Source organism: Mumia flava, assembly GCF_002797495.1.
GTDB lineage: Bacteria > Actinomycetota > Actinomycetes > Propionibacteriales > Nocardioidaceae > Mumia > Mumia flava.
The window spans coordinates 1,695,399-1,753,069 of sequence record NZ_PGEZ01000001.1 but is presented as its reverse complement, the minus strand read 5'-3'; the positions used below and the strand labels follow the sequence as shown (position 1 = coordinate 1,753,069).

Sequence of the window (57,671 nt, the reverse complement as noted above, 5' to 3'; positions counted from 1 at the left end):
GGACCCAGCGCAGCGCACGCAGCGCGCCGGCCGTCGTGACCGCGCCGCCGACCACGACGGCGAGCGCCACGTAGAGGGGGACCGCGATCCGCAGCGCGTCACCGAGGGCGGCGTTCGGACCGCCGCCCGGGGTGATCAACGTCCGCAACGCCGCGACGATCACGACCCCGACGAGGTTGGTCACGAGCAGCAGGGTGGTCAGCACGACCTGGAGGCGGACCCGCAGCCGCAGCCGCGACTCCGCGGTGTCCCCGAGCAGGAGCGCCCGGAGCGACCACCCGCGCTGGCTCGTCACGCGATCTCCTCACCTCGACGCCCGGCGCCGACCCTGGGCGCTTCTGCCATCGGCAGTGTCGCATAGCGTGCGTCGGTCGTGAACGGAGTCAGGCGAGGCGGGCCTCGAGAGCGTCGGCCTCGCGCCGCAGCTCGTCGGCCCGGTCCTGTCGGCCGTACGTGACGCAGCGGTCGGCCTCGGCGCGACGCTCGTCGATCTGCGCGCGCACGACGGCTCGGGCTTCGTCGGTGCTCAGCTCACGACGGGCGGTCTCGGCGGCACCCACGCCGGAGCGCGTGCCGGCGACGTGCTCGCTCGTCGCCCCGCCCGCGCTCGCGCCGCCCTCGATCGCGCCTTCCTCGATCGCCACGGCCTCGGCGTTGTCGAGCGCGGCGATGGCTGAGCGGAGCGCGGAGACGGTGGAGCGGTCCCGCGCCTTCATCGCCGGCACGAGGTCGCTGCGGAGCCGGGCGCGAAGAGCCTCGGCACCCCCGGGCGCCGCTCGACGCGCGTCGTCCGAACGGGAGATCCCGCTCATGCGAGGGACCCGACGAACGACGAGACGAGCTCGACGACGGTCGCCGTCGCGTCCGGCCGACCGATCACGACGATCCTCGCCGTACGGCGATCGGGATCGTAGGAGCACTGGACGTGCAGGACGTCCTCGTCGCGCCGACTGGCGGTCGCGCCCGTGACGAGGGTGACGATCCGGGCCGATGTCGGCTCGTCGATCCCGTCGACGGTCACCACCGACGTGACCTCGACCCGTGGGTCCGTCCGGGGCGCGCTCCCCGGCGGGAGCCGTCCGCCGGTCAGCGCGACGACGTCGGCGTGCGCGATCCGGTACTGCTTGCCGATCCGGACGGCGGGCAGCCTGCCGTCGCGGACGTAGCCGCGCACCGTGCGGACGTGCAGGTCGAGCAGGGCGGCGACCTCGTCGGTCGAGTACAACGTTTCGTTACTCATCATTCCGGGAAAGTCTCTTCAGAGGTACTGATACGGAAGTTTACGTGCACGCTCGTACGAAGTCCAACCGCGGTGAGCCCCAGGCGAGGGGTGCGAACGCACCAGCGCCCCGGTCCTGGGTCAGGACCGGGGCGCTGTGACGACGAGCGTGGCGCTCGGGTGGCGGAGGATAGGGGATTCGAACCCCTGAGGGCGTTAACCCAACACGCTTTCCAAGCGTGCGCACTAGGCCACTATGCGAATCCTCCGTCGAGCAGGGTATCGAACCGGCCCTGACGATCCGAAATCAGGTGGTTCGGGCGAGCTCGAACGGACGCGTCCTCGTCCTCGGAGTCCTCCTGGGACGGAACGCCCGCTGCGGCCGCCCGACTCCAACATGGAAACTGAATCAGGTTTCATGTAGTGTCGTGGATCACATTGTTCTCGGGTACGAGATCAAGGAGACACGTATGAGACCTCGCTCGGTGCGGGTGAGAACGGGCGGCGCTCTGGCAGCCGTCGCCGTGGTGATGACCGGGCTGTCCGCGCTCGCTGCGGGCGCACAGGCTGTCACCTGCCCCCCTGGATTCGAGACCCTGCCCGGCTGCACCAACACCGGCCCGGGTGGTGGGACCGCCGCCTCGAGCGGTGCCTGGACGACCGAGACGATCGCCGGCATGAGCGTCAGGCTCTACACGCCGAGCACCGAGCCCGCCTCGACCGCGGGCCGCGCGCTGATGATCGGCCTGCACGGTTGCGTGCAGAAGGCGTCGGACCTGCAGACGGCCGGCAACTGGGCCGCGACCGCGGACACGTACGGCATGGTGGTCGCGCTTCCCGACGCTCCGAACGGAGGGGTCGTCCTCGGGTGCTGGGACTACTACGACGCCAACCACTCGCGCACGAGCCCTGCTCGCCACGACGACAACCTGATCGACCTCGCCACCACGCTCCGAGCGCGCGTGGGGCTCGGCATCGACGCGGACCAGGTCTACATCTCGGGTCTGTCCTCGGGGGGCGGCCAGACGATGGTGATGGGGTGCCTCGCCCCCGACGTGTTCGCCGGGATCGGGATCAACGCCGGGCCGACGGTTGGGACGTCGTCCGGGCAGATCGGCAGCGTCGCGGTCTCGAAGGCGCAGGGTGTCTCGACCTGTCGGACCTTCGCCGGCTCCGCTTCCGCCTCGTTCGACTCCCAGCTGACCTCGGTCGTCTACGGGAGCAACGACACCACGGTCGCGCCGGGCTACAACACGCTCAACGGGCAGATCATGGCAGACGTCTACGGGGCATCGACGTCGTCGACCTTCAGCCTGTCCGGTCTGGCCGGGACCAGCACGGCTGGATCCGGGACGTTGTACTCCGACGCGGACGGCCCTCGCGTCTCGGTCATCCAGAACACCGGCCTCGGGCACAACTGGCCCGCGGGTGCAGGGTCGGGCGGCACCTACATCTCGGCGAACAGCATCGACTACCCCGCGTACGTGACCGACTTCTTCTTCCAGAACAACCGGCGGACGAGCGGGACCCCGACGCCGACCCCGACGCCGACGCCGACGCCGACGCCGACTCCGACGCCGACTCCGACGCCGACTCCGACGCCGACCCCGACTCCGACCACGGACCCGCCGGCGGGCTGCGTCACCGCCACCAACGCCGAGCACGAGGCCGCGGGCCGGGCGACCTCCTACGGGGTCAACCCGTACAACCCGTACTACGCGGTCGGCTCGCTGGACTACCTCGGCCTGGGCGATGCGACCAGGACGAGCCTTCAGGGGGACGCCGCCGGGCGCTACACCAAGGTCAGCTCCTGCGGGTGAGGCGCCGACGTCCTCGTCGGTCCGGGGTGGCGCCGCGGACCGACGAGGACCAGGCGGCGACCCGGCGGCGACCAGGGGCCGTTGGTGGTCGCTTGAGCGGCGTCGGTAGTCTGGTGCCAGTCCCTCGTGCGGCGGTATCTCACCCAACTCCCCCAGGGCCGGAAGGCAGCAAGGGTCAGTGAGCTCTATCGGGTGCACGAGGGACCTTTACGTTTCCAGGCCGGTGACCGCCGCACTGCCTGTGCAGAACTTGTGGACGACGCGCCGAGGACCTGTGGATGTTTCTCCACGACCTGTGAACATCGCTGTGGATTGCGAAAAAAAGGCGTGATTCGGACACCTGCCCCCTTGTCGTGTCGCGCTCGGACCCGGTAGGAACGAATCTGGCGTTTCTCGAGGGCGCCGTGCGAGGAAGCAGCAAGACCCCCGGAGGCCCCGCGACGCCCGAGAGCGCCGCGGGGCCTTGCGCATCCGCGCGGTCGACGCCCGCCGACACGCGCGGAACGACCACAGGGACGACACGGACGTGGAGTTCCGTCGGGATCGATCGTTAGGGTTGCTGCGTGGACGAACCGATGGCTCTGTACCGGCGCTACCGACCGGAGACCTTCGCCGAGGTGATCGGCCAGTCCCATGTCACCGAGCCGCTGCGGCACGCGCTGGCCAACAACCGCGTCAACCACGCGTACCTCTTCTCCGGGCCGCGCGGCTGCGGCAAGACGACGAGCGCACGCATCCTCGCTCGCGCCCTGAACTGCGAGCAGGCGCCGGTCGCCGATCCGTGCGGCGAGTGCAAGAGCTGTCGGGACCTCGCCCGCGGCGGGCCGGGCAGCATCGACGTGATCGAGATCGACGCTGCGAGCCACGGTGGTGTGGACGATGCTCGTGACCTGCGCGAGCGTGCGTTCTTCTCTCCGGTCGAGAGCCGCTACAAGGTCTACATCATCGACGAGGCGCACATGGTCTCCAGTCAGGGGTTCAACGCCCTGCTGAAGCTCGTCGAGGAGCCGCCGCCCCACCTCAAGTTCATCTTCGCGACCACCGAGCCCGAGAAGGTGATCGGGACGATCCGCTCGCGGACGCACCACTACCCGTTCCGGCTCGTCCCTCCGAAGGTGCTCTCGACCTACCTCGAGGACCTCTGCAGGACCGAGGGTGTCGCGCTGGAGCCGACCGCGCTCCCTCTCGTCGTGCGTGCCGGCGGGGGGTCGGTCCGGGACACCCTCAGCGTCCTGGACCAGCTGATCAGCGGTGCCACCGACGACGGCGTCAGCTACGCGCTCGCGGCGGGTCTGCTCGGATACACGCCGGACTCGCTGCTCGACGAGGTCATCGACGCCTTCGCCGCCGGTGACGGCGCGGCCGTCTTCGCGGCGGTCGACAAGGTCGTGGAGACCGGCCAGGACCCACGGCGCTTCGCCGAGGACCTGCTGCAGCGCCTGCGTGACCTCGTGATCGTTGCGCACGTCCCCGACGCCCTCGCGAAGGGCCTGCTGGAGATCCCCGGGGATCGTGCCGAGCGGGTCGAGAACGAGGCGTCGCGCTTCGGCAAGGCCGACCTCACGCGCGCGGCCGAGGTCGTGAGTGACGGTCTGACCGAGCTGCGGGGCGCGACGGCGCCACGGCTGCTGCTCGAGCTGATCTGCGCCCGGATCCTGCTGCCGGGTTCCGACGCGACGCCGGACGGGATCCAGGCGCGTCTCGACCGGATCGAGCGCCGCCTCTCGATCGCCGAGCAGGCCCCGCCGCCCGCCGCCGCTGCGCCGGACCCGGCGCCCGCCGGTCGAGGCGCGAGCGAGGTGACCCCTCCCGCTGGTCGAGGCGGGAGCGAAGCGAGCGATCGAGACCCCGCCCCGGCGCCCGCTGGTCGAGGCGGGAGCGAGGTGACCCCTCCCGCTGGTCGAGGCGGGAGCGAAGCGAGCGATCGAGACCCCGCCCCGGCGCCCGCTGGTCGAGGCGGGAGCGAGGCGACCCCTCCCGCTGGTCGAGGCGCGAGCGAAGCGAGCGATCGAGACCCCGCCCCCGCCGCCGGCACGCCCGGAGTCGCTGACGTACGCCGGGTGTGGCCGGACGTGCTCGACGCGGTCCGTCAGCAGCGCCGGTTCACGTGGGTGATGCTCAGCCAGAACGCCCAGGTCCACTCCGTCGAGGGGTCCACGGTGACCGTCGGGCTGGTGAACGCCGGAGCGCGCGACTCGTTCGCCCGGTCCGGCTCCGACAAGGTGCTGATTGCCGCTCTGGTCGAGGTGCTCGGCGGGACGTGGAAGGTCGAGGCGATCGTCGATCCGTCCGCCGCCGGCGGCTCGGGCTCCGGTGGCTCGGGGTCACGTGGTGCGCAGCCGACGTCTCCGCCGGAGCCGGAGCGGCCGGCCGCCAACCCCGGGGCAGGGGGTGCCGCCGCCGGAGGACCCGCATCCGCGGCGCCGGCCGGAGGACCGCCCCCGGAGTCCCCTGATCCGTCACCGCCCTTCGAGCCGGACGTGCCGGCCGGCGCGTCCGATGCGGCGCGCCCGCCGTCGTCGGCTCGCGCCAGCGCCGACGCCATCGCGGCGGCGCGCGCGAGCATCCGGGCCGAGCGCGGAGCCGACGCGGCGTACGATCCTGATTCGCACGCCGACGCCGACGACCCGGCGATGGACTCCGACGGGCTCAGCCACGAGGAGCTGCTGAGCCGCACGCTCGGCGCCCAGGTGATCGGCGAGGTGCCGCACGAGTGACGGACGCGTCCGTCTTGGAGGAGACACGATGACGACCTGGCAGCCCGACGTCCTCGGCGAGGGGTACGAGCAGCACCGGATCGACCTCGGCGACGATCCCGACGGGCAGGGCCCGATCGACGCGACCCTGGTGCGACGAGTCCCGCGGGACGGCGAGCAGGTCCGGGGCGCGGTGCTCTACGTCCACGGCTTCAGCGACTACTTCTTCCAGCGCGAGCTCGCGGACTTCTTCGCCGAGCGCGGCTACGCGTTCTACGCTCTCGACCTGCGCAAGTGCGGGCGCTCGCTCAAGGCGGGTCACACGGCGCACTACGTGTCCGACCTGGCGCTGTACGACGCGGAGCTGGACCGGGCGCTGCAGGTCGTGCGTGCGGAGGCCGGCGGCGCAGACGTGCTGGCCGTCGCACACTCCACGGGCGGGCTCGTGCTCTCGTTGTGGCTCGACCGGGTCAACCGGCGTCCGGGCGGCACCGCTGCGGCAGGGATCCGTGGTCTGATCCTGAACAGCCCGTGGTTCGACCTGCAGGGCGCCCCGTACCTCCGCTCGATCGGCACCGAGGTCGTCAAGCTCGTCGGTCGTCTCAAGCCGACGACGCCGATCAAGCTGCCGCCCGGCGGCGCGTACGGCGAGAGCCTGTCGATCACCCACCAGGGCGAGTGGGAGTTCGACGTGGCGTGGAAGCCGATCGAGGGGTTCCCCGTGACGTTCGGCTGGATGCGCGCGATCCGGATCGGGCACGCCGCGCTGCACCGGGGTCTGGACATCGGGGTGCCGGCGCTCGTGCTGCGCTCCACGCGCACGCACTTCGCCACGGCGTACGGTCCTGAGGTCGACGCGGCCGACGCCGTGCTCGACGTCCGTCAGATCGCCCGCTGGTCCGGATGCCTCGGGGACCACACCGAGATCGTCCCGATCGACGGCGCGCGCCACGACGTGTTCCTGTCCCGGTCGGAGCCCCGCGCCGCGGCGTACGCCACCATCGACCGCTGGCTCGACACGAACCTCCCGGCTCAGGCCCCCGCGCCCGCAGCCGACTGAGGATGCTGCGGCGCCGGCTCGGCACGATTGGTACGGCCGACCTGCTGCGCCGGTTGCGCGGCCGCGACGGGCTCGTCGCGCTGATCGGGTCGTGGGACGACGGGCGCGAGGTCGTCGCGTACGAGCCGTCGCGCACCCTCGGCGCCGACGAGGATCCGTTCGACCTGCCGCTCGACGTCGTGTCGGGGCGGTCACCCCACGACGAGGACGGAGCGGTGGAGGCCGGCGAGGTGCCGTCGTTCGCGCCCGCCTGGCTCGGCTGGTGGGGGTACCGGCTGGGCCATCGCCTCGAGGCGACCGGACCGCAGCCGTCCCGCCCGAACCCCCTCCCCGACGCCCGCCTGGCGCGCTACGACACCGTGCTGCGCCGGATCGACGGCGTGTGGTGGTTCGAGTCGGTCGCCGGGCCGCTCGAGGCCGAGGCACGGCTCGAGGACGTGCGCCGTGTGGTGGCGCGGTCGGCACCCCCGCCGGCCTCGTACGACCTCTCGGACTTCGCCGCCCGACCGGACGGTGACGCGCACCGGGCGGCGGTGGCGCGGACGATCGCGCACATCCGGGCCGGCGACCTGTTCCAGGCGAACGTGTGCCTGAGGCTCGAAGCGGCCTTCGACGGCGACCCGCTGGAGCTGTTCCTCGCCGGGATCGACGCGCTGCGGCCCGCGTACGCCGCGTTCGTCGCCGACGAGGGCCGCGCGGTCGTGAGCCTGTCGCCCGAGCTGTACCTGCGCCGACGGGGTCGGCACGTGCTTTCGAGCCCGATCAAGGGCACGGCGCCGTCGTCGGCGGACCCTGCCGCCCTGGCCGCGTCGGTGAAGGACCGTGCTGAGAACGTCATGATCGTCGACCTGGTCCGCAACGACCTCGGGCGCGTCGCCGTGCCGGGCACCGTGACGGTCGAGGCGGCAGCCGTTCCGCGCGCCCACACCGGGGTGTGGCACCTGGTCTCCGACGTCACCGCGACGCTGCGCGAAGGTGTCACGGATGCGGACCTGCTGCGGGCGTCCTTCCCGCCGGGCTCGGTCACGGGAGCTCCGAAGATCCGTGCGATGCAGGTGATCGGTGAGGTGGAGGCGACGTCCCGGGAGGTTTACACGGGCGCGGTCGGGTACGTCGGGGCGGCGGGCCTGGAGGCGAACGTCGCGATCCGGACGTTCGAGGTCGACCACGACCGGATCTGGCTCGGCGTCGGGGGTGGGGTGGTCGCCCCGTCGGACCCGGACGCCGAGCTCGCCGAGTGCCTGACGAAGGCCGCGCCGCTCCTGCGGGCGGTCGGGGGTCGTCTGGCGGAGGTGTCCTCCCGACCGGTGACCCCGGTCGAGACGCGCACCCGGCCGGCGCCCGCCCGACGGCCGAGCGCGGTCGAGACCCGTCCCGATCACACGGCCGGCATCTTCGACACCCTGCTGGTCCGGGACGGTGCCGCGGTCGACGCCGCCGGGCACGTCCGGCGCCTGGCGCGCAGCGCTGCGGAGGTGTACGGCGTCGCGCTCGACGTGGACGCGCTCGTCGCCCGGGTCCACGGGCGTGCGTCGACGTCCCGCGGCTCGCACCGGCTGCGCCTCGCGGTGCGGCCGGGGGCCGAGGTCGAGGTGACGACCGTGGCCGCCCCGGCCGTGCCGGACGGCCCGTGGACCCTCGATCCGGTCGTCGTGCCGGACGGGCTCGGTGAGCACAAGTGGATCGACCGGTCGCTCCTCGACGCGCTGCCGGGGGCGCCGTGGACACCGGACCGGGATCCGTTGCTCGTCGACGGGGACGGGTGCGTGCTCGAGACCGGTCGCGGCAACGTGGTCGCGGTGTTCGACGACGGCGTCCACACCCCCTCTCTCGACGGCCGGCTGCTGCCCGGAGTGACTCGGGCCGAGCTGCTCGCGCGGCTGCGCGCCCGTAGGGTGCCGGTCTTCGAGCGCCCGATGACGTTGGACGAGCTGGCCGGCGCGGACGCGGTGGTGGTGACCAACGCGATCGGGCGCCTGCGGCCCGTCCGCACGATCACGGGCGTCGCAGCCTGGGCGCCGGACCGTACGACCGTGTGGCTGCGCGAGCTGCTCGCCGGCCCGCTCACCCCGCCGCCCGTCGACGACCCCCGCGGCTCGGGGGTCGGCACGGGCGCGCACGTCGTCCTGATCGACAACCAGGACTCCTTCGTCTACAACCTCGCGCAGTACGTCACCGAGCTCGGCGCCACCGCCTCGGTCGTCCGCAACGACGCGGTCGGGACCGCCGAGCTGCGCGCGATGCGGGAGGTCGGCGACCTCACCCACCTGGTGATCTCGCCCGGACCCGGTGCGCCGGGCGACGCGGGGGTGAGCGTCGATGCGGTGCGGGTGCTCGGGGAGACGACCCCGGTCCTCGGCGTCTGCCTGGGGCACCAGGCGATCGGCGAGGCGTACGGCGCTCGGGTGGTCCGGGCGGCGCGCCCGGTGCACGGCGTGCCGTCGATCGTGCACCACGACGGCGCCGGGGTGTTCGCGGGGATCCCCGGCCCGGTGGTGGCGGCGCGGTACCACTCGTTGGTGGTCGACGACCTGCCTGCCGACGTCGAGGTCACGGCGCGCTCGGTCGACGGCACGCTGATGGGCGTGCGGCACCGTACCCACCCGGTCGAGGGCGTGCAGTTCCACCCGGAGTCGGTGCTCACCCCGCTCGGCCACGCGCTGCTCGCGCGGTTCCTCCGGCCGGCGGCGGACCGCTCAGGCCTGCTCGCCTGATCGCGCGCGTCGGCGGCGGAGGACGGCCAGCACGACGACGACCGTCAGCAGCGCCAGGACCGCGACCGCCAGTCCCCAGCCGGTCGAGAGCCCGGCGCCGAGCGCCGCGTAGAACGCCGAGAGGCCGATCGTCGTCCAGACCAGCGCCCAGATCGCACAGCCGACGAGCATCGCGGGCAGGTAGCGCGCGAACGGCATCCGCACCATCCCGGCGGCGGCGTTCACGACGGTCTGCGCGCCCACGGTCAGGAACGACAGGGGGACGGCGAGGACGCCCCACCGCTGGACGAGGTCGAGTCCCGCGCGGGCACGCTCTCCCGACAGCCATCCGTGCACGCGGGCGCGCCACCCCGACTGCGGGTGGGTGTGGTCGAGCACCTGCACCGTCGCGAACCGCGCGATCCAGTAGGTCGCCTGGGCACGCAGCACCACGACGACGAAGAAGAACAGCCAGACGCCGAGCGCGGGGTCCTCGGGGCGTTCCACACGAGAAGCCTAGGTGCCGCGTCCTGCAGGCTCGTCGGCGGTGGCGGGTACGCTGAGGCAGACCTGTACGCCCACCACGGAGGACGGCAAGACGTGTTCGGAGACGGGACCGAGGGCGGCATGCCCGACATGTCGGCACTGCTCGAGCAGGCGCAGCAGATGCAGCAGCAGCTGCTCGCCGCCAAGGAGGAGCTCTCGCACGCCCGGCTGACGGGCGAGGCGGCGGGCGGGCTGGTCAAGGCGACCGTGAGCGGGACGGGTGAGCTGGTGGCGGTCGAGATCGCGCCGGCGGCCGTCGATCCCGAGGACGCCGAGCTCCTGGGCGACATGGTCGTGGCGGCCGTCCGCGACGCGACGGAGCGCGCGGAGGTGCTCGCCGCCGAGAAGCTCGGGCCGTTCGCCGGCGGCTTCGACGGCCCGTCCGACAGCGGGCCGGGTGCGCTCGGCTCGGGCGGCAGCCCGTTCGGGATCTGACGGATGTACGAGGGGGTCGTCCAGGATCTCGTCGACGAGCTCGGCCGGCTCCCGGGCATCGGCCCGAAGAGTGCTCAGCGGATCGCGTTCTACCTCCTCGACTCGGACCCGGTCGACGTGCGGCGTCTGGCCGAGGTGCTGATCGAGGTCAAGGAGAAGGTCCGGTTCTGCGCGACCTGCGGCAACGTCGCGGAGGCGGACACCTGCCGGATCTGTGCCGATCCCCGCCGTGACCCTGCGGTGCTCTGCGTCGTCGAGGAGTCCAAGGACGTCGTGGCGATCGAGCGGACGCGCGAGTTCCGGGGGCGTTACCACGTCCTGGGCGGGGCGATCTCGCCCATCGAGGGTGTCGGGCCGGACGACCTGCGGATCAAGGAGCTGATGCAGCGTCTGGCCGACGGCACGATCACCGAGATCATCCTCGCCACCGACCCCAATCTCGAGGGCGAGGCGACGGCGACGTACCTCACGCGCATGCTCAAGCCGCTGGGGTTGCGCGTGACGCGTCTGGCCAGTGGACTACCGGTAGGCGGTGACCTCGAGTACGCCGACGAGGTCACGCTGGGACGCGCGTTCGAGGGTCGTCGCGCGGTCGACGACTGATTCGACGCACCGGTGCGCGTCGGGTGGGGCGAGGGGGCGACGTGGAGCTGCCGGCGGGTCATCAGCCGACGCGCGACGAGCTGCGCGCGATCGCGGACGTGCTCACCGCCGAGGTGACCGATGCGCTCGCCTCGCTGCAGCGGACCGTCGGTGGCGACGAGCCGCGCCGGCTCGTCGCCGAGCTCCTCGTCGAGCTCAGCCGGATCCTGACGGTCGGCGCGAGGCTCGGCGCGATGCCGCGGTTCGTGCCGCCGGAGCCGTTCGAGCCCGACGCCGGCCCCGAGCCCGAGCTCGACGAGGTCCGGGTGCGTCTGGCGACGACGCTCGACGGGTTCGACAGCTACGTCGAGGTGTTCGATCCGCACGAGACGCCGGTGGAGATCATCGAGTCGCGGATCTCCGACGACGTGTTCTCGCTGGTCTCCGCGCTCGCCCACGGACTCCAGCACGCCCGCGACGGACGTCCGCTCGAGGCGCTGTGGTGGTGGCAGTTCTCCTACCTGTCGTCGTGGGGTTCGGAGACCACAGCCGCGGTTCGCGCACTCCAGGCGCTGGTCGCGCGAGACCGCCTGTAGGTCGGCGGTGTCTCGACATCTCCGTGGCGTGGACGGGCATCTCGACATCGCGGTTGCCCGAGCAGCGTCGATGTCGAGACTCAGGTCCGGTGGTCTGGCGGAATCACGCGAATCTCGACGTCTCCGTTGTCAGAGCACGCGCGTGAACGCCTCGATCGCGCTGCGCAGGTAGCGCGCGACGATCTCGCGCTCGGCCTCGTCGAGCTCGGCGTCGGCGGCGACGAGACCCTCGATCATCGGGGCGATCTCCGCGATCACCTCGGCGCGGCCGGAGTCCGTCAGGGTGACGACGCGCCGTCGACGGTCGGAGGGATGGGGGTCGCGGGTGACGTGACCGTGACCGGTGAGGCGATCGACGATCTGGGTGGTGGCGGCGGACGACACCCCGAGCCGCTCGCCGATCTCGTTCGGCCCCAGGGGCTCGAGGTAGAGGTGCTCGAGTGCGATGAGCTCCGACGTGCTGAGCCCGGTCCGGCGCGCCATCGCGGGCCGGACCCGGGTGGCGACGTCGAGCAGGTGCCGCAGCAGCCGCATCGTCTCGGTCTGCGGCCAGTCGCCGGGATCGGGTGCCGACGTGCCTGGACCCGCCGCGTCGCCCCCGCGATCTGCGTGCTCGGTCATCGTTTGCTACTTTCGTAAAGATTTCACTAACTAGATTAGCAAGTTATCTCCTGCGAGGCTCCCATGTCATCCTTCCTCACCGCGCACCTCGCGTCGCGTCGCCTCACGTGGGCGGTCGCGATCGTTCCGTTGCTGCTGGCCGTCGCCGTGATCGGGGGCCTCGGTCAGGCGGCGACCCCGTCGGACCCCGCCTCCGGGCGCCCGGACGGAGCGGAGAGCAGCGAGGCGGCGACGATGGCCGCAGCGCTGCCCGACGACGACACCGAGGCGGCGCTCGCGCTCTACACCGCCGGACCCGCCGACGGCGGTGAGCGTCTCGACGAGGCCGACCTCGAGGCCGTCGGCGCTGCAGCCGAGCAGGCCCGTCGTCAGCTCGGCCTGCCCGAAGGACCGCCACCGGTGCTCAGCGACGACCGGACCGCCGCCACGGTCGTGCTCGCGCTGCCCACCGGCGGGGACGCCGAGACCGACGAGCTGGTCGCCGAGCTGCGCGTCATCCTCGACGAGTCGCTCCCCGAGGGCCTCGACGTCGCCGTGACCGGTCCGGCGGCCGTGACAGCCGACCTGTCCGCGGTCTTCGACGGGGCGGACACCCGACTGCTCCTCGCGACCGCGACGATCGTCGCGCTCCTGCTGCTCGTCACCTACCGCAGTCCGGTGCTCTGGCTGATCCCGCTGACCGTCGTCGCCGTCGCCGACCAGTTCGCGGCCACCGTCGCGACGCGGGTCCTGGACGCGCTGTCGATGACGTGGGACGAGTCCACGATCGGCATCCTGTCCGTCCTGGTCTTCGGCGCCGGCACCGACTACGCGCTCCTCCTCGTCGCTCGCTACCGCGACGAGCTCAAGGCCGAGCCCGACCGCTACCGGGCGATGCGCACGGCGGTACGACGGACCGCGGAGGCCGTGCTGTCCAGCGCCGTGACCGTGGTCGCGGGCGTCGCCACGTTGCTGCTCTCGCTCTTCCCGACCTACCGCGCTCTCGGCCTCGCGTGCGCGATCGGCGTCCTGATCGCTGCCGCCTTCGCGCTCGTGGTGCTCCCGGCGGCGCTGGTCGGGTTCGGTCGCTGGGTGTTCTGGCCGCGCGTCCCGCGCCTCGGCCAGGCGCGGATCGCGGAGACGCGCTCGGTCTGGTCCCGCCTCGGCTCGTTGGTGACCGCGCGCCCGGTCACGCTGCTGGTCGCGGCCGGGATCGTGCTCGCGGCGCTCGGCAGCGGGCTGCTCCAGGTCAAGACCGGTCTCAGCGACGCCGACCAGTTCCTCGACGAGCCGGAGGCGATCAGCGCGGCGAGCCGCCTGGCCGAGTCCTTCCCTGCCGGGAGCGCGTCGCCGGTCCGGGTGGTCACGACGGGGGACGCCGAGGCGGTCGTGCAGGCCGTCGGCACGATCGACGGCGTGACGAGCGCGCGGGAGGTGGCGTCGGGCGACGGCGTGTCCGAGGTCCAGGTCGTGCTCGACGCCCCGCAAGGGTCCGACGCGGCGGCCGACGGCGTGGTGGCGATCCGCGACGCCGTGACGGCCGCGGGCCTCGAGAGCTCGACGGCGGTCGGTGGTGCCGACGCCACGCTGCTCGACAGCGCGGACGCGTCCGCGCGCGACCGTACGGTGATCCTCCCGCTGGTCGCCGGGCTCGTCTTCGTGGCGCTGCTCGTGCTGCTGCGGTCGGTGGTCGCCGCCGCGCTGCTCGTCGGGACGGTGCTGGTCACCTACCTGGCGGCGCTCGGTGCGGCCTGGTGGCTGTTCACCGGCGTGTTCGGGTTCGCGGCGATGGACGTCGGGGTGCCGCTGCTGTCGTTCCTGTTCCTGGTCGCGCTCGGTGTCGACTACAGCATCTTCCTGGTCACGCGGGCCTACGAGGAGTCCCGCGGCCGCGGGACCGGGCCGGGGATGATCCGCGCGCTGGTCGCGACCGGCGGCGTGATCACGAGCGCAGGGATCCTGCTCGCGGCCGTCTTCGCGGTGCTCGGGGTGCTGCCGCTGGTGGTGCTCGCGCAGATCGGCATCGTGATCGGGATCGGGGTGCTGCTCGACACGCTGCTGGTGCGGACGGTCGTCGTCCCCTCGCTGGCCGTGCTGCTCGGAGACCGGTTCTGGTGGCCGCGTGCGGTCCCCGGCTCGCCCGGCGCGGAGCCGGTCCGGCCGGACGGGGACCATCCGCACGAGCACCCGTACGGTCCCGCGCTTGCGGATGCGGGGTCGCACCGGCGGTCCTAGGTTGAGCCCATGGCTCGGCGACGGGGGCGGGCGCAGGTCGACGGGGCGGCATCCAGGGCTCTTCTGGACACCGGTCGATTCTTCACCCGATGGGACGAGACCCGGGACGGCCGCGCGGTGTTCCGTGAGGGGGGACGCGCCGGGGACGTCTTCTACCGCGACCGGTGGAGCCACGACAAGGTGGTGCGCTCGACCCACGGGGTGAACTGCACCGGCTCCTGCTCGTGGAAGGTCTACGTCAAGGACGGGATCATCACGTGGGAGACGCAGGAGACCGACTACCCCTCGGTCGGCCCGGACCGGCCGGAGTACGAGCCCCGCGGGTGCCCCCGCGGGGCTGCGTTCTCCTGGTACACGTACTCGCCGACCCGGGTCCGCTACCCGTACGTCCGCGGGGTGCTCGTCGAGATGTACCGCGAGGCGAAGCGGCGCCTCGGCGACCCGGTTCTGGCGTGGGCCGACGTGGTCGGCGACGAGACCCGGCGGCGCCGCTACCAGCAGGCGCGCGGCAAGGGCGGCCTGGTCCGGGTGGGGTGGGACGAGGCCGCCGAGATCGTCGCCGCCGCACACGTGCACACGATTCGTACGCACGGTCCCGATCGTTGCGCGGGCTTCAGCCCGATCCCGGCGATGAGCATGGTCTCGCACTGCGTCGGGACGCGGTTCGTCCAGCTGATCGGCGGCGCGATGACGTCGTTCTACGACTGGTACGCCGATCTGCCCGTCGCGAGCCCGCAGGTGTTCGGCGACCAGACCGACGTCCCCGAGTCCGGAGACTGGTGGGACGCGACGTACCTCATGATGTGGGGCTCGAACGTCCCCGTCACGCGTACGCCGGACGCGCACTGGATGGCGGAGGTGCGCTACCGGGGGACGAAGGTGGTGACGGTCAGCCCCGACTACGCCGACAACACGAAGTTCGCCGACGAGTGGCTGCCGGCGCAGGCCGGGACCGATGCGGCTCTGGCGATGGCGATGGGGCACGTCCTCCTCAAGGAGTTCTTCGTCGACGCCGACACTCCGTTCTTCCGCGAGTACGTCACCCGCTACACCGACCTCCCGTTCCTGATCCGCCTCGAGGAGCACGAGGAGGCCGGTGGTCTCGTGCCGGGGCGGTTCCTGACCGCGGCGGACCTCGCCGGTGCGGACGGTGCTCCGTCGGAGGACGCCTGGAAGACGGTGGTGCTCGACGAGTTCACCGGGGAGCCGGTCGTCCCGAACGGCTCGATGGGCTTCCGCTACGCCGAGTCGGGCCTGGGCCGCTGGAACCTCGACCTCGACGGCGCGTCGCCGGCCCTGACCTTGCGTGCGAAGCGGGGCGCCGAGGCGCGCGAGGTGCTGCTGCCGGCCTTCACGGCGCCCGACGGGTCCGGGTCGGTGCTGCGCCGCGGCGTCCCGGTGCGCGAGGTCGGCGGGCACCTGGTCACGACCGTGTTCGACCTGATGCTGGCGCAGTACGGCGTCGCGCGCGAGGGGATGCCCGGCGAGTGGCCCAGCGGGTACGACGACGCGAGCACGCCGTACACCCCGGCCTGGCAGGAGGAGATCACGAGCGTCCCCGCGCAGGCGTGCGAGCGGATCGCGCGGGAGTTCGCGACCAACGCCCGCGACTCCGGCGGCCGCTCGATGATCATCATGGGCGCCGGGATCTGCCAGTGGTTCCACGGCGACGCGACGTACCGCGCGATCCTGTCCCTGCTCACCCTGACCGGGTGCATGGGCCGCAACGGCGGCGGCTGGGCGCACTACGTCGGCCAGGAGAAGTGCCGCCCGATCACGGGGTGGATCTCGCTCGCGAACGCGCTGGACTGGAGTCGCCCGCCGCGCACGATGATCGGCACGGCGTACTGGTACATGCACACCGACCAGTGGCGCAACGACGGCTACTCCGCCGACTCGCTGTCGTCACCGCTGGCGAAGGGGCACCTCGCGGGGAAGCACACCGCGGACACGATCGCGCAGTCGGCGGCGATGGGGTGGATGCCGTTCTACCCGCAGTTCGACCGCAACCCGCTCGACGTCGCCGACGAGGCGACTGCGGCGGTGGAGCGCGGGGCAGCGCCCGACGCCCCCTCGTACGTCGCGTCGAAGCTCGTCGACGGCACGCTGAAGTCGGCGATCGAGGACGTCGACGCGCCGGAGTCGTGGCCGCGGACGCTGATCCTGTGGCGCTCCAACCTGTTCGGATCGTCGGCGAAGGGCAACGAGTACTTCCTGCGGCACCTGCTCGGCACGCACTCGAACGTGCTGGGCCGGCCCGACCCGTCGACGCCGCGGCCGACCGGCGTGCGCTGGCGCGACGAGGCGCCGGAGGGCAAGCTCGACCTGCTGGTCTCGGCGGACTTCCGGATGACCTCGACGACGCTGCTCTCCGACGTCGTCCTGCCGGCGGCGACGTGGTACGAGAAGCACGACCTGTCCTCGACCGACATGCACCCGTACGTCCACGCGTTCAGCCCGGCGATCGACCCGCCGTGGGAGGCACGGACCGACTTCGAGGCGTTCCACACGATCGCGCGGAGGCTCTCGGAGATGGCGAAGGAGCATCTCGGGGTCCGGCGCGACCTGGTCAGCGTGCCGCTCCAGCACGACACCCCCGGCGAGGTCGCGCAGCCCGGCGGGGTGGTGCGCGACTGGCGCGACGGCTTCGACGCGGTCCCGGGACGGACGATGCCGGCGTTCCACGTGGTCGAGCGCGACTACACCGCGATCGCCGACAAGCTCGCCACGGTCGGACCCCTGGCGGACTCGCTCGGCTTCACGGTGAAGAACGTGACGTACCGGCTGGAGGAGGAGACCGCGCGGCTCGCGCGGAGCAACGGCGTGATGTCGTCCGGTGCGGGGGCGGGGCGTCCCGCGATCGACACCGACGCGAAGATGGCCGAGGCGATCCTGGCGTTCTCCGGCACGACCAACGGTCGGCTCGCGACGCAGGGGTTCCAGACCCTCGAGCGGCGCGTCGGCAAGCCGCTGGCGGACCTGGCCGAGGGGTCGGAGGAGAAGCAGATCCACTTCGCCGACACGCAGGCGGCGCCGGTCCCGGTGATCACGTCGCCGGAGTGGTCCGGGTCGGAGACCGGTGGTCGCCGCTACGCGCCGTTCACGGTCAACATCGAGCGCCTCAAGCCGTTCCACACCCTGACGGGGCGGATGCACTTCTACCTCGACCACGACTGGATGACCGACGTCGGCGAGGCGCTGCCGATCTACCGGCCGCCGCTCGACATGCATCGGCTCTTCGGCGAGCCGCGGATCGGTGAGGACGGCTCCGCGTCGATCACGGTCCGCTACCTGACGCCCCACTCGAAGTGGTCGATCCACTCCGAGTACCAGGACAACCTCTTCATGCTCGCGCTGTCGCGGGGCGGACCGACCGCGTGGATGAGCACCGCCGACGCCGACGCGATCGGGGTCGCGGACAACGACTGGGTCGAGATCACGAACGCCAACGGTGTCTTCGTCGGACGGGCCGTCGTCAGTCATCGGATGCCGCCCGGGGTGACGTACGTCCATCACGCGCAGGACCGCACGATCGACGTGCCGAAGTCCGAGGCGACGGGCCGGCGGGGCGGCATCCACAACTCGGCGACACGGCTGCTGGTCAAGCCGACGCACCTGATCGGCGGGTACGCCCAGCTGTCCTACACGTTCAACTACCTCGGCCCGACCGGCAACCAGCGCGACATGGTCGCGACGATCCGCCGGCGCAGCCAGCAGGTGGAGTACTGAGCAGCGAGAGGAGCGCGCGATGCGGGTGATGGCCCAGATGGGCATGGTGATGAACCTCGACAAGTGCATCGGGTGCCACACCTGCTCGGTGACCTGCAAGCAGGCCTGGACCAACCGCGCCGGCACGGAGTACGTCTGGTTCAACAACGTCGAGACCCGTCCGGGCCAGGGCTATCCGCGCCGCTACGAGGACCAGGAGCGGTGGCGCGGCGGCTGGGAGGTCGACCGGCGCGGCCGGCTGCGGCTGAAGGCCGGCGGACGGGTCAAGAAGCTGCTGACGATCTTCGCGAGCCCGGTCCAGCCCGAGCTGTCGGACTACTACGAGCCGTGGACGTACGACTACCGCACGCTGGTCGACGCGCCGCTCGGCGACGACTTCCCCGTCGCACGGCCGAAGTCGCTGATCACCGGCGAGGACACCGCCGTGACCTGGTCGGCGAACTGGGACGACAACCTCGGCGGCTCGGCGGCCTCGCTGGAGCTCGACCCGGTCGCGCAGAAGGTCCGCGCGGAGTCCGAGGCGAAGGTCAAGGGCGAGCTCGAGCAGACGTTCATGTTCTACCTGCCGCGGATCTGCGAGCACTGCCTGAACCCGTCGTGCATGGCGTCGTGTCCCTCGGGCGCGATCTACAAGCGCGAGGAGGACGGGATCGTGCTGGTCGACCAGGACCGCTGCCGCGGCTGGCGCCAGTGCATCACCGGCTGCCCGTACAAGAAGATCTACTTCAACCACCGCTCCGGCAAGGCCGAGAAGTGCACCTTCTGCTACCCGAGGATCGAGGTCGGGCTGCCCACGGTGTGCGCCGAGACGTGCGTCGGGCGCCTGCGCTACCTCGGACTGTTCCTCTACGACGCCGACGCGGTGACCGCGGCTGCGGCGACGCCCGACGAGCACGACCTGTACGAGGCGCAGCTCGATCTGCTGCTGGACCCCGACGACCCCGAGGTGGTCGCGGCGGCGCGCGAGCAGCAGATCCCCGAGGACTGGCTGGACGCCGCGCGACGCTCCCCGGTGTACGCGCTGGCGAAGGAGTACCGCGTCGCGCTGCCGCTGCATCCGGAGTACCGCACGATGCCGATGGTCTGGTACGTCCCGCCGCTGTCGCCGGTCGTGGACCTGCTGAAGGAGCAGGGTCACGACGCGGAGGACCCCGGCACGCTGTTCGGGGCGATCGACGCGCTGCGGATCCCGGTGGAGTACCTCGCCGAGCTCTTCACCGCCGGCGACGTCGGGCCCGTGACGCAGGTGCTCCAGAAGCTGGCGGCGATGCGGGCGTACATGCGCGACGTCACCCTCGGACGCGAGCCCGACGCGTCGATCCCCGCCGCGGTCGGGATGAGCGAGGAGTCGATGTACGCGATGTACCGGCTGATGGCCATCGCGAAGTACGACGAGCGGTACGTGATCCCGAAGGCCCACGTCGAGCAGGCCCACGATCTCGAGGAGATCGGGTGCTCGCTCGACTTCGAGGGAGGGCCGGGGATGTACGACTCGGCGCCGTTCGGAGAGGCGAGCGGCCAGCCGGTGCCGGTGGCGGTCGAGACCTTCCACGCGCTGCAGCAGCGGCAGACCGCGGACACTCCGGCCGACGACCTCTCGGGCCGCGTCAACCTCCTCAACTGGGACGGCAACGGGACGCCGCAGGGGCTGTTCCCCGACGACCCGTCTCGAGGCGGGCGCCACGACAGGTCCGGCGGGTCGGCGTCGTGAGCGCGGAGACGGTGGTCCGCCAGGTCGCCTCGCTGTGCCTGGCCTACCCCGACGACGAGGTCCTGGCGCTGGTCCCGGCGATGCGCGGGGCCGTCGCCGAGCACGACCGGTCCGCCGCGGCGCAACCGCTGGCCGGCTTCCTGGACCACCTCGCGGCCGGTGCTCCGCACGACCTGCGCCAGGCGTACGTCGAGACCTTCGACCTGTCCCGCAAGCACGCGCTGTACCTCTCGTACTGGACCGACGGCGACACCCGGCGGCGCGGCGAGGTGCTCGGGCGGTTCAAGCAGCGCTACCGCGACGCGGGCTGGGTCGTCGACACGCGCGGCGAGCTGCCGGACTACCTGCCGCTCGTGCTCGAGTTCGCCGCGCGGGTCGATCCGGACGGCGGCCGTGACCTGATGCAGGAGTACCGCGCGGGGATCGAGCTGCTCCGGCTCGCCCTGCGCGACGCGGGCAGTCCGTACGCAGGGGTGCTCGAGGCGGTGTGCGCGACCTTGCCGGGCGAGTCCCCGGCCGATCGCGCGGCGGCGATGCGGATCGCGTCGCAGGGGCCGCCGACGGAGACGGTCGGGCTGGACCCGTACGACCCCCGGCTGCTGCCGGTGAGCGAGGCGGGGCCGACCCGGACAGCGGACGTACCGGCGGGAGGCGGTCGCTGATGGACGTGCTGCTGTGGGGCGTGCTGCCGTACCTGGTGATCGTGACCCTGGTCGGCGGCACGATCTGGCGCTACCGCTACGACAAGTTCGGGTGGACGACCCGGTCGTCGCAGCTGTACGAGTCGCGGCTGCTGCGGATCGGGTCGCCGCTGTTCCACTTCGGGATCCTCGTGGTGGTGATCGGGCACGTGGTGGGCCTGATCATCCCGGAGTCGTGGACCGACGCCGTGGGCGTGAGCGAGCAGATGTACCACGTCAACGCCATGGTCTTCGGGATCGTCGCCGGCTTCTGCACGCTCGTCGGCGTCGCGATCCTGGTCTACCGCCGCCGGACGAGCGGTCCGGTGTTCTCCGCGACGACGAAGAACGACAAGACGATGTACGTCGTGCTGGTGGCCGCGATCGTGCTCGGACTGTGGACCACGCTGGTCGGTGCGGGTGCCGGCCACGACGCGCACAACTACCGCGAGACGGTCTCGGTCTGGTTCCGCTCGATCTTCGTGCTCCAGCCCGACGTCGACGCGATGGCCGCGGCGCCGTACCAGTTCCACATCCACGTCCTGGTCGGGATGGCGTTGTTCGCGCTGTGGCCGTTCAGCCGACTGGTGCACGCGTTCACGGCGCCCGTGCACTACCTCTTCCGTCCGTACATCGTCTACCGCAGCCGGGACGTCGCGAGCCGTCCGGGCTCACGCGAGACCCGCCCGGGCTGGGCCCCGGTCGGCACCGAGGACCGCTCCAGGAGGACGCGATGAGCACGACCACCACGGCCGACGACGCCGCGCTCCGGGCGGGGCAGACGAAGAACCTGATCATCGCGACCTGGGCGTTCGCGATCACCTTCTGGGCCTGGAACCTGATCGGCCCCCTGGCGGTCCGCTACACCGAGGACATGGGCCTGTCGGCCACGCAGAAGTCGATGATCGTGGCGACCCCGGTGATCGTCGGGTCGGTGGGCCGGATCCTGACGGGCGCGCTCACCGACCGGTTCGGCGGGCGCCTCATGATGACCGTGCTCACCCTGGTCACGGTGCCGTTCGTGCTGCTGGTCGCCTGGGCGGGCAACGCCGGGTCGTACGCGGGGCTGCTGGTCTTCGGCTTCTTCCTCGGGATCGCCGGTACGACGTTCGCGGTCGGCATCCCGTTCGTGAACGCCTGGTACGCGGGCAACCGCCGAGGTTTCGCCACCGGGGTGTTCGGGGCGGGCATGGGCGGCACGGCGCTGTCGTCGTTCTTCACCCCGCGGATGGTGGACTGGTGGGGCTACGACGCGACGCACCTCGTGATCGCGGCCGTCCTGGTCGCGACCGCGGTCCTGGTGTGGCTGGCGATGCGGGACTCGCCGGCGTGGTCCCCGAACACCGACCCGGTGGTCCCGAAGCTCGCCGCGGCGGCGAAGCTCCCCGTGACGTGGGCGATGTCGTTCCTGTACGCGGTGGCGTTCGGCGGGTTCGTCGCGTTCTCGACCTACCTGCCGACGTACCTCAAGGACGTCTACGACTTCGGCCTGACCGAGGCGGGCACGCGGACCGCGGGGTTCGCGATCGCAGCGGTGATCGCGCGGCCGGTCGGCGGGGTGCTGTCGGACCGGATCGGTCCGCGGACGGTCTCGGCGATCTGCTTCGCGGGCGCGGCCGTGATGGCGGTCGTGGTGGCGTTCCAGCCGCAGCCGGAGATCCCGGCGGGGATCTCGTTCGTGCTGATGGCGGCGTTCCTCGGCCTCGGGACCGGCGGCGTGTTCGCGTGGGTCGCGAAGGAGGCTCCGGCCGCGCGGGTCGGTGCCGTGACCGGCATCGTCGGCGCCTGCGGCGGCCTCGGCGGCTACTTCCCGCCGCTCGTGCTGGGCGCGACGTACAACGAGGCCGACCACAGCTACACGATCGGGCTGTCGCTGCTGTGCATCGTCGCGATCGGCGCCCTCGCGTTCACCCTCCTCGGCTTCCGCGGTGGCGGCGGCCGCCGAGCCGCCCGCGCGTAGCGGAGTGCTCCTTTTCCGTTCGTCGAGGCCGAGCGGAGCGAGGATCGAGACGCCGCTGGGGGTGTGGGTCGCGATCGGGCTCGTTCCTCGCCCGCCTCGACCAGCGGGAGTGCGCGCGCTCGCCTCGATCAGCGGATGTGCGGGTCAGGCCATCAGGTCCGCAAGGGCACGCTCGGTGGTGGCGGCATCCGTGTGGAGGATGCCGCGGATCCCGAGCCGGGCCGCACCGTCGAGGTTCTGCTGCAGGTCATCGATCATCACGGCCGACGTCGGAGGCACGCCGAGCCGCTCGCACGCGATCGCGTACGGCCGCCGCGACGGCTTGCGGACGCCGATCCGTCCGGAGATCACCGAGACGTCGGCGAGCGCGTCGAGGTCGTAGCCGCGGTAGCAGTCGTCACCGAGGGAGTTCGAGACGATCGCGACCGGGACGCCGTCCGCGCGGAGCCGACCGAGCAGCGCGAGCATGGCCTCGTCCGGCTCGAGCCCGGCCTGGAGGTCGGCGGCCAGACCGTCCGCGTCGACCGGCACGCCGTGGGCGCCGAGCCGCGCGGCGAAGCCTGCCTCGAACGCGGCGCCGTCGATGCGCCCGCACTCGTGCTCGACCAGCAGACGCCGCGACTCCTCGTCGCCGCCGAGCACGCGCTCCACGCGGTACGGGTCGCCGCACCGCGCCTGCGAGTACGCGCGGAACGACGCCATCACGCTCGTCGTCAGCACGCCACCGAAGTCGACGAGCACGGCGGTGACCGGTCCGGCCGGGGCGGGCGCGTCGCCCGCACCCGCCTCCGTACCGGTCTCTGTGCTCATGCCTGCACCGTCCCGCCGAACTCCGGAGTCCGGCTCTCGAGGTAGCTCGCGACTCCCTCCGCGACGTCCGCGCGACCGAACGACGCGACCATCTCGCGCTCGGACCGGGCGATGGCCTCGGCGGGAGCGGAGGTCCAGGCTTCGCGGACCTGGTCCTTGATCACGCCGATCGAGGTCGGCGAGCACCAGGTCGCGAGCTCCTCGGCGTACGCGACCGCGGCGTCGAGCAGCCCGTCGGAGCCGACGACCCGGTCCACGAGCCCCATCGCGTACGCCTCGTCGCCGAGCACGACGCGTCCGGAGATCAGCAGGTCGAGCGCACGGCTCTGACCGACGATCCGCGGCAGCAGCCACGCCACTCCGTACTCCGCGATCAGCCCGCGGCGGACGAACGACGTGGTGAGCTTCGCCGTCGGCGTCGCGAACCGGACGTCGGCGTACAGCGCCTCCACGAAGCCGAGCCCGGCGGCCGCGCCGTTGATCGCGGCGATCAGCGGCTTGCGGAAGAGCAGCGGCCGGTGGCGGGGGCGCGGGTCGATCGCCTCGATCTCGCCGCCGCCGACCTTCGCCAGCTCCTCCATGTCCGCGCCCGCGCAGAACCCGCGGCCGGCGCCGGTGATGACCACGGCCCGCACGTCGGGGTCCTGCTCGGCGGAGTCGAGCAGCGCGACGTAGCGGTCCTCGAGCGCGTCGTTCCAGGCGTTCAGCCGGTCGGGCCGGTTGAACGTGAGGACGAGGACGCGGCCGCGCCGCTCGGCGAGGACGAGATCGTCAGCGCTCACGCCGACGTCCCGGCGTACTTGCGGAGCTCCTGCTTGGCGATCGCCCGCTTGTGCACCTCGTCCGGGCCGTCGGCGAGCCGCAGGGTCCGCAGGTGCGCCCAAAACGAGGCGAGCGGGAAGTCGTCGGTGACGCCGCCGCCGCCGTGGACCTGGATCGCGCGGTCGACGATCTGGAGCGCCATGTTCGGGGCATCGACCTTGATCGCGGCGATCTCCGTACGGGCTGCCTTGTTGCCGACCTCGTCCATCATCCACGCGGCCTTCAGCGTGAGGAGTCGGCTCTTCTCGATGTCGATGCGGGCCTCGGCGATCCAGTCCTGGATGTTGGAGCGCTCGGCCACCGGCACCCCGAAGGTCTCCCGCGACAGCGCGCGGGTGCAGAGCAGCTCCAGGGAGCGCTCGGCCATCCCGATGGCGCGCATGCAGTGGTGGATCCGGCCGGGTCCGAGGCGCGCCTGGCTGATCGCGAAGCCCTCGCCCTCGCCCGCGAGGACGTCCTCGGTGGGCACCCGCACGTCCTCGAAGACGATCTCGGCGTGACCCTCGCGGTCGGCGTAGCCGAAGACCGGGAGGTTGCGCACGACGGTGATGCCCGGGGCGTCGATCGGGACGACCATCATCGACTGCTGGCGGTGCGTGGCGGCGGTGGGGTCGGTCTTGCCCATCACGATCAGCACCTTGCAGTTGCGGTGCATGGCGTTGGAGGCGAACCACTTGCGCCCGTTCAGGACGTACTCGTCGCCGTCGCGCTCCATCCGCAGCTGGATGTTGGTCGCGTCGGAGCTCGCGACGGCCGGCTCGGTCATCGCGAACGCGGAGCGGATCGTGCCGTCGAGCAGCGGCTCGAGCCAGCGTCGCTTGTGCTCGTCGGTCCCGAAGAGGGTGAAGACCTCCATGTTGCCGGTGTCGGGCGCCGCACAGTTCGTCGCCTCGGGTGCGAGGTGGGGGCTGCGACCCATGATCTCGGCCAGCGGGGCGTACTCGAGGTTCGTCAGGCCCGGGCCCCACTCGGGGTGCGGGTGGAACAGGTTCCACAGGCCGCGGCGCTTCGCCTCCGCCTTGAGCTCCTCGAGCACGGGCGGGTGGAAGTGCGGGTCGCCCGCCTCGCGCATCTGCTCCTCGTAGACCGCCTCGGCCGGGTAGACGTGGGCGTCCATGAAGTCCAGCAGGACCTCGGCGTACTTCTTCGTCCGGTCGGACGTCTGGAACATCGACATCGGTGTCTCCTCGTGTGTCGTCTGCGCGGTGTCGTCAGCCCTGGGCGAGCAGGCTGGCCTGGTAGCGGCGCATCCCACGGACCCAGCGGTCGTAGTCGGCGCCCTTCTGGCGGTACATGTCCAGCACCTGCGGGTGCGGGAGGATCAGGAACTGCTCGTCGTCCATCGCGGCGACGACCTGCTCGGCGACGGTCTCGGGCGACAGCACGTCGCCGGCGGAGGTGACCGCGCGGGTCGCGGCGGCGCCGAGCGGGTCGCCGGACTGCTCGCCGGCGCGCAGGATCGCGGTCTCGACGCCCATCGGGCACAAGCAGCTGACGCGGATCCCGCGGTCGCCGTAGGTGACGGCGAGCCACTCCGCGAAGCCGACCGCCGCGTGCTTGGTCACGGCGTACGGGGCGGAGCCGATCTGCGTGAGCAGCCCGGCTGCCGAGGCGGTGCTGACGAAGTAGCCGCGTCCGGCCTCGAGCCAGCGCGGGACGAGGACCTCGGCGGCGCGGACGTGCGCGCGGAGGTTGACGTCGAGCGCGAGCGACCAGGAGCCCTCGTCGCCGAGCCCGTGGCCGCCCCCGACGCCGGCGTTCGCCGCGTACACGTCGACCGGCCCGAACGCCTCCTCGGCGCGGGCCACGGTCGCGGCGATCTGGTCGGGGTCGGCGACGTCGGCGCCGTGGGCGATCGCGGAACCCGGCGCGGTCTGCTCGATCCGGTCGACGACGACCTGGGCCGCGGCGGGGTCGAGGTCGACGACGACCACCCGCGCGCCCTCGCGTACGAAGCGCTCGGCGAGCGCTCCGCCGATGCCCCCGCCGCCGCCCGTGACGACGGCGACCGTGTCCTTCAGCTGCATGGCTGTCCTTCCGAAGCTTTGATCATGGGTATACTTGAAACCGGCTTCAACTTCAAGTCCGGTGGTCCTCGGTTCACGGGGCCTTCGGGTCCGGTTCGGCAGCAGATCCAGGAGGTGGCGCGGTGACCGAGGAGTCAGCGGTGCGGGAGCTCCCGCGTACGGCCCGCGGAGCCCGCACGCGCGCCCGGCTGGTGGAGGCCGCGCGGACCGTCTTCGAGCGCGACGGCTTCCTCGACGCGCGCCTCGCGGACATCACCGGCGAGGCCGGCACCGCCGCCGGCTCGTTCTACACCTACTTCGCGTCGAAGGAGGAGATCTTCTCCGCCGTGCTCGACGAGGTGAAGGAGGAGATGCTGCACCCGCAGGTCCGCGACGTCGCCGACGGCGACGACCCGGTCGCGGTGATCGAGGCGAGCAACCGGGCGTACCTCGAGTCCTACCGCCGCAACGCCGCCCTGATGCGGCTGCTCGATCAGGTCGCCGCGATCGACGACACGTTCCGGGAGGTCCGGCGCGAGCGTGGGCTGGCGTTCACGCAGCGCAACGCACGCAGCATCCGGGCGCTCCAGGACCGCGGGCTGGCGAGTCCCGACGTCGACGCCGGCCTGGCGGCGACGGCGCTGTCGATGATGGTGTCGCGGACCGCCTACAGCGCGTTCGTCCTGGGTGACGACTGGGACCTCGACCAGCTCGTGGAGACCCTGACGACGCTGTGGGTCAACGCGCTCGACATCCCGCGCCGCCTGCCTGCCGGCTGAGCCGCACCCTCGGGGGTCTCGATCCTCGCTCCGCTCGGCCTCGACCAGCGGGGCAGGTTGCTCCGCTCGGCCTCGACCAGCGGGGCAGGTTGCTCCGCTCGGCCTCGACCATCGAAGGGCGGGTCAGCGCAGTCCGATCGCGCGCAGGACGATCGCGAGCATCTCCTCGACGGCCTCGTCGCGCGAGACCGTGCCGGCGTTGACCAGGGCGGCGAACGACTCGGTCTGCCCGCCTGACATCAGCGCGATCGACCGGGGTCGTGCGGCGAGGTCGAGCGGCGCGAGGCCGTCGTCGGAGACGCGGGTCAGGTAGCGCGCCATCCGGTCGACCGCGCGGGCCTGGATGTCGGACCACAGGGCGTTGAGCTCGGCGTCCTCGAGCGCCTGGTGATCGAGCACGGTGATCAGCGCGAGATGGTCGACGACGACGTCGAGGTAGGCCCCGATCGTGGTGCGGAAGACCCGCTCGACGTCGTCGGCGGGGATGTCGGCGAGCGCCTGGGCGTCGAGGAAGGCGTCGCGGACCTGCTCGGCGAGGACGGTGAACACCTCCTGCTTGGAGGCGAAGTACACGTAGAACGTCGCGCGGCTGACGCCGGCCTCGCGGGTGATGTCGGCGACCGTCGCGGCGCCGTACCCCATCCGCTCGAACACCCGTCGCGACGCGGCCAGCAGCTCGGAGCGTCGGGCGGAGTCGGCCCGGTCGACGTCGACGCGTGTCGACCAGCCCTTGCCTTCCACGCCGGAAAGTATAGGGTGAGCCCGTTGACACTCGTGTCAACGGATCCACTCCCCGTCCACGGAGGCCCCGCGTGAAGACCCTGATCGCCAACCGCGGCGAGATCGCCGTCCGTATCCAGCGCGCGCTGGCCGAGCTCGGGTGGCCGTCCGTCGCGGTCCACGTCCCCTCCGAGCGGGACGCCCTGGCGGTGGAGCTGGCCGACGAGTCCGTCGAGCTCCCGACCGACGGGGTGGCGGGCTACCTCGACGCGCAGGCGGTCGTGGACGCGGCCGTCGCGACCGGGTGCGAGGCCGTCCACCCCGGGTACGGGTTCCTGAGCGAGAGCGCCGACCTGGCTCGACGCTGCGCGCAGGCCGGTCTGCGGTTCGTCGGGCCGGACCCGGACACCCTCGCGCTGTTCGGGGACAAGGCGCGGGCGCGTACGCACGCGATCGAGCACGGCGTCCCGGTGCTTGCGGCGACCGACGCCGGGGTGTCGGTCACGGAGGCGGAGGCGTTCCTCGCGGCCCACCCCGGCGGGATCATGATCAAGGCCACCGCCGGTGGTGGAGGTCGCGGGATGCGGACCGTGACCGATCCCGCCGAGGTCGCCGGCGCGTACGAGCGGTGCCGCTCGGAGGCGATGCGCAGCTTCGGCGACGACACCGTGTACGCGGAGGCGCTGCTGCCACGGGCGCGCCACCTCGAGGTGCAGGTCGTCGGCGACGGCAGCGGTCGTGTGGTGCATCTGGGCGAGCGTGACTGCAGCCTCCAGCGGCGCCGCCAGAAGGTCGTCGAGATCGCCCCCGCCCCGCGGCTCGATCCCCGGACGCGCAAGGCGCTGCACGCCGCGGCAGTCGCGCTGATCGAACCGGTCGCGTACCGCGGTCTCGCGACCGTGGAGTTCCTCGTCGACGCAGACGACCCGGAGCGCTACGTCTTCCTCGAGGTGAACCCGCGGGTGCAGGTCGAGCACACCGTGACCGAGGAGATCACCGGCGTCGACCTGGTGACGGCGCAGCTGCGGATCGCCGCGGGCGCCACGCTCGGCGAGGTCGGTCTGCCCGACGACGTGGTGGGGCCCGACGACCGGTACGCGATCCAGCTGCGGGTGAACGCCGAGCGGTACGCCGCCGACGGGTCGGTGGTCGCGAGCGCCGGGACCGTCGAGCGGTTCGCGGTGCCCGACGAGCCGGACGTGCGGGTCGACACGCACGTCCGTTCCGGCACCGTGGTCGAGCCCGGCTACGACCCGCTGCTCGCGAAGATCGTGGTCACGACGACCGGCACGTTCGCGCACGCCTGCGCCGCCGCGCTCGAGCTCGCCGAGCGGACGGACGTCACGGGCATCGAGACCAACCTGCCTCTCCTCAGGAGCCTCCTCGCCGACCCCGCGGTCACCTCCGGCCAGGCCACCACCGATCTGGTCGACGCTCGCACCCCGCGCCCCCGATCCGGCGCGAAGTCCACCGAGTCGGTGAGTGGATCAGGTGGACACGCCGTCGAATCGGGCCGGGAGGTGGTGACCGCGGCGTTCCCGGGATCCGTCGTCGCGGTCGAGGTCGCGGTCGGCGACGAGGTCTCGGCCGGCACGCCGCTGGTCGTGCTCGAGTCGATGAAGATGGAGCACCCGGTCGCGGCTCCGTACGACGGGATCGTCCGCGAGGTGCAGGTCGAGGTCGGCGACCAGGTCGTCGACGGCGCCGCGCTCGCGACCGTCGAGCCGGGCGAGGTGGTGGCCGCCGCCGGTACGGCTGCGGCGCGCCACGCGCCCGACCACGTACGGCCGGATCTCGCCGAGGTCCACGAGCGGCACCGTCTGACGCGCGACGACGCCCGCCCGGAGGCCGTCGCCAAGCGGCACGCGCTCGGGCACCGCACGGCGCGGGAGAACGTCGACGACCTGTGCGACGACGGCTCGTTCGTCGAGTACGGCGCGCTGCCGGTCGCCGCGCAGCGGACCCGCCGCGATCTCGACGACCTGATCCGCAGCACGCCCGCCGACGGGATCGTCACCGGGCTCGCGACGGTGAACGCGGCCGAGGTCGGCGAGCAGACCGGGCAGGTCGCGGTCCTCGCCTACGACTACACCGTGCTCGCCGGCACCCAGGGCTTCTTCAGCCACAAGAAGACCGACCGGATGCTCGCCGTCGCACAGCGCCTCGAGGTCCCGGTCGTGTTCTTCACCGAGGGCGGCGGCGGACGTCCGGGCGACACCGACACGACGCCGGTGCACACCGCCGGGCTCGACGTCGGGACCTTCAGCGCGATGGCGTCGCTGAGCGGGACGGTGCCGACGGTCGGCGTCCTGACCGGTCGGTGCTTCGCGGGCAACGCAGCGCTGCTGGGGTGCTGCGACGTGATCATCGCGACCCGGGACTCGACCCTCGGGATGGCCGGTCCCGCGATGATCGAGGGCGGTGGTCTCGGGACGTACGCGCCCGAGGAGGTCGGGCCGATGTCGGTGCAGGGCCCGAACGGTGTGGTGGACGTGCTCGTGGACGACGACGCCGAGGCGGTCGCCGTCGCGCAGCGCTACCTGTCGTACTTCCAAGGGCCCGTACGGAGCTGGGCGGCGCCCGACCAGCGTGCGCTGCGGCACGTGATCGGCGAGAACCGCCTGCGGGTCTACGACGTGCGCGAGGTGATCGAGACGCTCGCCGACGTCGACTCGGTGCTCGAGCTGCGGCGGGAGTTCGGGACGCCGATCGTGACGGCGCTCGTCCGGATCGAGGGACGGCCGTACGGCCTGGTCGCGAACGATCCCGCGCATCTCGGCGGCGCGATCGACGCCGACGGTGCGGACAAGATGGCGCGGTTCCTCCAGCTGTGCGACGCGCACGGGCTGCCGATCGTGTCGCTCTGCGACACCCCGGGCTTCATGGTCGGGCCGGATGCGGAGCGGACCGCGACCGTGCGGCACTTCAGCCGGCTGTTCGTGATCGGCTCGCACCTGCGGGTCCCGATCACGACCGTCGTGCTGCGCAAGGCGTACGGGCTCGGTGCCCAGGCGATGGCGGGTGGCGGGTTCCACAAGCCGGTCGCGACGCTCGCGTGGCCGACCGGCGAGATCGGACCGATGGGGCTCGAGGGCGCGGTCCGGCTGGGCTACTCCCGCGAGCTCGGGTCGATCGACGACCCCGAGGCGAGGCGTGCTCGCTACGACGAGCTCGTCGCCCAGCACTACGAGGCCGGCAAGGCGCTGAACGCCGCGATGACCGGGGAGCTCGACGACGTGATCGACCCCGCCGACACACGCCGGTGGCTGATCTCGACGCTCGGCGCCGAGCCCGTCGACGACCGTCCGGGGCGTGGCTACATCGACACCTGGTGATCGAGACCCCGTCCGCCGGTCGAGGCGCGAGCGCAGCGAGTGATCGAGACCCCGTCCGCCGGTCGAGGCGCGAGCGCAGCGAGTGATCGAGACCCCGTCCGCCGGTCGAGGCGCGAGCGCAGCGAGTGATCGAGACCCCGTCCGCCGGTCGAGGCGCGAGCGCAGCGAGTGATCGAGACCCCGTCCGCCGGTCGAGGCGCGAGCGCAGCGAGTGATCGAGACCCACCCGAAGGAGAACGTATGGACCTGGAGACCTACCTCGCCGACCTGCGCGCCCGGCAGGAGCGCGTGCGGCCCGCGGACACCCCGCGCGAGGTCGCGTACCCGCTCGGCGAGGTCGTGCTGCCGGCGCACGTCGAGCACTGGGCGAGGACGGACCCGCGACGGCCGGCGATCGTGTTCGGCGACGACACGCTCACGTACGCCGACCTGGACGACGCGCACCGCCGGCTCGCCGGGTGGATGCACCGCCACGGGGTCGGCGCCGGCGACCGGGTCGCGGTCTACCTCGGCAACAGTCCGCAGTTCGTGGTCGCGTTCCTCGCGATCCTGCGGCTGGGTGCCGTGCACGTGCCGGTCAACCCGATGTTCCAGCCGGCCGAGCTGGCTTACGAGATCAACGACAGCACGCCGCGGGTGATCGTCACCAGCACCGCGCTGTCCGCGACCGTCGACCGGGCGCGCGACCGGATCGGCGACGTTCCGCTGCTGCTCGTCGACGGTCCCGAGTGGGGCGAGGCGCTGGCCGTCGAGCCGTACGACGGGCGTGCCGACGACCTGGACGCCCTCGCTGCGCTCAACTACACCGGTGGCACCACCGGTCTGCCGAAGGGCTGTCAGCACACCCAGCGGCACATGGTCTACACCGCCGCGAGCGCTGCCGGCGCGGCCGGATACGAGCCGGGGGCCGGGTACGTGAGCCTCTGCTACCTGCCGATCTTCTGGATCGCCGGGGAGGACCTCGGGATCCTGCTGCCGATCGTGCTCGGAGGAACGGTCGTGCTGATGCCGCGCTGGGACGCGACCGCGGTGCTCGAGTCGATCGAGCGGCACGGCGTGAAGGTCGTCGTGGGCACCGTCGAGAACTACCTCGAGCTGCTGGACCACCCGCAGATGCCGGAGCGCGACCTGAGCTCGCTGTCCGATCCGCAGGCGGTCTCGTTCATCCGCAAGCTCACGCCGGAGGTGAGGGCCCGCTGGGCCGAGGCGGTGCCGGGGTCGGTGCTGCGCGAGTCGTCGTACGGCATGACCGAGACGCACACGATCGACTGCGTGCCGTACGGGTTCGCCGCCGACGACCACGACCTGCGGGCCGAGCCGGTGTTCTGCGGCGTCCCGGTGCCCGGGACCGACATCGCCGTCGTGTCGTTCGAGACGGCCGAGCCGCTCCCGATCGGCGAGGTCGGCGAGATCATCGTGCGCAGCCCGTCGGTGACGACCGGCTACTGGAACAACCCCGAGGCGACCGCTGCGCAGCTGCGCGACGGGTGGATCCACACCGGCGACAACGGGCGGTTCGACGAGGAGGGGTGCCTGCACTACCTGGGGCGCGCCAAGGAGATGATCAAGGTCAAGGGGATGAGCGTCTTCCCGGCGGAGATCGAGATGATGCTCGCGCAGCACCCGGCGGTGGACTCGGCGGCGGTCGTGCCGACCGACGACCCCGATACCGGCCAGCGCCCGGTGGCGTTCGTGACCGTGCGAGAGCCGGTCGACGCCGCGACTCTCACCACGTGGGCGCGCGAGAACATGGCCGGCTACAAGGTCCCCGTCGTCTCGGTGATCGACGCCTTCCCGATGACGGCGACGGGCAAGATCCGCAAGAACGAGCTCGCAGAGGCGGCGCGTGAGGCGGTCGCGGTGCGCTGACGCGCGGTTGCTGGCGACACGACGAAGGGCCCGCGGTGGATGCTCCACCGCGGGCCCTTCGGTGTCCGGGCCCCCGCCCCGGACGGCGGTCACCTCACGCGGCGACCGCCGGCTCCTCCTCGCGCGCGCCCTCGACCTCGCGCGTGGTCAGACTGACCCCGATCGTCAGCACGAACGACAGGGGAAGACCGACGAGGATCTCGCTCGAGGTCGGCATGTCGAACCCGACGAACGCGATCCCGAAGGCGAGTGCGCCGCCGAGCATGCCGGCCGCGGCGCCGGCGGTGGTCGTACGGCTCCACCAGATGCCCAGCACCATCGGCGCGAAGCACGAAGCGGCGAGCAGGCCCACAGCGGCGGTGTACAGGACGATCAGCATCTCCGGCGGGTTCATCGCGATCGCGGTGCATCCCAGTCCGACCACCCAGGTGGCGATCGAGGCGACGCGCAGGACCTCGCGCTCGCTCGCCTGGGGCCGGATCAGCGTCCCGTACAGGTCGTGAGCGATCGCCGAGTTGCAGGCCATCAGCAGGCCGGCCGTCGTGGACATGATCGCGGCGAGGACCGCGGCGGCGACGACGCCCTGCATCAGCGGGTTCAGGACGGCCTCGGACAGCGCGAAGAAGAGCGCGTCGGGGTTGCTGAGGTCGATGTCCTCCAGCAGGGCCGCGGCGCCGGGGACGAGCACGAGCGCGCTGAGCAGCATCATGACGGCGTAGATGAGCATCGCGTTGTTCAGGGACACCCGCGCCGACCGTGCGCTGCGGGCGGAGTAGACCCGCATGATCACGTGCGGCAGGACCGAGATCGCGACCGCCCAGGTCAGGAACCCGCCGATGTACGAGGCCATCGGGAGTGCGGCGAACTCGCCGAGCTGCGGGAAGCCGTCGTGCATCGCCTCGTACGACGCGCCGTACCCGTCCATCGCGGAGAGGACGGCGATCGAGAAACCGACGATGGCGGAGAACATGAGGATGCCCTGGAAGATGTCGTTCCAGGTCACCGACAGGAATCCTCCGATCGACACGTAGAGGATGAAGACGATGCCGGCGCCCCACAGCCCCCACTTGTAGTCGATCCCGAGCACCGACGAGGCCACGAGGCTCGCGCCCTTCATCTGCGCCACGATGTAGGCGCTCGACGCGACGACGATGAGGATCGGCAGCAGCCAGGAGATCAGTCGGCTGCGGTAGCGCCACCGGAAGAAGTCCGGCACGGTGTAGCGGCCGAGTCGGCGCAGCGGACGCGCGACCAGGATGGACGCGACGGTGAACCCGACCGGTGCGCCGGCCAGCAGGCACGCGCCGTAGGGAAAGCCGAGCGCGAGCGCGGTGCCGACGGTGGCGAGCACCGAACCGCCGCTGGCGAGGGAGGCGAGGAACGCCCACGAGTTCGCGAACGTGCCGAGACTTCGCCCGGCGACGAAGAACTCGTCGGTCGAGCCCTTGACCCGGCGCCGGGCCAGGAGCCCGACGACGACGAGGAACGCGAAGTACGCGACGACGACGGCGATGACCACGTCACTCCTCCTCGTTCTCGCGGAGCGCGGCGGCCAGGCCGGCGAGCGGCGCCATCACCATCAGCGCGTACAGCATCCAGGCGAAGACGCTGACGCCGGCGACGGTGCGCTCGTGGCTCCACGGCAGGAACGTGATCAGCGCGTAGACGGCGATCCCGACCAGGATCGCGACGTCCGCGCGCGGCAGGCGCGTGGGCTGCATGAGGTGTCCTCTCGGTCATCGGTTGGCGTTGACGTCAACGTCAATGCGCAGCAACCTAGCGTGAGACCCCGATCACAGCAAGGGGGAGTCCTCGGCCGGGCCGCTCGTCCGCCGCATGAGGCCGTTGCTCGAGGCGCGAGCGCAGCGAGTGATCGAGGGCGGGGGTCTCGATCGGGCTCGTCCCTCACCCGCCTCGACCATCGGGGGCGCACGCCTCGACCATCGGGGGCGCCCGCCTCGACCATCGGGGGCGCACGCCTCGACCATCGGGGGCGCCCGCCTCGACCAGCCGTACGAGGTCCGCCCTACTCTCGACCGCATGGGCGACGAGAACCTGTGGCTGGAGGACGTGCTCGGTGACGAGGCGCTGGACTGGGTGCGTGAGCGCAACGCGGTGACCGCGGAGACGCTGGCGGCGGGCGAGGACTTCGCCGAGACCGAGCGGCTGATCCGCGAGGTGCTCGACTCCGACGCGAAGATCCCGCCGATCGCGAAGGCCGGCGACTGGTTCTACAACGTCTGGCGCGACGCGACTCACGTCCGTGGGCTCTGGCGCCGGACGACGCTCGACTCGTACCGCACCGACGAACCGGACTGGGACGTCATCCTCGACGTCGACGCGCTCGCCGAGGCCGAGGACGAGAACTGGGTCTGGCACGGCGCGAAGATCCTCCGCACGGGCCCGCTCGCGTTCACCCGCGCCCTGGTGTCGCTGTCGCGCGGCGGCTCCGACGCGGACGTGACGCGCGAGTTCGACCTGACCACCCGCACGTTCCTCGAGGACGGCTTCGTCCGCCCGGAGGCCAAGGGCGACGTGAGCTGGATCGACGCGGACACCGTCTTCGTCGCCACCGAGACCGGTGAGCGCTCGACCACGGAGTCCGGCTATCCCCGGATCGCTCGGCGGTGGCGTCGCGGCGAGACCCTGGAGGACGCGGAGGTCGTCTTCGAGGGGGCGTACGAAGACCTGTCCGTGGGTGCGTTCCACGACCGTACGCCGGGGTTCGAGCGCGACTGGGTGGTGCGGGCGACGTCGTTCTACACCTCGGAGCGCTACCTGCTGACGGAGGCCGAGGGAGACGGCGCGGACGGCGTCGCGCTCACGAAGCTCGACGTCCCCGACTCGGCGGAGACCAGCGTCAAGCGCGACCAGATGCTCGTCGAGCTGCGCGACGACTGGACCGTCGACGGCACCACGTACCCGGCCGGCGCCCTCCTGGCGATCGGCTTCTCCGCGTTCCTCGACGGCGCACGCGACTTCACGGTGCTGTTCGAGCCGACGCCGTCCAGCGCGCTCGCCGGGTACGCGTTCACCGCGCACCGGCTCGTGCTCGACGTGATGACCGACGTCCGCAGCAGGCTGGAGATCCTGACGCCGCCCGCGACGCCCGGCGGCGAGTGGGACCGGGTCGCGATGCACGGGGCGCCGGAGCTCGGCACGATCCAGGTCGCCCCGGTCGACGCCGACGCGTCCGACTCGGTCTGGATGTACACCACCGACTACCTCACGCCGACGACGCTCTCGCTGGTCGACCTCGGGCCGCGCGGGCTCAACGCCGACCCGGAGCCGCTCAAGGCGATGCCGACGTTCTTCGATGCGGCCGGGCTCGTCACCGAGCAGCACTTCGCCACGTCGGCCGACGGGACCCGGGTGCCGTACTTCGTCGTACGGCCGGCGGACCTCGCGTTCGACGGGACGGCGCCGACGCTGCTGTACGGGTACGGCGGGTTCGAGATCTCGCTGACCCCCGCGTACTCCGGTGGGATGGGGCGGGCGTGGCTCACCCGCGGCGGGGTGTACGTGGTCGCGAACATCCGCGGCGGCGGCGAGTACGGGCCGGGCTGGCACCAGGCGGCCCTGCGGGAGCACAGGATCCGGGCGTACGAGGACTTCGCGGCCGTGGCTCGCGACCTCGCGGACCGGCGGATCACGTCGCCCGCGCACCTCGGGGCGATGGGCGGCTCGAACGGCGGGCTGCTGGCCGGCAACATGCTCACGCAGTTCCCCGACCTGTTCGGCGCGATCGTGATCCAGGTGCCGCTGCTCGACATGCAGCGCTACCACCTGCTGCTCGCGGGCGCGTCCTGGGTGGCGGAGTACGGGGATCCGGAGTCGGCCGACCGGGACTTCCTGGCGACGATCTCGCCGTACCACCTGTTCGACGCGTCGCGCCCGTACCCGCCGGTGCTGTTCACCACATCGACGCGCGACGACCGGGTCCACCCCGGCCACGCGCGCAAGATGGCGGCGCGGATGCTCGCGGCGGGCAAGGACGTCACGTACTACGAGAACATCGAGGGCGGTCACGGCGGCGCCGCGAACAACGCACAGGCGGCGCACATGGCCGCCCTCGCGTACCGTTTCCTCGCGGAACGGCTCGCCTGACGCGGGCCGCGACACCGGAGCAGACGAGCGGCCGGAGGGAGCCCGAGGGTGGACGACCTCCTCGTGAACCTGCTCATCGGCGTCGGCGCGGTGCTCTGCGTCGTCGTGGTGTCGCTGGTGGCGCCGCGGATCGGGGTCGCGGCCCCGCTGCTGCTGGTGCTCCTCGGGGTCGGGATCAGCGTGATCCCCTCCGTACCGCCGATCGAGGTCGACCCGGAGCTGATCCTCGCGGTGGTCCTGCCTCCGCTGCTGTACTCGGCGGCGGTGTCCGTGCCGACGATGGACTTCCGGCGCGACTTCGGCGCCATCAGCGGGCTGTCGGTCGTCCTGGTGCTGCTCAGCTCGATCCTGCTCGGACTGTTCTTCAGCGCGGTCGTGCCCGGCGTCGAGCTCGCCACCGGCATCGCGCTCGGCGCGATCGTCAGCCCGACCGACGCGGTCGCGACCGGCATCGCGCGCCGCCTCGGCGTCGCGCCGCGGGTGCTGACGGTCCTCGAGGGCGAGAGCATGCTGAACGACGGTGCCGCGCTCGTGCTGCTGCGGTCGGCGGTCGCGGCGATCGCCACGACGGTGTCGCTGTGGGGCGTGCTCGGCCAGTTCGTCTGGGCCGTGGTCGCTGCCGTGGTGATCGGGCTGCTCGTGGGCCGCGCCAACCTCATGGTCCGGCGGCGGGTCACGGAGGCGTCGGTCAGCACGGCGATCTCGTTCGTGGCGCCGTTCGTCGCGTACCTGCCCGCGGAGGCGGTCGGCGCATCCGGCCTCGTCGCCGCGGTGGTCGCCGGGCTCGTCACCGGCCAGGGCGCCCCGAAGTACCTGCGCCCGCAGGACCGGCTGTACGAAGAGTCGAACTGGCGCACGATCGAGCTGCTGCTCGAGGGCGGGGTGTTCCTGCTGGTGGGGCTGGAGCTCGACGGAGTGCTGAACGACGTCGAGGAGAACCACGGCAACGTCTGGGGCGGGGTCGGGATCGCCGTGGCCGCCGTCGCTCTCCTGCTCGTCGTCCGGGCGGCGTACGTGCTCCCGCTCGTGCTGTCCGCGCGCCGGCGCCAGCAGCGTGCACCCCGGTTCCGCGAGCGGCTGAACGACGCGGTCGACCTGCTCGAGCACGGCGACGTTCCGCCGGGCCGCCGACGCTGGGGCCCCGGAGGGCGCGCGCCGGACGAGGATCCCGACCGGGCCGCCCGCCGGGACGCGATCTTCCGCAAGCGGGTGCGCCGGGCGTTCGCCGACGTCGACTACGTGCTCGGCGCTCCGCTCGGGTGGCGCGAGGGTGCGGTCCTGGTGTGGGCCGGGCTGCGCGGCGTGGTGACCGTCGCCGCGGTGCAGACGCTTCCCGCGGACACCCCGTCGCGCTCGCTGCTCGTCCTGATCGCCTTCGTCGTCGCGGGTGTCTCGCTGCTCGTGCAGGGCGGGACCATGCCGTGGGTGCTCCGGGCGCTCGGGCTCGTCGACGAGCGTGCGACCGGGAGCGACCCGGATCTCGTGCCGCTGTTCGCCGCGCTGTCGCGGGCCGCGGAACGCGTCCTGGACGGCGACGGACTCACGCGTCCCGACGGCACCCCGTACGACGCGGAGGTCGTACGGCGCGCGCGGGCGGCGTACCTGCGGGAGCAGGCGGAGGACGAGCAGGAGGCGCTGGAGCGCAAACGGACCGTCACCCAGTACCGCGAGCTACGGTTGCGGGTGATCGAGGCGCAGCGGGAGGCGCTGCTCACGGCACGATCGGTCGGGATGTTCAGCTCGGCGGCCCTGGCGACGGCGCTGGCGATGCTGGATGCTGAGCAGATCGACGTCGAGATGCGGGTCGGGCCGAAGCGGACCGAGTGACCTCGGCACGGTCAGGGGGTTTGCGGATGGAGTCGACCGAGCGGCGCGGGCGGGCGCGTACGGCCATCCTGACGGTCGACGACGACCCGGCGGTCTCCCGCGCGATCGCGCGGGACCTGCGGCGCCGGTACGGGAGCGAGTACCGCATCGTGCGGGCGGAGTCCGGCGAGCAGGCGCTGGAGGCGCTGCGCGAGCTGCGGCTGCGCGGCGACGAGGTGGCGGTGCTGCTCGCCGACCAACGGATGCCGCGGATGTCGGGGGTCGAGTTCCTCGAGGCCGCGATGGACCTCTACCCGGCGGCGCGGCGCCTGCTCGTCACGGCGTACGCCGACACGAGCGTCGCGATCGACGCGATCAACCTCGTCGATCTGGACCACTACCTGCTCAAGCCGTGGGACCCGCCGGAGGAGAAGCTCTACCCGGTGATCGACGAACAGCTCGCGACGTGGGCGCGGACCGACCGGCGCCCGGTCGCGGAGACCAAGCTGATCGGGCACCGCTGGTCGGCCCGCTCGTCGGAGGTACGGGAGTTCCTGGCGCGCAACCAGGTGCCGTACCGCTGGTTCGCCTCCGACTCCGAGAAGGGCCGCAGCCTGCTCGCGGCCGCGGAGACCACCGGGGACGACCTGCCGGTCGTCGTGTCGCCGGAGGGGACGGTGCTGGTGGCGCCGAGCGACACCGAGCTCGCCGAGCGGGTCGGCCTGGTGACGCGTCCGAGCGAGGACTTCTACGACCTGGTCGTGGTCGGCGGTGGGCCGGCGGGGCTGAGCGCCGCACTGTACGGCGCGTCGGAAGGCCTGCGTACGGTCCTGGTCGAGCGCACCGCGACGGGCGGGCAGGCGGGACAGAGCTCGAGGATCGAGAACTACCTGGGCTTCCCCGACGGGGTCTCCGGCGCCCAGCTCGCGGACCGCGCCCGCCGGCAGGCGCTGCGGTTCGGCGCGGAGCTGGTGACGGCACGCGAAGCGGTGGGACTGGAGGTGAACGGGCCGGCGCGGACGTTGCGGTTCGCCGACGGGTCGAGCCTCGCCACGCAGACCGTGATCCTCGCGGGCGGCGTCTCGTACCGCCGCCTCGACGGACCGGGCCTCGATGCGTTGGCGGGCCGCGGCCTCTACTACGGCTCCGCCCTGACCAACGTCCACGCGTGCGCGGACGAGGACGTCTACGTGGTGGGGGGAGCGAACTCCGCGGGTCAGGCGGCGATCGCCCTGGCCCGGGAGGCGAGCCGGGTCACGATCCTGGTCCGGGGGCCGTCGCTGTCGCAGTCGATGTCGTCGTACCTGATCGAGCAGGTCGAGGCCCACCCGCGGATCCGCGTCCTGACCTCCACCGAGGTCGCCGAGGCGTGCGGGGACGGTCACCTGGAGGAGCTGGTGCTGCGCGACACGAAGACGGGCGAGACCCGCTCGGCGCCGTGCGGGTGGGCGTTCGTGTTCATCGGGGCGGTGCCCGGGACGCAGTGGCTCGACGGGGTCGTGCAGCGTGACGCGTACGGGTTCGTGCCGACCGGACCGGACCTGGAGCTCGACGGCCGGCGGCCCGCGGGATGGGATCGGGACCGGGCGCCGTTCCACCTGGAGAGCAGCGTTCCCGGGGTGTTCGCTGCCGGTGACGTCAGGGCGGAGTCCGCGAAGCGGGTGGCGTCTGCCGTCGGGGAGGGGGCGATGGCCGTGATGCTGGTGCACCGCTACCTGGAAGGTCTGTGAGGGAACGGGAGGGGCTGTGAGCACACCGGAGCGACTGCCGTGCGACATCGACGAGCTGCGTCGGATGTTCCTGTTCGAGAAGCTCGACGACGACCAGCTGGTCTGGCTGTGCGAGCACGGGCACGTGGAGCGCGCGGACCTCGGCTGGCTGATCCGCGAGGGCGACGACGCGACCTGCTTCTACGTGCTGCTCGAGGGCGAGATCGCCCTCTACCGCGCGGTCGGCGGCGACGACGTCGAGGTCTCGCGCACCGACCAGCCGGGCGTCTACACCGGCGCCTGGTCGGCCTACCTCGGCGACCGCGTCCCCCAGACGTACGGCGGGTCGACCCGGGTGCTGACCCCGTCGCGGTTCTTCGTGCTGTCCGCGGACGACTTCGCGACGCTGATGCGCGACTGGTTCCCGATGGCGGTGCACCTGCTGGAAGGGCTGTTCTTCGGGCAGCGCAACACCCAGGCCGCGGTCGGGCAGCGCGAGCGCCTGCTCGCCCTCGGGTCGTTGTCGGCGGGGCTGACCCACGAGCTGAACAACCCGGCGGCCGCGGCCGTACGCGCGACCGCGTCGTTGCGTGAACGGGTCTCGGCGATGCGGCACAAGCTGGCGCTGATCGCCGAGGGCCCGTACGACCGGGAGACGCTGGGCACGCTGATCCTGCTCCAGGACGAGGCGCTGAAGCGGCGTTCCGAGGCGATCGAGGCGGATGCGCTGGGCGTGCTGGAGTCCTCCGACCTCGAGGACCGCGTGACGGACTGGCTCGACGACCACGGGGTGGAGCAGGGCTGGGAGGTGGCTCCGCTGCTGGTCGCAGGCGGTCTCGACGAGGGGTGGCTCGACAAGGTCGCGAAGAAGGTGACGCCGGACGTGGTCCCGGGTGCGGTCCGGTGGCTCGCGTACACCCTCGAGACCGAGCAGCTGATGAGCGAGATCGAGGACGCGACCGCGCGGGTCTCGACGCTGGTCGACGCCGCCAAGCAGTACTCCCAGCTCGACCGGGCCCCGTTCGCCCCGACCGATGTGCACGAGCTGCTCGACGCGACGCTGGTGATGCTGCAGAAGAAGACCGGGGAGGTCCGGGTCGTCAAGGCGTACGACCGGTCGATCGCGCCCGTGCCGATGTACGCGGCCGAGATGAACCAGGTGTGGACCAACCTGATCGTGAACGCCCTCCAGGCGATGCACGGGCAGGGGACCCTGACCCTGACCACGCGGCGCGTCGAGGACTGGGCCGAGGTGGAGGTCGCCGACACCGGCCCGGGGATCGACCCGGGGATCAGGGACCGGATCTTCGAGCCGTTCTTCACCACGAAGGCCGTCGGTGAGGGAACGGGCCTCGGCCTCGACATCTCCTGGCGGATCGTCGTCCGCAAGCACCACGGCGACCTGCAGGTGACGTCGGAGCCGGGAGACACGCGGTTCACGGTCCGGCTGCCGTACGACCCGCCGCCGGTCCCCGGCGCGGAGGGCTGAGCACTCGCCTCGTCTCGCCGCGCGCCGCTGCCGACTCTCAGCCGACCGAGTGCAGGCAGAGCACGTTGCCCTCGGAGTCCTTGAACCAGGCCGCGGCCTCGTTCCCCTGCCGCGCGATGTGGCCGGTGGTCGTGATCTCCGGGGTGTCGTAGTCCTCGAACACGATGCCGCCCGACTCCAGGTCCTGCACCTCCTTCTCCAGGTCGGGCACCTCGAAGCTGAGCATGGTCCGCCCGCTGGGCGCGCCGTCGGCGTCCGGGAGCAGCGCGATCATGTGACCGCCCGCGGTCGCGAACGCGTACCCGCCGTCGGGCGTCTCGCCGGAGGGAGCGAGGCCGAGCCGGGCCTGGTAGTAGAAGTCCTTCGCCCGTGCGACGTCGCGGACCGGGATCATCTGGGTGGTGACGGAGTTGGTGAGCATCGCGACCTCCTGGTGACGCGCTGATGCTGGGCGTCGCCGGCGCACACCGCGACCGGGCGCCTCACTGCTCAGCATGCGCCGGGCCCGCAGGCGCGTCCAGGTCGTTGCTCCCGCAGGCGGCGTCCAGCGGCCGGGACGAGCAGCCGAGGGGCGAGATGGCGCCCGTTAGACTGGACGAGGCGCTCTTCGCGTCCCCTGACCCCAGCAACACACCACCCAGCAACTCGAGGACCGTTTCCGTGGGCATTGTCGTGCAGAAGTACGGCGGCTCGTCCGTGTCCGACGCCGCCAGCATCAAGCGCGTCGCGCAGCGGATCGTCGCCACCAAGAAGGCAGGCCACGACGTGGTGGTCGTCGTCTCGGCGATGGGCGACACGACGGACGAGCTCCTGGACCTCGCCCACGAGGTCTCGCCGCTGCCCGACGGGCGCGAGATGGACATGCTGCTGACGGCCGGCGAGCGGATCTCGATGGCGCTGCTCGCGATGGCGATCGGCAACCTCGGCCAGCAGGCACAGTCCTTCACGGGCTCGCAGGCCGGCGTGATCACGGACTCCGTCCACGGCAAGGCGAAGATCATCGACGTCACTCCGGGCCGGATCCGCAAGGCCGTCGGTGAGGGCGCGGTCGCCATCGTCGCCGGGTTCCAGGGCGTCTCGCAGGACAGCAAGGACATCACGACGCTGGGGCGCGGCGGCTCGGACACGACCGCCGTCGCACTCGCCGCGGCCCTGGACGCCGAGGTCTGCGAGATCTACACCGATGTCGACGGGATCTTCACCGCCGATCCGCGGATCGTCCCGAACGCCCGCCGGATCCCGCTGCTGTCGTACGAGGAGACCCTCGAGATGGCCGCGAACGGCGCCAAGATCCTCCACCTGCGGTGCGTCGAGTACGCGCGCCGCAACCTGATGCCGATCCACGTCCGCTCCTCGTTCTCCACCAAGGAGGGCACCTGGGTGCTGAGCACCGAGCGGATCGCCGAGCGTCTGGCCGATGAAGTCCCGACCGAGCAGGAGGCCTCCGTGATGGAGCAAGCGATCATCTCCGGTGTCGCGCACGACCGGAGCGAGTCCAAGATCACCGTGGTCGGCGTTCCCGACAAGGTCGGGGAGGCCGCGCGGATCTTCGAGGTTCTCGCCGAAGCCCAGATCAACATCGACATGATCGTCCAGAACGTCTCCGCCGCGGCGACGGGCCTGACCGACATCTCGTTCACGCTGCCCCGCGCAGACGGCCAGACGGCGATGACCGCGCTGGCCCGGCTGAAGGACGAGGTCGGCTACGCGCAGCTGCAGTACGACGACGGTGTCGGCAAGGTGTCGCTGATCGGCGCCGGGATGCGTACGAACCCGGGCATCTCCGCACGGTTCTTCAAGTCGATCGCCGACGCGGGCGTCAACATCGAGATGATCTCGACCTCGGAGATCCGAATCTCGGTTGTCGTCAACGAGGCACAGATCGATGATGCAGTGAGTGCCGCGCACGCGGCGTTCGACCTGGAGGCCGACGAGGTCGAAGCCGTCGTGTACGGCGGCACCGGCCGCTGACCACGCTGGTCGAGGCGCAGGCCGACACCCCCTGCTGGTCGATCGAGACCCCACCACCCAAGGAGCACACCATGAGCAACGGTCTGAGGATCGGCGTCGTCGGCGCCACGGGTCAGGTCGGCGCCGTGATGCGCACGCTGCTGGCCGAGCGCGACTTCCCGATCGCTGACCTCCGGTTCTTCGCATCCGAGCGCTCGGCAGGCCGTACGCTCCCGTTCGGTGGGACGGACGTCGTGATCGAGGACGCGGCCACCGCGGACCCGAGCGGGCTCGACGTCGCGCTGTTCTCGGCCGGGGCGACGATGTCGCGCGTGCAGGCGCCGCGCTTCGCCGAGGCCGGCGTCACCGTGATCGACAACTCCTCGGCCTGGCGCAAGGACCCGGAGGTCCCCCTCGTCGTCTCCGAGGTCAACCCCGGCGACGTCGAGCGGGCCGTCAAGGGGATCATCGCGAACCCGAACTGCACGACGATGGCCGCGATGCCGGTGCTAAAGCCCCTGCACGACGAGGCCGGCCTGGTCCGGATCGTCGCCAGCACCTACCAGGCCGTCTCGGGATCCGGGCTCGCCGGCGTCGAGGAGCTCGCGACCCAGCTCGAGAAGGGCGTCGGTCAGGCCCGCTCCCTCACCCACGACGGGTCGGCGGTCGACCTCGGCACCCCGGACAAGTACGTAGCGCCGATCGCGTTCAACGTGCTCCCGATGGCCGGCTCCGTCGTCGACGACGGCACCGAGGAGACCGACGAGGAGCAGAAGCTCCGCAACGAGTCGCGCAAGATCCTCGGGCTCCCCGAGCTGCGCGTCTCCGGGACGTGCGTCCGGGTTCCGGTGTTCACCGGTCACTCGCTGTCCCTCAACGTCGAGTTCGCCGATGCGATCACGCCGGACCGGGCTCGCGAGATCCTGGCGAGCGCGCCCGGCGTCGCTCTGGCCGACGTGCCGACGCCCCTCCAGGCGGCGGGGTCGGATCCGAGCCTCGTGGGTCGCATCCGCCAGGACAGCAGCGTGGACGGCAACCGCGGGCTCGTGCTGTTCGTCAGCGGCGACAACCTCCGCAAGGGCGCCGCTCTCAACACCATCCAGATCGCCGAGCTGATCGCCGCACGCTGACGTGGTGGACGGCCGGTCCGCGAGACCCGAGGCTGTGCCACGATCATGGGTGTGAACGACGGCGGTGGCACCCAGGAGCCGTGGGCGCGGTTCGCACGCGACCCGCGAGACGAGTCCGTGTCCGGGCTGCGGCTCACCGACGCCGACCGAGGGGTCCTCGCGGACCTGTTCACCGACGCGTACGCGGACGGTCGCCTGACCCGCGCCGAGCTCGACGAGCGGGCGGAGCAGGGGGCCGAGGTCCGCTCGTACGGCGAGGTGCTGCCGCTGGTCGAGGATCTGCTCCCGACCACGGGTGAGCTGGTGCGGGCGACGCCGACATCGGCCGCACCGTCGGTGACCGACGACGAGGTTCTCGCGTACTACCTGCGCAAGAGACGCGAGTCGTGGATCGAGGCCGTGACGATCACGCTCGTGTGTGTCGGCATCTGGCTCGCGATCAGCTTCTCCGATCTCAGCTTCAACCCGCACTTCCCCTGGCCGCTGATCGTCGCCGTGGTGACGTTCGCTGATGCGATCGACCGCGCCGGCAACCGCGACAAGCACCTCGCGAAGGACCGGAAGAAGCTCGAGCGCAGGCGCCGCAAGGAGATCGAGAGCGGGCAGGTCGGCGAGATCGTCCGGAAGCGGCTCGACGACGAGCTCGGGACCTGACGGTTCGTCCCGCGCGCAACCGCCCGACAGGTCGGGACATCGTCCCCTGGGGCCCGGGACACCGGGACCGGCAACCTTGCTCAGGTCAGAACGACCTGATGCGAAGGGAGACGGGGGATGAAGGACCCGACGACGATGGGAGAGGTGTTCCTGGCGGACCCGCCGGCGGGTGACCGGCGCGACGAGCGGGACCCGGGGAGCGAGCGGGGTGCCGGGCGGCCGAAGGAGGCACCGCGCGCGTGGGCGTTCACCGGCGTCGCCGCGGCGCTCTGCGGACTGTTCACGGTGGTGGTCTCGGGAGGCCTGTGGGATCCGGACCTGGACTACTCCGATCCGGTGGCGATCGCCGAGCGGCTCGCGGATGCGCAAGGACAGCTGATCGCGATGCACGTCGCGACGACCGTGGGGATGGTCCTCATGGTCGTCTTCGCCCTCGGGCTCGCCCGGCGGGTCGCGGCGGCGACGCCGAAGGGCAGCCTGATCGGCGGCGTCGCGGCGTCGGGCCTCGGCCTGGTCGCGGTCGCGAGCCTCCTGGGCTCCGGGCTCGACACCGAGTTCCTGTTCGCCACGGAAGCGATCGAGAGCGACGTCCCGGAGGTGATCGCGTTCTACAACCACTGGATCGCGACCATCCCGTGGCTGTGGATCGGAGCCGGGCTCGCCGGGGTCGCGCTCGCCGTCGCCGGGCGGCGCCACGGCGCCGTCCCACGCTGGATCGGGATCACCGGCGCGGTGCTCGGTGGTCTCACGCTGGTGGCGGGGATCTCCCCGCTGCAGTACATGGCGGGGTTCAGCGGACCGGTCTGGCTCCTCGTGACAGCGATCGGGTTCGCTGTCGGAGACCGCGCGTTCCGGAAGGGGACCCGGACCGCCGGGACCGGACGCGCCGACGCAGCCGCGGGGGCGGCTGCGTGAGCGAGGCGCCGCGACGACGGCCGGGCGACCGGACGACGACCGACGGGACTGCGTACGAACACGCGGTGGGGGGCCCGGAGGTGTCGTATGGTCTGTCCATCATGACCGACGTCGCGGCGCCCGCCGCCACGGGCCGCGAGCGTTCGGGCACGGGGGTCTCGAGCACCGGCGGTTCGCCACACGTGGCGACGGTCGTGGTCGCGATCTCGTGGGCCCTCGCGCTCGCGGCCTGCGTGGCCTTCGCGTTCTCCGCCCCCTCGCTGGGGCCGGAGACGCTCTTCCTGTTCGTCGACGTGACGGTCGCCGTGGTGTACGGGACGGTCGCCTCGGTGATCCTCGCGCGTCGCCGGCACGTCGTCGCGTACCTGCTCGCGATCGCCGCGATCGGTGGCGGCCTGTCGGCGTTCGGAGGGGCGTACGGTGGCCTCGTCGCGTCGCGCGGCTGGCCCGAGCAGCCGTGGCTGGTGTCCATGTTCGGCTGGGCCTGGGTGCCCGGCACGCTGGCCCTGTTCCTCGTGGTGCCGTGGTTGATGCGAGAGCGCCTCCCGCGCGGCTGGGATCTGGCGGGCCTCGCGGTCGGCGTCACGTGCACCGTGGTGATGACGGTCCAGCGGGTCGCGTTCCCGATGACCGACACCAGGATCTCGATCGTCGCGGTCGTCGTGGTCGGTCTGCTCACCGCGCTCGCCGTCGCCGTACGGGCGGCGGGAGGGCCGGCCGACGAGCGGGTCGGCCTGGGCTGGCTCGCACTCGGCGTCGCCGTCATGGCGCTCTCCTTCGTCCCGCTGGTCTGGTTCGTGGTGCCGTTCTGGGTCACGGCGGTGCTGCACCTGGTCTGCCAGGCGCTGTTCTCCGGGGCCCTGCTCGTCGTGATCCTGCGCCAGCAGCTCTGGGACATCGGGCTCGCCGTGAGCCGGTCCCTGGTGGCGGGACTGCTCGCCCTGTTGCTCTCCGGGACGTACGTGCTCGCGGTCGTCGCTGCCCAGGCGGCGCTGGACGAGGCCGTCGCCCAGGTGGTCGCGGCCGTCGTCGTGGTCGTCGCCGCCTACCCTCTGCGGGGGTGGGCCGGTCGTCGGGTCGCCGCCCTGGTCTACGGGGACGCGTGGGAGCCGCACCGTGCCGCCAGCCGGATCGGCGCCGGGTTCGTCACCGACGACGGGCGCGACCTGCTCGCGGTGCTGGCGGAGCGGCTCGCGGAGTCGCTGCGGCTGCAGTCCGTCGAGATCCGCGCCGACGGTGCGACCCTCGCGTCGTACGGGAGCCCGTCCTCCGACGTGCTCGAGCTCCCGGTCGTCCATCGTGGCGCGACGATCGGCGCGATGCGGGTGACGGCGCCTCCGGGCGAGTGGCTCGGGTCCCGAGGCGTCGCGGCGATCGAGCAGCTCGGCGGTCTCGTCGCTGCCGGCCTCGCCCTCACCCTCGCGCTCGCCGAGGCGGACGCCACCCGCGAACGACTGACCACGGCCCGGCTGCAGGAGCGACGTGTGATCCGACGCGAGCTGCACGACGGCCTCGGGCCGTGGCTCGCGGGCCTGCGGCTCGGGATGCAGGGCGTGCGCAACACCGTGCGGACCGACGCCGACCTCGCCGACACCCTGCTCGACGGCCTCCTGGACGAGCTCGACCAGCGGATCGCCGACGTCCGCGAGCTGTCCCACAGCCTGTTGCCGCCTGCGATCGAGCAGCTCGGTCTGGGGCCCGCGCTCGAGGAGCTCGTCGCCCGCTGGGACACCGCCGACGTGCGGGTCGACCTCGTGTGCGGTCCGCTGCCACCGCTCGCGCCACCCGTCGCGGCCGCGGCGTACGCGATCGCCAGCGAGTCCGTGACGAACGTGGCGAAGCACAGCGGCACCGGTGCCTGCACCCTCGACGTGCGGATCGGCGACGGCGACCTCCTCGTGACCTGTGTCGACGGCGGACGTGGCTTCGAGCCGCAGGTCCGCCACGGGGTCGGGCTGGGATCGATGCGCGAACGTGCCGCGGAGCTCGGCGGCTCCGTGGAGATCCGCTCGAACGGGAGCGGCACCCGGGTCGACGCGCGCATCCCGACGACCACGGCCCCGCCGCAGGCGGACCGACCCGTCGCCGAGGTCCCGGCGTGACCGGGGGCCACGGAACCGCCGCGCCCGGCGACGAACCTCCTACGTCGGTGCCCGACGGCGCTCCCGACGGCCGCATCCGCGTCGCCGTCGTCGACGACCACCCGGTCTTCCGCCTCGGGATCGCCGGCCTGCTGGCCTCGTTGGACGGGATCGAGCTCGTCGCCCAGGCCGACGGCCCCGACCAGGCCCGGCAGGCCGTGGACTCCGGGGTGGACGTCGTGCTGATGGACCTCGACCTGGCCGGCGAGTCCGGGATCGTCCTCACCCGCGAGCTCCTCGGCCGTGACCCCGACCTGCGGGTGCTCGTGGTCACGATGAGCGAGGACGACGTCTCCGTCCTCGCCGCGATCCGCGCGGGCGCCCGTGGGTACCTGCTGAAGTCGGCGCCGCCCGAACGCGTCGAGCACGCCATCCGCGCGGTCGCGAGCGGCGAGCTGATCCTCGGTTCGGGTGTCGCCGAGCGTGCGCTGTCGTACGTGTCGTCCCCTGGTCCGTCGACCACCGGGCTCCGGGCGACCGCAGGGTTGACCGACCGCGAGGCGGAGGTCCTGGCCCTGGTCGCGCGCGGCCTCGACAACGCCGCGATCGCCCGCGCCCTCGTGCTCAGCGACAAGACGGTGCGCAACCACGTCTCGAACGTGATCACCAAGCTCGGCGTACGCGACCGTGCCGCGGCGGTCGCAGCAGCACGCGACGCCGGGATCGTCGCGAGCTGACCGACGGCCTCAGCCGGCGACGAGCGGCGTACGCGACAGCAGGTCGAGCGCCCGCTGCGGTCGGTCGGTGATGATGCCCTCCACCCCGGCGTCGGCGGCGCGGCGGATGGCGTGGCGGGTGTTCGCGGTCCACACGTAGGTCTGGAGCCCGGCGAGCTGCGCCCTCCGTACGTACGCCGACCCGACGGACGCGTGCCAGGGGTTGACGGCGCTCGCCCACGCCGACAGCGCGGGCTGGCGGGGGGCGTTCATCGTGAGGAGACCCAGGGGCAGGTCGGTACGGCGCCGTCCGAAGGCGCGCAGCGCACCTTCGTCGAAGCTCTGCACCGTGACGTCCACGTCATCGGCGCGGCTGTCGAGCACGTCGGCGACGGCGTCGACCAGCCCGGGCTGCGATGACGGGTGCTTGATCTCGAGGAGCAGGCCGACGCCGGTCCCGGCGAGGGTCGCGAGCGCCTCGGCGAGCGTCGGGACGCCGCAGCCGGCGTGGGCGGCACCGCGCCACGACCCGGCGTCGAGTCGGCGCACCTCGTCCAGCGTGAGGTCGGAGACCGGGCAGGCGGTACGGCCGGGGTCGTGCGCGGCCATGTCGGTCGTCCGGGCGAGGTTCTCGTCGTGGAACAGCACCGGGACGCCGTCGCGGGTTCGCTGGACGTCGATCTCGACGGCGTCCGCTCCGACATGGACGGCCGCGCGGATCGCGGCGAGGGTGTTCTCCGGCGCGATGTCGCTGGCGCCGCGGTGGGCCACCACGCGCGGGCGTCGCATCGTGAGGATTCCGCTCATGCTTCGAGCGTGACCAGGGTCGGTGATCGGCCGGCCAGGGAAGGAAGGCCACCAGGAGGACCGTGGGTGAACGTTCGGTGACGGGATCGCCCGGCCGGTCGGCGGACTCCGACCTGCGGGTGGCCGACGTGTGCGAACATATGTTCGATGAAGGGGCGCGCGACGATCCTGCACGCTGACCTCGACTCGTTCTTCGCATCCGTCGAGCAGCGCGACGACCCGAGCCTGCGCGGGCGTCCGGTCCTCGTCGGCGGTGGTGTCGTCGTCGCGGCGAGCTACGAGGCGAAGGCGCACGGGATCCGCACCCCGATGAATCATCGCCGTGCGCTCGAGATCTGCCCGGGCGCCCTCACGGTCCGGCCGCGGATGGAGGCGTACTCCGAGGCGAGCAGAGCCGTCTTCGACGTCTTCCGTGACACGACACCCCTCGTCGATCCGGTCTCGATCGACGAGGCGTTCCTCGAGGTCGGCGGTCTGGCCCGGCTCGTCGGCGAGCCGGCGGCGATCGCGGCCACGCTGCGGGCACGCGTGCGGGCGGAGGTCGGGCTGCCGATCACGGTCGGCGTTGCGCGGACGAAGTTCCTGGCCAAGGTCGCGAGCGCCCACGCGAAGCCCGACGGGCTGCTGGTCGTGCCTCCGGACTCCGAGGACGCGTTCCTGCATCCGCTGCCGGTCGAGCGCATGTGGGGTGTGGGCCCGGCGACGGCCGAGCGGCTCCACCAGCGCGGCATCACGACGATCGGGGACCTGGCGCGGGTCCCTCCGCGCGCCGTCGCCGCCTACCTCGGCCGCCACAGCGCCTACCACCTGCACGCCCTCGCGACCGGGCAGGACCCGCGCCCGGTCGAGGTCGGTCGGCGTCGCCGGTCGATGGGCGCCCAGCGCGCACTCGGTCGGGGACCCCACGCACCGGAACGGATCGACTCCGCGCTCGCCGGCCTGGTCGACCGGGTGGCTCGCCGGATGCGACGATCCGGGCGCCGCGGACGGACGGTCACGCTCCGCCTGCGCTTCGACGACTTCAGCCGCGCCACCCGGTCGCACACGCTCGGGCGTCCGACGGACCGTACGGCGGCGCTCCTGTCGACCGCCCGCGCTCTGCTCGCCGCCGCGCAGCCGCTGATCGATGCGCGCGGCTGCACCCTGGTCGGCGTCGCCGTCACGGGTTTCGAGGGCGGGGACGCGATCCAGCTCGAGCTGCCGTTCGCCGGACCCGACCAGGCGGCGCTGGACCTCGCGCTGGACGACGTCCGTGAGCGCTTCGGCAGCGCCGCGGTCCAGCGTGGCACGCTCGTCGGGCGCGACCCCGGGCTCGTCATGCCGACGCTGCCCGACTGACCTACGCGTCCGCCCGCCCGCCCCGTCCGCCCGCTCCGATCGTCCCGCGCCGGTCCCGGCTCGCCCGGGTCACTCCCGCTCGCGCAGTGCGGCGAACGCCTCGAGCGAGTCCGGGTTCTGCAGCGCGCCGCGCGACGCCGCCTCGTCCACCTCGGCGCCACGCAGGATCTTCTTCACCGGCACCTCGAGCTTCTTGCCCGACAGCGTCCGCGGAACGGCGGGCACGACGTGCAGCTCGTCGGGCACGTGCCGTGGCGACAGGTTCGTCCGCAGTGCGCCGGCGATCGTCGTACGGAGCTGGTCGTCCGCCTCGACCCCCTCCGCCGGCACGACGAAGAGCAGCAGCCGCCCGGGCCCGCCGTCGGGGTCCTCCAGGTGCACGACGAGACTGTCCGCGACCTCGTCCAGCGACTCGACCACGGCGTAGAACTCCGCCGTCCCGAGCCGGACCCCGCCGCGGTTGAGGGTCGCGTCGCTGCGTCCCGAGATCACGCACGACCCGTCCGGGTGGATCGTGATCCAGTCGCCGTGGCGCCACACGCCGGGATACTGCTCGAAGTAGGCCGCGTGGTAGCGCGACCGGTCGTCGTCACCCCAGAACCCGACCGGCATCGACGGCATCGGCGCCGTGATCACCAGCTCGCCGAGCTCGTCGAGGACCCGACGTCCGTCCGGGTCGTACGCCTCGACGGCCGCGCCCAGCGCAGGACCGGAGATCTCGCCGGCGTAGACGGGCAGGAGCGGGTTGGTCCCCACGAACGCCGCGCAGACGTCGGTCCCTCCGGACAGCGACCCGAGCTGCACCGACGCGCCGACCGTGGCGTAGACCCAGCGGAACCCGTCCGGCGACAGCGGCGCACCGGTCGACCCGACGCCCCGCAGCGCCGAGAGGTCGGCGATGTCCGAGGGCACCAGGCCGTCCTTCGTGCACTGCAGCAGGAACGGTGCGCTCGTCCCGAAGTAGGTGATGCCGAGCTCGCCGGCGAGGCGCCACAGCGTCGTCGTGTCCGGGTGCGCGAGGTTGCCGTCGAACATCACGACGGTCGATCCGACGAGCAGCCCGGACACGAGCAGGTTCCACATCATCCAGCCCGTGGTCGAGAACCAGAAGAACGTGTCGGTCGGGCCCAGATCCAGCTCCAGCGCCAGCGACTTGGCGTGCTCGAGCGTGATCCCGCCGTGCCCGTGCACGATCGGCTTGGGCAGCCCGGTCGTCCCCGACGAGAACAGCAGGTACAGCGGATGGTCGAACGGCACGCGCTCGTAGGTCAGCTCACCCGGCTCCGCGACCAGGTCGTCCCATCCCAGCTCCGGCCGGGCACCCCCGCCGGTCGAGCCCCGTCGAGACCCCAGGTAGTCCACCCAGACCGTCGCCCGCAGGGTCGGCAGCGCCTCCCGGATCGCCGCGACCTCGGCGCGGCGGTCGACGTCCTTGGCTCCGTACCGGTACCCGTCGACGGCGACCAGGACCACGGGATCGACCTGCTTCCAGCGGTCGATCACGCTCCGCGTCCCGAACTCCGGCGCGCACGAGGAGAACACCGCCCCGAGGCTCGCGGTGGCGAGCAGCGCGACCAGCGTCTCCGGGATGTTCGGGGCGTACGCGACCACCCGGTCGCCGCGTCCGACGCCGAGCCGCAGCAGACCCGCACGGGCCCGCGCGACGGCGTCGCGCAGCTCGGCGGCGGTGTACGCGACCCGCTCGCGCGTCTGCGACTCCGACACCACGACCACGTCGTCGTCGGCCCGCCCGGGCATCCGCAGCATGGCCTCCGCGTAGTTCAGCCGCACGCCCGGGAACCACGTCCGATCGGGAACCTGCGGCGCCCCGGGCCCGACCGGCTCGAGCGCGACGCGCGGCGCGCCGTCCTCCGCGGACGCGGGCACGTCCCCGGGCAGACCGAGGTGCGCCCAGATGCTCCGCCAGAACGCGTCGGCCTCGGTGACGGACCAGCGGTGCAGCTCGCGGACGTCGTCGAACCGCGGCCCACCACGGTCCTCGAGCCAGTCCAGGTAGTGCCCGATGCGCGTCCGCGAGCGGGCGTCGGGCCGTGGCGTCCAGAGGACCTCGTGCGGGACCTCGGCAGGCGAAGAGGTCGTCATGCCGCCACTGTAGGACGGGCAGATCGAGGACGGGCGGCGTCGCCCCGAGACAGCACGAGGCCCCCGGACCGTGGTGGTCCGGGGGCCTCGTCCCCCTCGCGGGGAGAGCGTCGGGGTGACAGGATTTGAACCTGCGGCCTCGTCGTCCCGAACGACGCGCGCTACCAAGCTGCGCCACACCCCGTGGCTCCACACTCGCGTGCGGCGGAACCGTGCCGAGAGGATGTCTCGCTCAGTTCCTCGGAGAGTCTACCGGACGCAGTTCGAGGACCGTCGCCTCGGGTCGGCACGCGAACCGCACCGGCGCGTACGGGGAGGTCCCGCACCCCGCGGAGACGTGCATCCAGGAGGGCTCGTGGCCCGCTGTCCGGTGCGTCGAGAGTCCCCGCGCGCGGCCCCGGTCGAGGTCGCAGTTCGTCACGAGCGCACCGACCCCGGGGACCCGCAGCTGTCCCCCGTGGGTGTGGCCGGCGAGCACGAGCGGGAATCCGCGGACGTTGAAGGCGTCCAGGACCCGCAGGTACGGGGCGTGTGCGACACCGATCCGCAGGTCCGCGTCGTCGTCGGCGTACGCGCCCGGGAGCGAGTCCAGGTCGTCACGCCCGACGTGCGGATCGTCGACGCCGGAGAACGCCAGCGTCGTCCCGGCGACCTCGAGCCGACCGGAGGCGTTGGAGAGGTCCAGCCAGCCTGCGGCCCTGAACTCCGCGCGCATCAGCTCGTACGGGAGGTCCGGCACGCGCTTGCGCATCCCCGACGGGCCGATCAGGTAGCGCGCCGGGTTCTTCGGCGTCGGCGAGTAGTAGTCGTTCGACCCGAACACGAAGACCCCGGGGACGTCGAGCAGGTCCTGGTAGGCGTCCAGCACCGCAGGCAACGCACGCAGGTGGGCGAGGTTGTCGCCGGTGGACACGACGAGGTCCGGGTCGAAGTCGCTCAGCGAGCGAAGCCAGCGCTGCTTGCGGGTCTGCCCCGGCGTCATGTGCACGTCGGACAGGTGCAGCACCGTGAGCGGCTTCGAGCCCGCCGGCAGGACCGGGACGTCGACCCGTCGCACGACGAAGGCGTTGCGCTCGTACAGCCCGCCGTAGGCGACGGCCGCCACGCCGGCGCCCACCGTCGCGAACGCTGCTGCGGTCCCGATCCGAGCGCGGCGCGAGCCCGTCACCCGAGCTGCCGCCGGACCTCGGCGGCCACGGCGGCCCCGTCGGCGCGGCCCTCCGTTCGGGGCTTCACGAGGCCCATGACCTTGCCCATCGCGCGCATCCCCTCGCCGGCGGCGCCCGACGACGCGACGGCCTCGGTCACGATCGCCTCCAGCTCCTCGGCCGACAGCGGCTCGGGGAGGTACTCGGCGAGGATCGACGCCTCGTCGCGCTCCTTCTCGGCGAGCTCCGGGCGGTTGCCGGAGTCGTACGCCTCGGCCGCCTCGCGGCGCTTCTTGGACTCCGAGGTGATCACGGCCATCACCTCGGAGTCGTCCAGCTCCTTGGCCTGCTTGCCCGCGGTCTCGGCCTTGCTCACCGACGAGAGCACCATCCTCAGCGTCGAGGCACGCAGCGAGTCCCGCCCCTTGATCGCGGAGGTGAGATCGGCGCGCAGACGGTCCTTGAGGTCGCTCATGCGAACATCATCGCGCAGACCGCCAAGACCGGTCACGCGGGATTCGAGCGGCGGAGCAGATCGCCCGTGCGCTTCCACTCAGTCGCGATCGCCGCCGCCACCGCCGCCGCCACCACCGCCGCCGGTCGGTCCGGCGTTCGGTCCGCCGCCGCCGGGGCCGCCACCGTTGCCGCCACCACCGCCGCCGTTGTCGCCGCCGCCGTTACCGCCGCCGTTGCCACCACCGCCGTTGCCGCCACCGCGAGGCCGCTCAGGCTCGGGCTCAGGAGCGTACGGAGTGTCGGACGGAGCCGCACCGAGGCTGCCGGGCGACCTGAACGACTTGTACGGGAGGTCGTCCATGATCCGGCTCATCGTGTCGTACCACATCGGGCCGGCCAGCGACGAGCCGCCGATCGCGCTGAACGAGAGGTACTCGCCGTTGAGGGACTGCCCGGCGAGCGTCTTCCAGTGACCCGACTTGTTCGCGCCGGCGATCATCGAGGCGTTCACGAGGCTCGGGGTGTAGCCCATGTACCAGACGGCCTTGTTGTCCTGCGTCGTCCCGGTCTTGGCCGCGGACGGCTTGTCGAGCGCGAGCGAGGCGCCGAAGCCACCGGCGGACTGGACCTTGGTCAGGATCTGGTTGACGGTGTCGGCGACCGCCTTGCTCATCACCCGGTCGCAGGCGTTGTCGTACTTCTTGAGCGTGTCACCGCGCTTGTCGAGGATCTCGGTGACCGGCCGCGGCTCGCAGTACTTGCCGCGGGCCGGGAACGCGGCGTACGCGGCGGCCATGTCGAGCGGGCTCACGTCGATCACGCCGAGCGTGAACGAGGGGTAGGTGTCGTCCTTGTCGGCGACGGGCAGCCCCAGCTTGATCGCCATCCTGGTGGTGGCGCACAGCCCGGTGAGCCGCTCGAGCTGGGCGAAGTAGGTGTTGACCGACTGCGGGAGCGCGGTGCTCATCGGGAAGCCGCCGGCGCCGGTGGAGTTGCTGACGTTCCACGAGCCGGCACTCTGACCGTCGCACTGGTTGAACCCGGAGAGCGTCATCTCCTGCGGCGAGTTGAAGTACGTGCTCGCCGGGTAGCCCTTCTTCAGTGCCGCCGCGGCCGTGAAGGCCTTGAACGTCGACCCGGCCTGGAACCCGTTCGCGCCGCCGAGCTCCTTGGGGACGGTGTAGTTGATGTACGTCTCGCCCTGCTTGCGCTTGTTGCCCATCGGACGGGACTGCGCGAGCGCGCGGACCTCGCCGGTGCCGGGCTCGACCAGCGCCTGCGCGCCGATCGCGCTGTCGGTCGGCGCGACGCGGTTGCTGACGGCCTTGTCGGCGGCCTTCTGGAACTTCAGGTCGATCGTCGTCTTGATCGTCAGGCCGCCGGCCTCGAGGCGGTACTGGCGCTCGTCGACGGTCTTGCCGAGCGACTCGTCGCGCAGCAGGTAGCGCTGGACGTAGTCGCAGAAGAACGGCGCCTTGCTCGACACGCAGCCGTTGGAGAAGTTCGTGATCTTGAGCCCGAGCGGGCGAGACATCGCCTTCTCGGCGACCTGGCGGGTGATCAGCCCCTGGCTCTGCATCGCCGCGAGCACGACGTTGCGACGGCGCAGGGCGTTCTCCGGGTAGGTCACCGGGTCGTACTCGACCGGGTTCTTCACCAGGCCGGCCAGGGTCGCCGACTGGACGAGGTCGAGGTTCGCGGCCGAGACGGAGAAGTAGTGCTTCGCTGCCGCGCTGATGCCGTACGCGCCGTCGCCGAAGTACGAGATGTTCAGGTAGTTCTGGAGGATCTGGTCCTTCGAGTGCTTCTCCTCGTAGCTCATCGCGTACTTGAGCTCGCGGATCTTGCGGGCCGGCGTCACCTCGGTGGCGGCCTTGAGCTCCTCGGGGTTGTCCGCCTGCTGGATCAGGATGTTCTTGACCAGCTGCTGCGTCAGCGACGAACCGCCCTGCGTGTTGCCCTCGGTCGCGTTGTTGACGAGGGCTCGGACCGTGCCCTTGAAGTCGAGCGCGCCGTGCTCGTAGAAGCGGGAGTCCTCGATCGAGACGATCGCCTGGCGCATCGTCGGCGAGATCTTGCTGAGCGGGACGTCCTGACGGTTCTGGGAGTAGAAGTACGCCAGCAGCGTCCCGTCGGACGCGAGCACCTTCGAGCGCTGCGGGATCGGCGTCTCGCGCAGCTCGAGCGGGAGCTCCTCGAAGCCCCGTGCCATGCTGTTGGAGGTCACGCCGACGAACGCCGCGACCGGGATCGCGAGCCCTGCGACCAGGACGCCCGCGAACAGGCTGAGCCCCAGCATCGTGCCGATCGTACGGATCGTCGCGCGACCGTCTTCAGAACGGTGGGGCCCCAGAATCAT

Annotated in this window: 45 protein-coding genes, 2 tRNA genes and 1 other RNA gene (1 of these 48 only partly in view); 28 read left to right on the top strand and 20 right to left on the bottom strand. The window is 72.1% G+C overall.

Features of this window, described 5'->3' with window-relative positions; translation table 11 throughout:
- The 4 genes from CLV56_RS08295 to CLV56_RS08280 all read right to left on the bottom strand — a co-directional run.
- Positions 1 to 295, bottom strand: the 5' portion of a protein-coding gene (locus CLV56_RS08295) for an adenylate/guanylate cyclase domain-containing protein (RefSeq protein ID WP_100414674.1). The gene continues 1,250 nt to the left of window position 1, outside the view; 295 of the gene's 1,545 nt are visible here — the first part of the coding sequence; the start codon lies at positions 293 to 295; its stop codon lies off the left edge, out of view.
- Between the two features lie 88 nt (positions 296 to 383).
- On the bottom strand, positions 384 to 812 hold the full coding sequence (locus tag CLV56_RS08290) for a GatB/YqeY domain-containing protein (protein WP_100414673.1): 429 nt from the start codon (positions 810 to 812) through the stop codon (positions 384 to 386).
- Positions 809 to 1,243 (bottom strand): helix-turn-helix domain-containing protein, encoded by a 435-nt coding sequence (locus CLV56_RS08285; protein ID WP_211288020.1) that lies wholly within the window; start codon positions 1,241 to 1,243, stop codon positions 809 to 811. Before CLV56_RS08285 ends, CLV56_RS08290 begins: the two co-directional genes overlap by 4 nt.
- Before the next feature lie 157 nt (positions 1,244 to 1,400).
- Positions 1,401 to 1,488, bottom strand: a tRNA-Ser gene (locus tag CLV56_RS08280).
- A 201-nt stretch (positions 1,489 to 1,689) separates the two neighbouring features.
- Between CLV56_RS08280 and CLV56_RS08275 the strand changes: the two genes are divergently transcribed.
- The 5 genes from CLV56_RS08275 (at position 1,690) to CLV56_RS08255 (ending at position 9,509) form a co-directional block, all read left to right on the top strand.
- A complete protein-coding gene (locus tag CLV56_RS08275; protein WP_170224770.1) occupies positions 1,690 to 3,039 on the top strand; it encodes an extracellular catalytic domain type 1 short-chain-length polyhydroxyalkanoate depolymerase in 1,350 nt (449 codons plus the stop codon).
- 115 nt (positions 3,040 to 3,154) lie between these two features.
- An RNA gene (gene ffs, locus CLV56_RS08270) (signal recognition particle sRNA small type) lies at positions 3,155 to 3,251 on the top strand.
- A gap of 363 nt (positions 3,252 to 3,614) precedes the next feature.
- Positions 3,615 to 5,756, top strand: coding sequence for a DNA polymerase III subunit gamma and tau (locus CLV56_RS08265; RefSeq protein ID WP_100415096.1), 2,142 nt, complete (start codon positions 3,615 to 3,617; stop codon positions 5,754 to 5,756).
- Positions 5,757 to 5,784: 28 nt separating this feature from the next.
- Positions 5,785 to 6,795, top strand: a complete 1,011-nt coding sequence (locus tag CLV56_RS08260; RefSeq protein ID WP_039350398.1) for an alpha/beta hydrolase — start codon at positions 5,785 to 5,787, stop codon at positions 6,793 to 6,795.
- 2 nt (positions 6,796 to 6,797) lie between these two features.
- A complete protein-coding gene (locus CLV56_RS08255) occupies positions 6,798 to 9,509 on the top strand; it encodes an aminodeoxychorismate synthase component I (RefSeq protein WP_100414672.1) in 2,712 nt (903 codons plus the stop codon).
- On the opposite strand, the gene CLV56_RS08250 is transcribed toward CLV56_RS08255, so the two are convergent.
- Positions 9,492 to 9,995, bottom strand: a complete 504-nt coding sequence (locus CLV56_RS08250; protein ID WP_039350400.1) for a DedA family protein — start codon at positions 9,993 to 9,995, stop codon at positions 9,492 to 9,494. The genes CLV56_RS08255 and CLV56_RS08250 overlap by 18 nt on opposite strands.
- Positions 9,996 to 10,088: 93 nt before the next feature.
- On the opposite strand from CLV56_RS08250, the gene CLV56_RS08245 reads away from it, so the two are divergent.
- From CLV56_RS08245 to CLV56_RS08235, 3 genes are read left to right on the top strand one after another with little or no spacing between them, the layout of a single operon-like run.
- The gene (locus CLV56_RS08245; protein WP_245857706.1) at positions 10,089 to 10,469 is read left to right on the top strand and encodes a YbaB/EbfC family nucleoid-associated protein; all 381 of its coding nucleotides are present in this window, start codon (positions 10,089 to 10,091) and stop codon (positions 10,467 to 10,469) included.
- Positions 10,470 to 10,472: 3 nt separating this feature from the next.
- The gene (gene recR / locus CLV56_RS08240) at positions 10,473 to 11,072 is read left to right on the top strand and encodes a recombination mediator RecR (protein ID WP_039350402.1); all 600 of its coding nucleotides are present in this window, start codon (positions 10,473 to 10,475) and stop codon (positions 11,070 to 11,072) included.
- Between the two features lie 41 nt (positions 11,073 to 11,113).
- Positions 11,114 to 11,647, top strand: coding sequence for a DUF5063 domain-containing protein (locus CLV56_RS08235; protein WP_157805112.1), 534 nt, complete (start codon positions 11,114 to 11,116; stop codon positions 11,645 to 11,647).
- A gap of 129 nt (positions 11,648 to 11,776) precedes the next feature.
- On the opposite strand, the gene CLV56_RS08230 is transcribed toward CLV56_RS08235, so the two are convergent.
- On the bottom strand, positions 11,777 to 12,268 hold the full coding sequence (locus tag CLV56_RS08230) for a MarR family winged helix-turn-helix transcriptional regulator (RefSeq protein WP_100414670.1): 492 nt from the start codon (positions 12,266 to 12,268) through the stop codon (positions 11,777 to 11,779).
- A 63-nt stretch (positions 12,269 to 12,331) separates the two neighbouring features.
- Between CLV56_RS08230 and CLV56_RS08225 the strand changes: the two genes are divergently transcribed.
- Genes CLV56_RS08225 through CLV56_RS08200 form a run of 6 tightly spaced genes read left to right on the top strand, consistent with a single transcriptional unit; the run spans position 12,332 to position 22,562 of the window.
- Entirely contained in the window at positions 12,332 to 14,482 is a 2,151-nt protein-coding gene (locus tag CLV56_RS08225) for an MMPL family transporter (protein WP_100414669.1), read from the top strand.
- A gap of 9 nt (positions 14,483 to 14,491) precedes the next feature.
- Positions 14,492 to 18,211 (top strand): nitrate reductase subunit alpha, encoded by a 3,720-nt coding sequence (locus CLV56_RS08220; RefSeq protein ID WP_039350405.1) that lies wholly within the window; start codon positions 14,492 to 14,494, stop codon positions 18,209 to 18,211.
- Between the two features lie 19 nt (positions 18,212 to 18,230).
- Positions 18,231 to 19,922: a nitrate reductase subunit beta gene (gene narH / locus CLV56_RS08215; RefSeq protein ID WP_039350407.1), complete on the top strand. Its 1,692-nt coding sequence runs from the start codon at positions 18,231 to 18,233 to the stop codon at positions 19,920 to 19,922.
- A complete protein-coding gene (narJ, locus tag CLV56_RS08210) occupies positions 19,919 to 20,584 on the top strand; it encodes a nitrate reductase molybdenum cofactor assembly chaperone (RefSeq protein ID WP_039350410.1) in 666 nt (221 codons plus the stop codon). Before narH ends, narJ begins: the two co-directional genes overlap by 4 nt.
- A complete protein-coding gene (gene narI / locus CLV56_RS08205; RefSeq protein WP_039350412.1) occupies positions 20,584 to 21,339 on the top strand; it encodes a respiratory nitrate reductase subunit gamma in 756 nt (251 codons plus the stop codon). The genes narJ and narI overlap by 1 nt, the downstream gene beginning before the upstream one ends.
- Positions 21,336 to 22,562, top strand: coding sequence for a nitrate/nitrite transporter (locus tag CLV56_RS08200; protein WP_039350415.1), 1,227 nt, complete (start codon positions 21,336 to 21,338; stop codon positions 22,560 to 22,562). The genes narI and CLV56_RS08200 overlap by 4 nt, the downstream gene beginning before the upstream one ends.
- A gap of 144 nt (positions 22,563 to 22,706) precedes the next feature.
- Here the strand turns inward: CLV56_RS08200 and CLV56_RS08195 are convergent, their stop codons facing one another.
- The 4 genes from CLV56_RS08195 to CLV56_RS08180 are packed head-to-tail and all read right to left on the bottom strand — an operon-like array spanning position 22,707 to position 26,221.
- Positions 22,707 to 23,372 carry an HAD-IA family hydrolase gene (locus CLV56_RS08195; RefSeq protein WP_100414668.1) on the bottom strand — a complete coding sequence of 222 codons (666 nt, stop codon included), beginning with the start codon at positions 23,370 to 23,372 and terminating at the stop codon, positions 22,707 to 22,709.
- The gene (locus CLV56_RS08190) at positions 23,369 to 24,154 is read right to left on the bottom strand and encodes an enoyl-CoA hydratase-related protein (RefSeq protein WP_039350417.1); all 786 of its coding nucleotides are present in this window, start codon (positions 24,152 to 24,154) and stop codon (positions 23,369 to 23,371) included. The genes CLV56_RS08195 and CLV56_RS08190 overlap by 4 nt, the downstream gene beginning before the upstream one ends.
- The gene (locus CLV56_RS08185; protein ID WP_039350419.1) at positions 24,151 to 25,371 is read right to left on the bottom strand and encodes an acyl-CoA dehydrogenase family protein; all 1,221 of its coding nucleotides are present in this window, start codon (positions 25,369 to 25,371) and stop codon (positions 24,151 to 24,153) included. Before CLV56_RS08185 ends, CLV56_RS08190 begins: the two co-directional genes overlap by 4 nt.
- Before the next feature lie 34 nt (positions 25,372 to 25,405).
- Positions 25,406 to 26,221 carry an SDR family NAD(P)-dependent oxidoreductase gene (locus CLV56_RS08180; RefSeq protein ID WP_039350421.1) on the bottom strand — a complete coding sequence of 272 codons (816 nt, stop codon included), beginning with the start codon at positions 26,219 to 26,221 and terminating at the stop codon, positions 25,406 to 25,408.
- 122 nt (positions 26,222 to 26,343) lie between these two features.
- Here CLV56_RS08180 and CLV56_RS08175 point away from each other — a divergent pair, with 122 nt between their 5' ends.
- Positions 26,344 to 26,979 carry a TetR/AcrR family transcriptional regulator gene (locus tag CLV56_RS08175; protein WP_100414667.1) on the top strand — a complete coding sequence of 212 codons (636 nt, stop codon included), beginning with the start codon at positions 26,344 to 26,346 and terminating at the stop codon, positions 26,977 to 26,979.
- 123 nt (positions 26,980 to 27,102) lie between these two features.
- Here CLV56_RS08175 and CLV56_RS08170 read toward each other — a convergent pair whose 3' ends face one another.
- The gene (locus tag CLV56_RS08170) at positions 27,103 to 27,720 is read right to left on the bottom strand and encodes a TetR/AcrR family transcriptional regulator (RefSeq protein WP_211288019.1); all 618 of its coding nucleotides are present in this window, start codon (positions 27,718 to 27,720) and stop codon (positions 27,103 to 27,105) included.
- Between the two features lie 71 nt (positions 27,721 to 27,791).
- On the opposite strand from CLV56_RS08170, the gene CLV56_RS08165 reads away from it, so the two are divergent.
- Positions 27,792 to 31,034 carry an acetyl-CoA carboxylase family protein gene (locus CLV56_RS08165; RefSeq protein ID WP_039350425.1) on the top strand — a complete coding sequence of 1,081 codons (3,243 nt, stop codon included), beginning with the start codon at positions 27,792 to 27,794 and terminating at the stop codon, positions 31,032 to 31,034.
- 240 nt (positions 31,035 to 31,274) lie between these two features.
- Positions 31,275 to 32,903: an AMP-binding protein gene (locus tag CLV56_RS08160; RefSeq protein WP_039350427.1), complete on the top strand. Its 1,629-nt coding sequence runs from the start codon at positions 31,275 to 31,277 to the stop codon at positions 32,901 to 32,903.
- A gap of 94 nt (positions 32,904 to 32,997) precedes the next feature.
- On the opposite strand, the gene CLV56_RS08155 is transcribed toward CLV56_RS08160, so the two are convergent.
- Both CLV56_RS08155 and CLV56_RS08150 read right to left on the bottom strand, forming a co-directional pair.
- Positions 32,998 to 34,422 carry a sodium:solute symporter family protein gene (locus CLV56_RS08155; protein WP_039350429.1) on the bottom strand — a complete coding sequence of 475 codons (1,425 nt, stop codon included), beginning with the start codon at positions 34,420 to 34,422 and terminating at the stop codon, positions 32,998 to 33,000.
- A 1-nt stretch (position 34,423) separates the two neighbouring features.
- On the bottom strand, positions 34,424 to 34,624 hold the full coding sequence (locus CLV56_RS08150) for a hypothetical protein (RefSeq protein WP_039350432.1): 201 nt from the start codon (positions 34,622 to 34,624) through the stop codon (positions 34,424 to 34,426).
- A 319-nt stretch (positions 34,625 to 34,943) separates the two neighbouring features.
- Between CLV56_RS08150 and CLV56_RS08145 the strand changes: the two genes are divergently transcribed.
- The 4 genes from CLV56_RS08145 to CLV56_RS08130 are packed head-to-tail and all read left to right on the top strand — an operon-like array spanning position 34,944 to position 42,014.
- Positions 34,944 to 37,010, top strand: a complete 2,067-nt coding sequence (locus CLV56_RS08145) for a prolyl oligopeptidase family serine peptidase (RefSeq protein WP_039350434.1) — start codon at positions 34,944 to 34,946, stop codon at positions 37,008 to 37,010.
- Between the two features lie 48 nt (positions 37,011 to 37,058).
- On the top strand, positions 37,059 to 38,837 hold the full coding sequence (locus CLV56_RS08140; RefSeq protein WP_100414666.1) for a cation:proton antiporter: 1,779 nt from the start codon (positions 37,059 to 37,061) through the stop codon (positions 38,835 to 38,837).
- 26 nt (positions 38,838 to 38,863) lie between these two features.
- Positions 38,864 to 40,546: an NAD(P)/FAD-dependent oxidoreductase gene (locus tag CLV56_RS08135; protein WP_039350437.1), complete on the top strand. Its 1,683-nt coding sequence runs from the start codon at positions 38,864 to 38,866 to the stop codon at positions 40,544 to 40,546.
- 16 nt (positions 40,547 to 40,562) lie between these two features.
- Positions 40,563 to 42,014 (top strand): ATP-binding protein, encoded by a 1,452-nt coding sequence (locus CLV56_RS08130; protein WP_039350440.1) that lies wholly within the window; start codon positions 40,563 to 40,565, stop codon positions 42,012 to 42,014.
- A 37-nt stretch (positions 42,015 to 42,051) separates the two neighbouring features.
- Here CLV56_RS08130 and CLV56_RS08125 read toward each other — a convergent pair whose 3' ends face one another.
- A complete protein-coding gene (locus tag CLV56_RS08125) occupies positions 42,052 to 42,435 on the bottom strand; it encodes a VOC family protein (RefSeq protein WP_039350443.1) in 384 nt (127 codons plus the stop codon).
- A gap of 239 nt (positions 42,436 to 42,674) precedes the next feature.
- Between CLV56_RS08125 and CLV56_RS08120 the strand changes: the two genes are divergently transcribed.
- The 6 genes from CLV56_RS08120 (at position 42,675) to CLV56_RS08095 (ending at position 49,481) form a co-directional block, all read left to right on the top strand.
- Complete coding sequence (locus CLV56_RS08120; protein WP_039350448.1) at positions 42,675 to 43,985, top strand: aspartate kinase; 1,311 nt, start codon at positions 42,675 to 42,677, stop codon at positions 43,983 to 43,985.
- 71 nt (positions 43,986 to 44,056) lie between these two features.
- Positions 44,057 to 45,094: an aspartate-semialdehyde dehydrogenase gene (locus tag CLV56_RS08115; protein WP_039350451.1), complete on the top strand. Its 1,038-nt coding sequence runs from the start codon at positions 44,057 to 44,059 to the stop codon at positions 45,092 to 45,094.
- Between the two features lie 45 nt (positions 45,095 to 45,139).
- The gene (locus tag CLV56_RS08110) at positions 45,140 to 45,748 is read left to right on the top strand and encodes a DUF1707 SHOCT-like domain-containing protein (RefSeq protein ID WP_100414665.1); all 609 of its coding nucleotides are present in this window, start codon (positions 45,140 to 45,142) and stop codon (positions 45,746 to 45,748) included.
- Between the two features lie 117 nt (positions 45,749 to 45,865).
- Positions 45,866 to 46,663, top strand: a complete 798-nt coding sequence (locus CLV56_RS08105) for a hypothetical protein (RefSeq protein ID WP_211288018.1) — start codon at positions 45,866 to 45,868, stop codon at positions 46,661 to 46,663.
- A gap of 101 nt (positions 46,664 to 46,764) precedes the next feature.
- A complete protein-coding gene (locus CLV56_RS08100) occupies positions 46,765 to 48,765 on the top strand; it encodes a histidine kinase (protein WP_157805111.1) in 2,001 nt (666 codons plus the stop codon).
- Between the two features lie 47 nt (positions 48,766 to 48,812).
- The gene (locus CLV56_RS08095; RefSeq protein WP_039350456.1) at positions 48,813 to 49,481 is read left to right on the top strand and encodes a response regulator; all 669 of its coding nucleotides are present in this window, start codon (positions 48,813 to 48,815) and stop codon (positions 49,479 to 49,481) included.
- Between the two features lie 9 nt (positions 49,482 to 49,490).
- On the opposite strand, the gene CLV56_RS08090 is transcribed toward CLV56_RS08095, so the two are convergent.
- The gene (locus CLV56_RS08090) at positions 49,491 to 50,267 is read right to left on the bottom strand and encodes a glycerophosphodiester phosphodiesterase (RefSeq protein WP_100414663.1); all 777 of its coding nucleotides are present in this window, start codon (positions 50,265 to 50,267) and stop codon (positions 49,491 to 49,493) included.
- 147 nt (positions 50,268 to 50,414) lie between these two features.
- On the opposite strand from CLV56_RS08090, the gene dinB reads away from it, so the two are divergent.
- A complete protein-coding gene (gene dinB, locus CLV56_RS08085) occupies positions 50,415 to 51,605 on the top strand; it encodes a DNA polymerase IV (RefSeq protein WP_039350458.1) in 1,191 nt (396 codons plus the stop codon).
- 69 nt (positions 51,606 to 51,674) lie between these two features.
- Here the strand turns inward: dinB and CLV56_RS08080 are convergent, their stop codons facing one another.
- The 5 genes from CLV56_RS08080 to CLV56_RS08060 all read right to left on the bottom strand — a co-directional run bounded on the left by CLV56_RS08080 (position 51,675) and on the right by CLV56_RS08060 (position 57,671).
- Complete coding sequence (locus CLV56_RS08080) at positions 51,675 to 53,708, bottom strand: acetoacetate--CoA ligase (RefSeq protein WP_039350460.1); 2,034 nt, start codon at positions 53,706 to 53,708, stop codon at positions 51,675 to 51,677.
- Between the two features lie 110 nt (positions 53,709 to 53,818).
- Positions 53,819 to 53,892 (bottom strand) — tRNA-Pro (locus CLV56_RS08075).
- A 48-nt stretch (positions 53,893 to 53,940) separates the two neighbouring features.
- Positions 53,941 to 54,876: a metallophosphoesterase gene (locus CLV56_RS08070; protein ID WP_245857703.1), complete on the bottom strand. Its 936-nt coding sequence runs from the start codon at positions 54,874 to 54,876 to the stop codon at positions 53,941 to 53,943.
- On the bottom strand, positions 54,873 to 55,331 hold the full coding sequence (locus CLV56_RS08065) for a GatB/YqeY domain-containing protein (RefSeq protein ID WP_039350462.1): 459 nt from the start codon (positions 55,329 to 55,331) through the stop codon (positions 54,873 to 54,875). Before CLV56_RS08065 ends, CLV56_RS08070 begins: the two co-directional genes overlap by 4 nt.
- Before the next feature lie 78 nt (positions 55,332 to 55,409).
- The gene (locus CLV56_RS08060; protein WP_211288017.1) at positions 55,410 to 57,671 is read right to left on the bottom strand and encodes a transglycosylase domain-containing protein; all 2,262 of its coding nucleotides are present in this window, start codon (positions 57,669 to 57,671) and stop codon (positions 55,410 to 55,412) included.

Excerpts from the sequence above, each read along its gene's own strand:
- CLV56_RS08065 (WP_039350462.1), bottom strand. The coding sequence starts at position 55,331 with ATGAGCGACCTCAAGGACCGTCTGCGCGCCGATCTCACCTCCGCGATC.
- CLV56_RS08110 (WP_100414665.1), top strand. The coding sequence starts at position 45,140 with ATGGGTGTGAACGACGGCGGTGGCACCCAGGAGCCGTGGGCGCGGTTC.
- CLV56_RS08105 (WP_211288018.1), top strand. The coding sequence starts at position 45,866 with ATGAAGGACCCGACGACGATGGGAGAGGTGTTCCTGGCGGACCCGCCG.
- CLV56_RS08145 (WP_039350434.1), top strand. The coding sequence starts at position 34,944 with ATGGGCGACGAGAACCTGTGGCTGGAGGACGTGCTCGGTGACGAGGCG.
- CLV56_RS08090 (WP_100414663.1), bottom strand. The coding sequence starts at position 50,267 with ATGAGCGGAATCCTCACGATGCGACGCCCGCGCGTGGTGGCCCACCGC.
- CLV56_RS08285 (WP_211288020.1), bottom strand. The coding sequence starts at position 1,243 with ATGATGAGTAACGAAACGTTGTACTCGACCGACGAGGTCGCCGCCCTG.
- CLV56_RS08150 (WP_039350432.1), bottom strand. The coding sequence starts at position 34,624 with ATGCAGCCCACGCGCCTGCCGCGCGCGGACGTCGCGATCCTGGTCGGG.
- CLV56_RS08290 (WP_100414673.1), bottom strand. The coding sequence starts at position 812 with ATGAGCGGGATCTCCCGTTCGGACGACGCGCGTCGAGCGGCGCCCGGG.
- CLV56_RS08195 (WP_100414668.1), bottom strand. The coding sequence starts at position 23,372 with ATGAGCACAGAGACCGGTACGGAGGCGGGTGCGGGCGACGCGCCCGCC.
- CLV56_RS08185 (WP_039350419.1), bottom strand. The coding sequence starts at position 25,371 with ATGTCGATGTTCCAGACGTCCGACCGGACGAAGAAGTACGCCGAGGTC.
- CLV56_RS08200 (WP_039350415.1), top strand. The coding sequence starts at position 21,336 with ATGAGCACGACCACCACGGCCGACGACGCCGCGCTCCGGGCGGGGCAG.
- recR (WP_039350402.1), top strand. The coding sequence starts at position 10,473 with ATGTACGAGGGGGTCGTCCAGGATCTCGTCGACGAGCTCGGCCGGCTC.
- CLV56_RS08060 (WP_211288017.1), bottom strand. The coding sequence starts at position 57,671 with ATGATTCTGGGGCCCCACCGTTCTGAAGACGGTCGCGCGACGATCCGT.
- CLV56_RS08180 (WP_039350421.1), bottom strand. The coding sequence starts at position 26,221 with ATGCAGCTGAAGGACACGGTCGCCGTCGTCACGGGCGGCGGCGGGGGC.
- CLV56_RS08225 (WP_100414669.1), top strand. The coding sequence starts at position 12,332 with ATGTCATCCTTCCTCACCGCGCACCTCGCGTCGCGTCGCCTCACGTGG.
- CLV56_RS08125 (WP_039350443.1), bottom strand. The coding sequence starts at position 42,435 with ATGCTCACCAACTCCGTCACCACCCAGATGATCCCGGTCCGCGACGTC.
- CLV56_RS08115 (WP_039350451.1), top strand. The coding sequence starts at position 44,057 with ATGAGCAACGGTCTGAGGATCGGCGTCGTCGGCGCCACGGGTCAGGTC.
- CLV56_RS08080 (WP_039350460.1), bottom strand. The coding sequence starts at position 53,708 with ATGACGACCTCTTCGCCTGCCGAGGTCCCGCACGAGGTCCTCTGGACG.
- narH (WP_039350407.1), top strand. The coding sequence starts at position 18,231 with ATGCGGGTGATGGCCCAGATGGGCATGGTGATGAACCTCGACAAGTGC.
- CLV56_RS08255 (WP_100414672.1), top strand. The coding sequence starts at position 6,798 with ATGCTGCGGCGCCGGCTCGGCACGATTGGTACGGCCGACCTGCTGCGC.
- CLV56_RS08135 (WP_039350437.1), top strand. The coding sequence starts at position 38,864 with ATGGAGTCGACCGAGCGGCGCGGGCGGGCGCGTACGGCCATCCTGACG.
- dinB (WP_039350458.1), top strand. The coding sequence starts at position 50,415 with ATGAAGGGGCGCGCGACGATCCTGCACGCTGACCTCGACTCGTTCTTC.
- narI (WP_039350412.1), top strand. The coding sequence starts at position 20,584 with ATGGACGTGCTGCTGTGGGGCGTGCTGCCGTACCTGGTGATCGTGACC.
- CLV56_RS08160 (WP_039350427.1), top strand. The coding sequence starts at position 31,275 with ATGGACCTGGAGACCTACCTCGCCGACCTGCGCGCCCGGCAGGAGCGC.
- CLV56_RS08230 (WP_100414670.1), bottom strand. The coding sequence starts at position 12,268 with ATGACCGAGCACGCAGATCGCGGGGGCGACGCGGCGGGTCCAGGCACG.
- CLV56_RS08100 (WP_157805111.1), top strand. The coding sequence starts at position 46,765 with ATGACCGACGTCGCGGCGCCCGCCGCCACGGGCCGCGAGCGTTCGGGC.
- CLV56_RS08260 (WP_039350398.1), top strand. The coding sequence starts at position 5,785 with ATGACGACCTGGCAGCCCGACGTCCTCGGCGAGGGGTACGAGCAGCAC.
- CLV56_RS08265 (WP_100415096.1), top strand. The coding sequence starts at position 3,615 with ATGGCTCTGTACCGGCGCTACCGACCGGAGACCTTCGCCGAGGTGATC.
- CLV56_RS08275 (WP_170224770.1), top strand. The coding sequence starts at position 1,690 with ATGAGACCTCGCTCGGTGCGGGTGAGAACGGGCGGCGCTCTGGCAGCC.
- CLV56_RS08220 (WP_039350405.1), top strand. The coding sequence starts at position 14,492 with ATGGCTCGGCGACGGGGGCGGGCGCAGGTCGACGGGGCGGCATCCAGG.